This is a genomic window from Rhabdaerophilum sp., from assembly GCF_046092605.1.
Taxonomy (GTDB): domain Bacteria; phylum Pseudomonadota; class Alphaproteobacteria; order Rhizobiales; family Beijerinckiaceae; genus Rhabdaerophilum.
The window spans coordinates 1-55,631 of record NZ_JBJTDY010000109.1 but is presented as its reverse complement, the minus strand read 5'-3'; the positions used below and the strand labels follow the sequence as shown (position 1 = coordinate 55,631).

Below are 55,631 nucleotides of genomic sequence, written 5' to 3'. Positions count from 1 at the left end.
GATGGCGGCGAAGCAATCCCCGCCATGCTCGCGCACGCGCTCGGGAAAGCGCGGCGTATGCGGCTCGAATTTCAGGTCGGGCCGCTCGACCGAGACGAGCTGCGAGAGATCATTCAATGCGAGCATGCCGTCGATGATGAAGACCTCGCGCGCCTTCACGCGCAATTCCCGTGCGACGAAGGCGCGAAGCTCCTCCGGCATCGCCGCTTCGATCTCAAGGCGGATCACCACACCGCGCTTGCGCCGCTTCAGCATGGTCTCGAAGGTGCGGACGAGATCCTCCGCCTCTTCCTCGATCTCGATGTCGCTGTCGCGGATGACGCGAAAGGCCCCGATGCCCTTGAGCGCATAGCCAGGGAAAAGCTTCGGCGCGAAGAGCGTGATCGCGTGTTCGAGCAGGATGAAGCGCGACTTCCCCAGGCGATCCGGCAGGCGGATGAAGCGTTCGAGCTTCTGCGGCAGGCGGATCAGCGCCTTCAGCATCTTGCCGTCGCTCTGCTTGTGCAGCGACAGCGCGAGGGAAAAGCCGAGATTGGGAATGAACGGAAAGGGATGCGCAGGGTCGATCGCGAGCGGTGTCAGGGTCGGGAAGATCGCCGAGAGAAAGGTGTCGCGCAGGGCGTCGCGATCCTCGTCCATGAGGTCGAGCGGGGCCACGACCGTGATACCCGCAGCCTCGATCGCCTGCCGCAGCTTGCGCCAGCGATCCTGCTGGTCGGCGGTCAGCGCCTCCACCTCGCCATTGATCGCCAGCAGCGCCTGCTCGGGAGTGAGGCCATCATCCGAGGTGGTCTGCACCCCGGCGATCATCTGTTCGATGAGGCCGGAAACGCGGACCATGAAGAATTCGTCGAGATTGTTCGCGGAGATCGAGAGGAAGCGCAACTGCTCCAGCAGCGGGTGGCGCGTATTGCCCGCCTCTTCCAGCACGCGCCGGTTGAACTGCAGCCAGGACAGCTCGCGATTGATGAAGCGGCTCGGATGCTGCGCAACGTCGTCGGGGCTGAGCGGGCAGGTATCGTTGGAAATCATGGAGCCGGTGGGGGGAAAGGAGACAGGAAGCAAATCCGTCGACCAGAAAATTATGTCACCCGCACGACGGCGAAAGCAAGAACATCAGGATCCCTCGGGGTCATCGTCCTCTTCGCCCGGCGCATCGCCGAGGCATTCGGCCACCAGCGCACGGGTGATCGGCCGTTTGCGCACCAGGGAAAGCTGATCGAGCGCCGCCACGAGGCCGAGAACAGCGCGGTAGCTTCGCTCGATGCGGGTCATCGCATAGGCGATGACCGGCGCTTCGACGTCGATCTGCCGATCGGCGAAAAGCTTCACGAACAACGCCCCAAGCAGGGCCTCATCCGGTTGTTCCAGCGTGAGGCGCGGCTGGGCCCTGAGGCGCGACAGGAGATCAGGCGTCGCGATTCCCCAGTTCTCGGGCGCGGCCCGCGCGGTGATCACGAGAAAGAGCCCGGTCTCGCGGGCGAGGTTCAGCAGGTGGAACAGGGCGCGCTCATCCGGGGGGAAGCGGTCGGCATCTTCCAGCACGAGGGCCCCGGATTGCGCGAGCCTCGGCACCGCCTCGAAGGCGAGGTGATCCGCCCGCATGGTCGCAGCCCCGGCACCTCGCGCGAAGATCGCCGCGAGATGGCTCTTGCCGCTGCCCTCCGGGCCGGTGAGCACGGCGGCCGGGGCCAGCCAGCGCGGATGGCGCTCGATATAAGCGAAGGCGCCGGCATTGGGCTTGCCCACGAGGAAATCCTCGCGGCCATAGGAAGGCGCGCTCTCGAAGGGCAGCGGCAGCTGGCTTTCGGCGTTCACGAATCGAGATCGCGCGGTTTGCTGCCGGTGTAGAGCCGGCTCGTCATGTACTGGGAAAGCGCGAAGCGGACCAGCACACCGATGGCGGCGGCCACCGGCACCGCCAGAAGCACGCCGACAAAGCCGAAAAGCGAGCCGAAGGCCAGCAGCGAGAACATCAGCCAGACCGGATGCAAACCCACCGCATCGCCCAGCAATTTCGGCTGGAGAATGTTGCCCTCGATGAACTGGCCAAGGCCGAACACGCCGATGACCGCGAGAATCCACCAGTATTCCGGCCAGAATTGCGCGATGGCCACCCCTCCCCCGATCAGCAGACCCGTGATGGAGCCGACAAACGGCACGAAGGAGATGATGCCGGCGACAATGCCGATGAGGAACCCGAAATGGAGGCCGATCAGGCTGAGGCCCACCGCGTAGAACAAGCCAAGGATCAGGCACAGCAGAGCCTGTCCCCGCAGGAAGCCGGCAACGGTCTGGTCCATCTGCCGGGCGAGATCGCGGATCACCGGAGCCTGCGGCCGCGGCAGCCAGCCATCCACCTTTTTCACCATATGGTCCCAGTCGAGCAGCACGTAGAAGGCGATCACGGGCGTGAGCACCAGCAGGGAAAGCAAGCCCACCACCGTGGAGCCACCCGAGATGATGGAGGTGAGAACCCCACCCGCCCATTTCGCGGCATCACCCATGCCGCCCTGCAGCGCGGCCTGTACTTCCTTCAGCCGCTCGGGGCCGCCGAAGCGCTCGATCAGCGGGCCGCCCTGCTCCGCGATCAGCACCTGCAGCCGCGAGACGTAACCTGGCACCTTGTCGATGAAGGAGGAGAGCTGGTTGACGAGCACAGGCACGGCCGCCAGCAGCACAAGCACGAAGGCCAGCGTCACCAGAAGCATGATCAGCAAGGTGGCGACGAGCCGCGACAGACCCAGCTTCACGAGACGATCCACGATCGGGTCGAGCAGATAGGCGAGGATGATCGCCGCCACGAAAGGCATCAGCACGCCCGAAAACAGATAAAGGAAGACAATGAAGCCCGCGAGGCACGCGAGCCAGAACCCGATCTGGCGCTGAAGCGTCATGGTAGCCTCATCGGGCGTGCCCGCCTTCTCTTCCTCACCCGGCCATATGCCGGAACCATTTCACGAAGTAGGCGCCCACGGAGACGACGGTCAAGAGCGCAACGACGAGATGGACGATCTGGTGAGTGCCGGGCGTGGGGACGAGGAAACTTCCCGCCGCCAGCGTGAAGGCCACGGCGCCGATCTGCGCGGCCGTGTTGCATTTCGAGATCAGCAGCGGCTCGATGGGAATGGGATTCTCGAGCAGCCAGGCGATGGCCACCGCGCCGACGATCATCAGGTCGCGGAAAATCACCAGCACCACGAGCCAGTAAGGCAGGGCCCCGGTCGCGAAAAGTGCGATGAAGCTCGCGGCAATGAGGGATTTGTCGGCCAGCGCATCGAGATAGGCCCCGACCTCGCTCTGCATCTTGAAGCGGCGGGCGATGAAGCCGTCCACGGCATCGGTCAGCCCGGCGACCAGGAACACCGCAAAGGCAAGATGAAACGACCGATCCTGGATCAACACCACGATCAGCGGAATGAGGCACAGCCGAAACAGCGTCAGCGCGTTGGGGATCGTCATGGCGAGAAGCTACCCTCCGACCATGGCGTGATCAAGCAAGCCCTTGTTCCTTGAGGCGCAGGGTTCCTTAAGGCGCAGGGTTCCTTGAGGCGCAGGAGCCCGGAGGTTCGGGCGGATGGCCGGCTGCGGGTTCCGAAGGCCCCGGCTTGCCGTGCGAAAACAAACGCGATCATGCCGTTATTTGGTCGGACGAATCAACGAAAGCCTCGACAGAACAGTGGTTTGTTTCGGCACCTCGCGAGGTTTGCAAGAGGGGCGAATTTCTTTTTCGGCCTGTTTGCATCCCCAGCCGTCACGATCAGTGGCGGCTCGAAAAGGTTGCATTTTGCCCAAACTGGTGTTTTCGAGGGTTCGCCACCCCCGCGCGCCCCATTTCAGCGGAGCAACGAGACCTGTGACTGCCAGAAATCCCGGTTCGAACGGCCTCACCTATGCCCAGGCCGGCGTCGATATCGACGCGGGCAACGCCATGGTGGATGAAATCAGGCCGCTGGTGCGCGCCACGCGCCGGCCGGGGGCGGATGCCGAGATCGGTGGCTTCGGCGGCCTCTTCGATCTCAAGGCGGCGGGATTCACCGATCCCATTCTCGTTGCCGCGAATGATGGCGTGGGCACGAAGGTCAAGATCGCGATCGAGACCGGCATCCATCACACGATCGGCATCGACCTCGTGGCGATGTGCGTGAACGATCTCGTCGTGCAGGGCGCGGAACCGCTGCTGTTCCTGGATTACTACGCGACAGGCAAGCTCGAGCCGCGCGTCGGCATCGAGATTGTTCGCGGCATTGCCGAGGGCTGCCGTCTTGCCGGCGCGGCGCTGATCGGCGGCGAAACCGCCGAGATGCCCGGGCTTTACGCCAGGGGCGATTACGATCTCGCGGGCTTTGCCGTCGGCGCGGCCGAGCGCGGCACCCTGCTGCCGCGCCTTGATGGCGTGGAGTCGGGCGATGTCATTCTCGGGCTTGCCTCCTCCGGCGTGCATTCCAACGGCTTCAGCCTCGTGCGCCGTATCGTCGAACATGCCGGTCTCCGGTGGCAGGATGAGGCGCCCTTCGCGCCGGGCACGAAACTGGGCGAAGCTTTGCTCGAACCCACGCGCATCTATGTGAAATCGCTGCTGGCCGCGCTGAAGAGCCAAGCAGGCGCCGGAATCAAGGCTCTGGCGCATATCACCGGCGGAGGCTTCATCGACAACATTCCGCGCGTGCTGCCCGATGGCCTCGGCGCCTTGATCAATCTCTCGGCGATTGATGTTCCGCCGGTTTTCGGCTGGCTCGCCCAGGCGGGAGGCGTGGCGGAAAGCGAGATGATCCGCACCTTCAATTGCGGAATCGGCATGGTCGTGGTGGTCGCGCCCGCGATGGCCGATTCCGTTGCCGCGGCGCTCGTGGCCGAAGGCGAGAACGTGATCCGCTTCGGCGAGATCGTCAGGGCCACGGACGAGCCGCGCGTGCGCCCGGTTGGCCACCTCAAGGTGTGATGTGGTGAAGAAACGTGTCGCGATCCTGATTTCCGGGCGCGGTTCCAACATGGCCGCGCTGGTGAAGGCGGCGCAGGCCGACCCCGACTTTCCGGCCAGGATCGTGCTCGTGCTGTCGAACAGGCCCGAGGCTGCGGGCCTCGCTTTTGCGGCCGCCGAGGGCATTCCCGCTGCTGTCGTTCCGAGCAAGCTTTACGGCAAGGATCGCGCGGCTTTCGATGCCGCGATGCAGGCAGAACTCGTGAAGGCCAGAGCGGAAATCATCTGCCTTGCGGGCTTCATGCGGTTGCTCACGCCGGAATTCTGCGAGAGCTGGTCGGGCCGGATGATCAACATCCACCCCGCCCTGCTGCCGGGCTTCAAGGGCCTCGATACCCATGCCCGCGCGCTGGAAGAAGGTGTGAAATTCCACGGCTGCACCACGCATTTCGTGACACCGGGCATGGATGAGGGGCCGATCATCCTGCAGGCCGCCGTGCCGGTGCTCGATGACGACACCGAGGAGACGCTCGCCGCGCGCGTGCTGGCCGAGGAGCACCGGATCTATCCCGAAACCCTGCGGCTTCTCGCTGCGGATCGTCTGGTGGTCGAGGGGCGTCGCGTTCGGATCACACCAGCCGGCTGATCGGCCGGTCGCGGTCGCCCGTGGCGGCATGCTCCGCGTCGCGTGCATCCTCCCAATCGCGCATGAGCAGCGCCCGCCGGCGCGGGATTTTCTCGTCGAGCAGGCTGAGTTCCTCGATGCGATCCGTGCGGAAATGCCGGAAGCCCTGCCGCATCTCGCACCAGCCCGAGAGGCCGCGCGTGGTCTCGAAATAGCCGAGTGCCACGGGCCAGATCACGCGGATCGTCACCTCCTCCTTCACGTCGCGGTAGCGGATGCGGATTTTCCGCCATTCCCGCAGCGCGCGCCGCAGCGCCCCCTCGTCAATGCGTGCAACCTCACGCGGGCGATAGACCGGCGCGAAGAGCGGCGCGGCGTTGAAGCTCTCCTTCAGCGCAGGCGGGAGGATGGCCTCGATCTTCGCGCGGGTATCGTCGATCACCCGCTGCAGGCCGGAATCCGAGCGCTCGCGCACGAAACGCAGGCCCAGCATCAGCGCCTCGCATTCCTCCGGCGTGAACATCAACGGCGGCAGATCGAACCCGCTCTCGAGCACATAGCCGATGCCCGCTTCCCCGCGCACCGGCACGCCCGAGACCTGCAGGCTGATGATGTCGCGGTAGATCGTGCGTTCGGAGACGCCGGTCTCCTCGGCGAGCATCGTCGCGGTGACCGGTCGGCGATAGCGCCTGAGAACCTGCGTCAACTGCATCAGCCGGTCGGCGCGCGCCATGCTCCCTTCCTCCCGAACAAGCCCTGAGCATGGATCATCGCATGCTCCTGACAGAGGATGTCAGGAGATAGGCAGTAGCACAAGGCATCTCGTTTTGTCAGGAGGCTGTCATGATCAAGCTGCACGTGTTCGGACCCCATTTCGGCCTTTTGGACCCCAGCCCCTTCGTCGTGAAGGCGCATCTGCTGCTGCGCATGGCGAAGCTGCCTTACGAGACCTGCAAGGCGGATTTCAGGAAGGCGCCCAAGGGCAAATTCCCGATCATCGAGGATGACGGGCGGATCATCCCGGATTCGACGCTCATCCGCTTCCATCTCGAAACGAAGCATGGCGCGCGCTTCGATGCAGAGATCTCGCCTGAGGGGGCTGCCATCGGCTGGGCCTTCGAGAAGATGTGCGAGGATCACCTTTACTGGGCGCTGGTCTATGATCGCTGGATGCTCGACGTCAATTTCGACAAGGGCCCGCGCCATTTCTTCGATGATGCGCCCGCCGTGATCCGCCCGATCATCGTGGCGATGGTGCGCCGGCCGGTGCGTCGCAACCTCTGGGGCCAGGGCTTCGGGCGCTATGATGCCGCGGAGCGTCTGGCCATCGGCGCGCGGGGCGTGCAGGCCCTCGCGAAACGGCTGGAGGACAAGCCCTTCATCGGCGGGGATGCGCCCTCCGGCGCGGATGGCAGCGTGTTCGGCACCATCGCCGCGCTGTTGACGGATTTCTTCGCGTCCCCCCTGCATGACGAGGCGAGGCGTCACCCGGCCCTCCGGGCCTATCGCGACCGGATGATCGCGCTCTATTTCAGCGACGAAGAGACGGCGCGGCTCGCCGCCTGATCAGGCATTTTCCTTCGAATCAGACGCATTTTCTTCACGCGAACCGGTGGTCATCCCCGGATCAAGTCCGAGGACATGCTTCGCTTGAAAATGCTTTTGCGATCGCCACGCGATTGTCGTGGAAGGCTGCGCCACCATGCGGCGCGACGGGATCGGACCCCGTGAGCGTGTTGATGCCCTTGCCACCGCGATGCGCAGCATTGGGGAAGATCGATTCCGCGATCACCACGCCACGCCGCAGGCCATCGAAGAGCATCGTCTTCAGGATCACCTCACCGCGCGGATTATGGACCCGCAGGAGGTCGCCCTCGACCACGCCGAGGCTCTGGGCATCCTCCGGGTGGAGCAGCAGATGCGGCTCGCCCTCTTTCTTCAGGCTGCCCGGCGTCTCGTTGAAGGTCGAGTTCAGGAAGGAGCGCGCCGGCGCCGTGACAAGCCGGAACGGATGCGCCGCATCCGCCGCCTCGATCACCGCCCAATGGTCGGGGAAACGCGGCATCGTCTCCCACGGACCCATCAGGCCGTCATTGGCGAGCGGCACTTTCCGCCAGTTCGGCGAGAAATGGAACCTCCCGTCGCGATGGCCGAAGCCGGCGAGATAATGCGCCCGCTCGAAAGGCGGATCGGTATCGATGAAGCCCTCTTTTTCAATCTCTTCGAGCGAGCCCTGGCCAGCCTGAACCAACGCGAAGTCGATATGCTCGCGCGGGCTCATGTCGAAGCCGGGATGCTCCGCGCCAAGGCGCCTGGCGAGCCCCACGATCACCTCGTGGTTCGAGCGGCATAGGCCCGGCGGCTCGATCAGCTTCGGGCCGAGCATGAGATGCGTGTGCCCGCCGCCCTGATAGAGATCGTCATGCTCCATGAACATCGTCGCGGGCAAAACGAGATCGGCCATGGCGGCCGTTTCGGTCATGAATTGCTCGTGGACGACCGTGAAGAGATCCTCGCGGGCAAAACCCTTCTTCACCTTCTCCTGCTCCGGCGCGACCGAGACCGGATTGGTGTTCTGGATGAACAACGCCGTCACCGGCCCCTTGTGGCGCAAGGCGTGGGGTTCACCGAGCAGAATGTCGCCGATCCGCGATTGATCGAGCTTGCGGATCGAGCGGTCGATCACATCGAGGCCCTCGATCATCGTTTTCCGCAGGCCGAAGGTGCCGGAATTCGAGTGGAAAGCGCCGCCGCCCCGGTGCTGCCACGCGCCAAGCATCGTGGGGATGCACAGGGCCGCATGCATGTTCACCGCGCCGTTGCGCTGGCGGGCGAAGCCATAGCCCAACCGGAAGAAGGCGCGGCGCTTCTGGCCCAGAAGGCGTGCGATAGCCTCGATCTCCGCGGCCGGCACCCCGCAGATCGCCTCCGCCCATTCCGGCGTGCGGAGCGCGAGATGCGCCTCGAATTCGGGCGAGAAATCCGTGAACCGCGCCATGTAATCGCGATCCGCGAGGTTCTCGCGCAGCAGCACATGGAGAATGCCGGTCGCCAGCGCGCCATCCGTGCCGGGTCGCACGAGAAGCGCGTGGTCGGCCTGCCGCATCGTCTCGTTCATGTAGACATCGACCGCGACGATCGGCGTGCCATTCGTCTTCCGCGCCTTGATGGCGTGATGCATCACGTTCACCTGGGTGTGCACGGCATTCGTGCCCCAGATCACGATGATCTCGCTTTCGGCCATCTCGCGCGGATCGACGCCCGCCAGGCGTCCCGTGCCGGCGACGAAGCCGGTCCAGGCCATGTTGGTGCAGATCGTGTCGTGGAAACCGGAATATTTCTTCGCGTGGCGCAGGCGATTGATGCCGTCGCGCATCACGAGGCCCATCGTTCCGGCGTAGTAATAGGGCCAGATGGCCTCGCTTCCCTGCTGCCGCTCGGCGGCGAGGAAGGCCTCCGCCGCGCGATCCAAGGCCTCATCCCAGCCGATGGGCCGGAACTGGCCCGAACCCTTGGGGCCGGTGCGCAGCAGCGGTTCGGTCAGCCGATCCGGGTGGTGGATGCGCTCGGCATAGCGCGCGACCTTCGCGCAGATCACGCCATCAGTATAGGTCTGTGCCTTCAGCCCGCGCACGCGGCCGATGCGCGCTTCGGAGAGCACCTCGACCTCGAGCGAGCAGGCGCTCGGGCAATCATGCGGGCAGACGGACGTGCGGAAGGCAGGCTTGGGCGAAAACGGGGCGTTCATCCGCGCATCCTCATGACGATCCGGCCCCGAAGACATTGATCATCAGGCCGAGAAAGACAATCGCCGAGGCGATCATCGCCTGCACCGAGAAGGTCTCGCCAAGGAAGATCGCCCCGCAGGCGAGGCCCGAAACCGGGATCAGCAGAGCGAAAGGCCCGACGGTCGCGACCGGATAGCGCGAAATCAGCCCGTTCCAGACCGAATAGCCGAAAAGCGTCGCCCCGAAGGAGAGGTAAAGCGTGACGAGAATGGTCGTCCAGCCGGGTGCAGCGAGGATCGTAAACACGCGCGTTGGGCCATCGACGATCAGCGAGGCCGCGAACAGCACGGGCGTCGCGATCGCACTTGCCCAGACGACGAAGGATAAAATATCCGGCGCCTTCGCCTTCTTCACGATGATGTTCGCAAAGCCCCAGAACAGGGCCGCGAGCAGCCCGAGCAGGAAGGGCAGCAGCGCGGCGTTCTCGATCTTCTCCTCGGCAAAGACGAGCATCCCGATCAGGGCCACGCCGGCGCCGATCATCGACATGCGGCTCGGCCGCTCACCGAGGAGGAGGAACGCGAAGAAGATCGTGAAGAAGACCTGCACCTGCAGCACGATCGAGGCGAGACCGGCCGGAAGCCCCAGCTTCAGCGCCGCGAAGAGCACCGTGAATTTCACGCCGAACAGGATCAGTGCGAAGCTCACAAGCGTCCAGAGCGGCACGTTCGGGCGCGGAATGAAGAGGATCGCCGGGAACGCGCTGAGCGCGAAGCGCAGGGTGTTGATCAGCAGCGGCGGCACATCCACCACGCCAATCTTCATCGCGGTGAAGGTGGACCCCCAGAGGGTGACCAGCATCAGCACCAGAACGAGATCGCGCGCAGCCATGTCTTTGCCCTTCCGAAGTCCTGTTGTGACCGAATCCCTGCGCGGCGACCAATCAAAGTTTTGCGGACCATCCATCAACGGATGGGGTCAGCGGGCTGGTCGCCGGAAAAGCTGCTCGCGCACGGTGGTGCCCCAGCTCGCGGCCTCCTCCTCGCGGTGAAGCGCGAAGCCATGCCGCTCGTAGAGCGCGCGGGCGGCATCGAGCCCCGCGAAGGTGGTGAGCCAGCGGGCGCGGGCATGCGTATCGCAATGCGCCATGGCGGCGGCCATCAGCTTTTCGCCCAGGCCCTGCCCGCGCGCTCCATCCTGAAGGATGAACCATCGCAGATGCGCCTCCCCCTCGGGCTGGCCGGGATCGGTGAGATCCAGCACCAGCGAGCCGAGGATGCGTTCCGCATCATCAACCGCGAGGAAAAACCGGTCGGTGGAAGGCACCATCCGACCGGCGAACTCTGCCAGTCCCGCCGCGACCCTCGCTTCGAAGAAAGCTCCGAAGCCCCAGTGGCGGGCATAACATTGCCCGTGCTCGCCGATGATGAAGCCGAGCGCGCCCGGCCTCCACCCCTCGACGATGCGCGGCATCGTCAGCCGACGATCTCGTTGCCCGAGAAGAACTGCGCGATCTCGATCGCGGCATTCTCCGGGCTATCCGAGCCATGAACCGAGTTTTCGCCGACCGAGCGGGCGAACTTCTTGCGGATGGTGCCCTCGGCGGCATTCGCCGGGTTGGTGGCACCCATGATCTCGCGATAGCGCATCACGGCGTTCTCGCCTTCGAGAACCTGGACGACGACAGGGCCGGAGATCATGAAATCCACGAGTTCGCCGAAGAACGGACGCTCCCTGTGCACGGCATAGAAGGTCTCGGCGTCCCGCTTCGACATCAGGATGCGCTTCTGCGCGATGATCCGCAGGCCGGCGCCCTCGATCACGGCGTTGATGGCGCCCGTGAGGTTGCGCTCGGTCGCGTCCGGCTTGAGGATGGAAAAGGTGCGCTGCGTGACCATGATGCTCTCACTGTTGGATGAAGAATGCCTCGCCGCCGCATAGCCCGCGAGGCTCCCAAACTCAAGTGCGAAGGGCCTGGCCGACATAGCGCAGCAATCCGCGCGTGACAGGCGGCACGGGCTCTGGCTATAGCGCGGCCATGCTTTCGCTCACCGGCCTCACCTATCGCCTCGGCAACCGTCTCCTGCTGGACAACGCCACCGCGCAGCTCCCCACGGCGGCGCGTACCGGGCTGATCGGCCGCAATGGCTGCGGGAAATCCACCCTCTTCAAGCTGATCCTCGGCGAGATCGCGCTGGAAAGCGGCACGATCGCCATGCCGCGCCAGGCGATCCTGAGCCATGTCGCGCAAGAAGCACCGGGCGGGCCGGAAACATTGCTCGACACGGTTCTCGCGGCGGATACCGAGCGCGTCATGCTGCTGAAGGAAGCGCAAACCGCCACCGATCCCGCGCGCATCGCGGATATCCAGCTGCGCCTCGCCGATATAGGCGCGGAAGCGGCCCCGGCACGCGCTGCGTCCATTCTCTACGGCCTCGGCTTTTCGGCCGGGGATATCCGCCGCCCCTGCTCGGAATTCTCCGGCGGCTGGCGCATGCGCGTGGCGCTGGCGGCCGTGCTGTTCCGCGAGCCGGACCTGCTGCTGCTCGACGAGCCCACGAACTATCTCGATATCGAGGGCGCATTCTGGCTGACCGAGCACCTGAAGCGCTACCCGCATACCCTGGTGGTGATCTCCCATGATCGCGATTTCCTCGATGAGGTGACGGATCACACCCTGCACATGGATCGCGGCAGGCTCACGCTTTATCGCGGCGGCTATTCGAGCTTTGCCCGCCAGCGCGCCGAGAAGGCCGCGCTCGCCGAAAAGGCCGCTGAAAAACAGGCGGCCGAACGTGCGCATCTCCAGGCCTTCATCGATCGCTTCAAGGCGAAGGCCTCGAAGGCGAAACAGGCGCAATCCCGCGTGAAGCGGCTCGAAAAGCTGGGGCCCGTGGCCACCTTCGCCCGCGAGGAAGCGGCGGAAATCCACCTGCGTGATCCCGAAAAGCCGTTGCAGCCGCCCATCCTCTCGATGGAGGCTGCTTCCGTCGGCTATGGCGAGCGCATCGTGCTCGCGGGCATCACGCTGCGCATCGCGGAGGATGATCGCATCGGCCTGCTCGGCCAGAACGGCAACGGCAAATCGACCCTCGTGAAGCTGATTGCCGGGCGGCTCGAGGCGAAATCCGGCGAGGTCACCCGCGCGCGGGGCATGAACATCGCCTATTTCGCCCAGCACCAGCTCGATGAGCTCGATTCCGGTGCAACCCCCGCCTTGCTGGTGCGCCGGAAGCTGCCGCAGGCCGGTGAAGCGGTGGTCCGTTCTGCCGCCGCGCGGCTCGGTTTTGGCGCCGAGAAATCTGATACGCCCATTCGCCAGCTCTCGGGCGGCGAGAAAGCGCGGTTGCTGCTCGGCCTCGCGGCCTTCGAGGGGCCGCATCTGCTGATCCTCGACGAGCCAACGAACCATCTCGACATCCCGATGCGCGACGCGCTGGTCGAGGCGCTCGCAGGCTACAAGGGCGCGGTGATCATCGTGAGTCACGATCGCTCGCTGCTTGATGCCGCCTGCGACCGGCTCTGGGTGGTGGCCGAGGGGCGCGTGAAGCCTTTCGAGGACGATCTCGACGCCTATGCGAAACTCGTGCTCGAAGCCCGGCGCGATTCCGGCAAGCGCGAGGCCGATGCTTCCGCCTCGCAGAAAGACGGACGGCGCACGGCGGCCGAAAAGCGCCAGAACCAGAAGCCTTTGCGCGAAAAAACGAAGGTTCTGGAACAGCAGGTCGAAAAGCTCACGACCCTCCTAGCCCGTGCCGACGAGGCGCTCGCCAATCCCGCGATCTTCCGTGACCAACCCGCCAAGGCGACCCAACTCGCCAAGGACCGCGCGACACTCGCGGAGAAGCTCGCGGCGGCGGAGGAAGAATGGCTGATGGTGATGGCCGAACTGGAAAGCATCAGCTAGGCTCGATCGACTCTGCCGCGGGGCACAAGCCCATGAGCACAGAAAAAAATGAGCCTTGAAATCTGGTTGATCTATCTCGTCGCGGCCATCGGTCTCTCGCTCACGCCGGGGCCGAACGGGCTTCTTTCGCTCACCCATGGCGTGCAGCACGGCTTCAGGAAGACGATCGCCACGGTGATCGGCGGTGGCCTGGGTTTTCTGGTGCTGATCGCGGCCTCGCTCGCGGGGCTCGGCGCGCTGCTGGCGGCCAGCGAAAAGGCCTTTACCATCGCGAAATGGCTTGGCGCTGCCTATCTCGTCTATCTCGGCATCCGCCTCTGGCGCGCGCCACCCATGCTGGTGCGTGCCGGTGATGGTGCCGGCGTTTCCACAGAGAGTTCGTGGGCGCTCTTCCGCGAGGGGTTTCTCGTGGCAACCTCCAACCCCAAGGCGCTGATTTTCTTCGCGGCGTTCCTGCCGCAATTCATGGTGCCCGGCGTGGGTTTCCTTACGCATCTCGCGATTTTCGGCGGCACCTTCGTGATCGTGGAGATCGCCTACGAGCTGCTGCTCGCCTTCGCCGCGCAGAAGATTGCGCCCTGGCTCAGCCGCCACGCCCGGACCTTCAATCGCATCACAGGCGGGATGTTCGTGGGCATCGGCGCGGCGCTTGCGACCGCGCAGAGGTAAGGATCAGGCAATAACCCGGATCATCAAGAGGCACGGGACATGCCCGCCCCACAGATCCGGGAAGACTTCAAGGGGTTCAAAACCCATTGTCCGATAAAACTCTCGCGTGGCGTCGTATTCTGCGTTCGGAAACGAAGCATCGACCGACTTGACGGTCAGAAACCGCGCGCCGCGCTTTCGTGCGAGTTGATCCATCGTGGTAACAAGCCGGCGACCGATCCCGCGCCGATGAAATGCGCGATCAATTGCAATCAGGGCGAGTTCGCAAGCCGCCTGCGTCTGCGGCTTCAGCAGGGCAAAGCCCAAAGGATGGTCGCCGGAGAAGGCTGCGACCATCGGCAATTCGCCGGCTTCGGAAATGTAGATTTCCACGGCCTCGGGCCTGTCGAACCATTCCGGCAGACCATCCAGCAGCCGGCGGCAAATGGCACGTTTCTCGTTAGCATCTTCAACGCCGCGGATATCAAGATCGATCACCCCGCCTTTTTCACCCATCTCCCGCCCTCCTGCTGCCAGTAGGTCGCGGGGTGACCGAGGCCCTTCACGGTTTTCCAGGCGACGCGCGCCTCGTCCAGAGCTTCGGGATCGTCGCCGTCGAACATCAGCACCACACGCTCGACATCGTATTCGGCCGGGAGCTTCGCGCGATCGACAAGAAAGATCACGCCCGGCTCGTTCACGCGCGTATCCTTCGTGGTGAGCAATATCGGCTGATGCTCCGGCTCGCCCTCCTCCTCGCGGCCATGGGGCAGGAAGCTCGCTTCCGAATAGGTCCAGAGCGCCTCGTCAAGCGCGGCGAGCCGCTCCTCGGAGCCTGCGCGCACAACTGCGTTCCAGCCGCGTTCAAGCGACTTTTCCAGCAGTTGCGGCAGCGCCTGTTCAAGGCGCTGGCCGGTGAGGTGGTAGAAGAGAACTTCGGTCATTTTGCCTTCCGTCATGGCCGGGCCTGGCCCGGCCATCCGCGACTTCAGGGGGAGCACAAGGCAAGGCGTGGATGGCCGGAATGAATCCGGCCATGACGCGCCTCGCTGTCACCCCTCGTAGAAATCCGCCACGAGGCGATCGAGCAGGCGCACGCCGAAGCCGGACGACCATCCCTTGTTGATATCCGTCTGCGGCGAGCCCATCGCCGTGCCGGCAATGTCGAGATGCGCCCAGGGGCAGCCATCCACGAAACGCTGGAGAAACTGCGCCGCCGTGATGGAGCCACCATAGCGCCCACCGGTATTCTTCATGTCCGCGACCTTGCTGTCGATCTGCTTGTCATATTCCTGGCCGAGCGGCATGCGCCAGAGCTTTTCGCCCGTGGCCTTGCCGGATTTCGCGAGGCGCTCGGCGAGTTCATCGTTATTGGAGAACAGACCCGCATGCTCTTGCCCGAGCGCGACCATGATGGCGCCGGTGAGGGTCGCGAGATTCACCATGAAGGCGGGGTTGTATTTCTGCTTCACGTGCCAGAGCACATCGGCCAGCACGAGGCGCCCCTCGGCATCGGTGTTGATGATCTCGATCGTCTGGCCCGACATGGATTTCACGATATCGCCCGGGCGCTGGGCCTTGCCGTCGGGCATGTTCTCAACGAGGCCGATCGCGCCGATCACGTTGGCCTTCGCCTTGCGCGCCGCGAGCGTGTGCATGAGGCCGACAACGGTGGCGGCACCCGCCATGTCGCCCTTCATGTCTTCCATGCCCGCCGCCGGCTTGATGGAGATGCCGCCGGTATCGAACACCACGCCCTTGCCGACAAACGCGATGGGCGGGGTCTTTTCGCTCTTCGCGCCCATCCATTTCATGATGACGAGGCGGCTCTCCTGTTCGGAGCCCTGCCCCACGCCCAGAAGCGCGCGCATGCCGAGCTTCTTCATGGCCTTCTCGTCGAGGATCTCGATCTCGACGCCGAGCTTTTCGAGCTTTTCGGCGCGGGAGGCGAATTCCACCGGGGTCAGCACGTTCGGCGGCTCGTTCACGAGGTCGCGGGCGAGCGCCACGCCACCATAGGCTGCTTCGCGGGCCTTCATGGCGCGGCGGGCGGCGACAGGATCTTCCACATGCAGCAGGATGGATGTGGGCGTGCCATTATCCTCTTTCTTTTTCGTCAGATAATGGTCGAACTTGTAGGCGGCGAGCATCATTCCGAGGGCGAAATCGGCGGCCTCCTGCGGCGTGAACGGAGCCTTTGGTCCAAGCAGAACGAGGCTCGCCGGGCGATTCTTCGGAAGCTTCGACAGCGCCTGCCCGCCCAGACGCACGGCATTCGGCGCGGGGTTCTCCTCGTCGCCAGCAAGGCCGATCAGCAGCACATGCGTCGCCTCCTGCCCGAAGCCGGGCTCGGCCGGCAGCGACAGCGAAGAACCGCCCTTGCCCTTGAATTCCTCGGCCTTGATCGCCTGGGCCAGCCGCTGGGCCGGCTTCTCGCCGATCAACGCGGCGGTTTGCGCCGAAATGCCCGCCTCGTTCGCGAAGAGGCCGAGCACGGGACTGGCCGGCTCCTGCGAGAGGGGAACGAAGGTGATGGTCGGGCTCTGGGCCATGAAATCCTCGTCAGATCGTCCGGTCTGGGAGAGCGAAAGCGCAAATTCCCATGATTCCCGGCGGATGGTCACATTGGGCAACGTGGAGCGGATCGCCCTTTCCCGCAAGGGCCAGAAGGGTTTGGGCGAGGTTTTCCGTTAATCCGGCACGCAGAATTCGACCCCGCTTCGCGCCCTGCGTCACCTGCCTTGCGAGCGCCGCGATTTCGCGGCAGGAAAGAATGCGAAATGAGCATGATCGAGCGATACATCCTGCGGATTGCGGCGGTGGCGTTATTCGCCTGTCTCTTCGCGCTGACCGGGATCATCTGGGTCACGCAGGCCCTGCGCGAGCTCAACCTCGTCACCGGCAAGGGCCAGACGATTCTGCTTTTCCTTGAAGTGACCATGCTGAGCGTGCCGGCCCTCGTGATGATCATCGCGCCGCTCGCGCTGTTCATCGCGATTCTTTACACGCTGAACCGGCTCAATTCCGACAGCGAACTCATCGTGATGAACGCGGCCGGCCTCTCGCCGATGATCATCCTGCGCCCCTTCGCGATGCTCACGGTGGTGGTAACCCTGATCGTCGGCTCCATCACGCTGTTCGCAATGCCCGAGAGCTTCCGGGCGCTCCGCACCATCATCACGAAGGTGCGGGCGGATGTGGTGACGCGAATCCTGCAGGAGGGGAAGTTCATCGAGATCGAACGCGGCATCACTTTCCATTACCGCGAGCGGCTTCCCGGCGGGGCGATGGGCGGGGTGATGATCCACGATTCGCGTGACCCCAATCTCGCGGCGGCCTATCTCGCGGAGCGCGGTCAGGTCGTGGAGGTGGATGGCGCGACCTACCTGGTTCTCGAGAAAGGCTCCATGCAGCGGCAGGAGAGCGGCGCGCGCGGCTCCACACTCATCGGCTTCGAGCGCTATGTGTTCGATCTCAACCAGTTCGAGCAGGGGCGCGGGCCCATTCAGTACAAGCCGCGCGAGCGCCGCACGAGCGAGCTTCTCACACTCGACCGGGACGATCCTTACGTGCAGTCGATCTATGGGCGTTTCCGTTCCGAACTGCATGACCGGCTGACAAACCCGCTCTACCCCTTTGCGACGCTTGCGATTGCATTTGCCGCCCTCGGCAGTGCGCGCACGACGCGGCAGGGGCGCGGCCAGGCGATTTTCGGCGCCGTGGTCGCGCTGGTGGTGATGCGCATCGCCGGTTTCGCGGCCGCGAGCTTTGCGGTGCGCAGCGCGGCGGGCGTGCCGCTGATGTATGCCGTGCCGTTGCTCTCGACCGCGATTGCCGGCTTCATGGCCTGGCGATCCTTCTGGCCGCAGCGCCGGAAGCTGCTGCCCGAATTCGACTGGGCGCGGATCCCGGGGGCGATCCTCCTGCGCCTGCCCTTCCGCCGGAGGGTCGCGGGATGATGATCGGCCGCACGCTGGGGCTCTATTTCGCCCGGCGGTTTCTCTCCGCCATGATGATCGTGTTCCTCACGATCTTCGCGTTGATCTACACGCTCGATCTCGTCGAGCTGATGCGCCGCGCGGGCGATTCCGTGGGGGCCGGCGCCGGCACCATGGCGAAGCTCGCCCTGTTCCGCACGCCGGCGACCGCCGAGCAGGTCATTCCCTTCGGCATGCTTTTCGGCGCGATGGCGAGCTTCATCGCCCTTTCCCGCAGGCTGGAACTCGTGGTGGCGCGCGCGGCGGGCTATTCGGCCTGGCAGTTCCTGACGCCGGCGATCATCCTGGCGCTGGTCATTGGCGGCCTTGTGGTGACGGTCTACAATCCCGTCGCGACGAAGTTCAAGGATCGGGCCAACACGCTGGAGGCCCATCTCTTCCGGCGCGGCGGCGCGACCCTCGGCAGCGTCATCTGGCTGCGTCAGCGCTCGATCGATGGCGAGGCGATCATCCGCGCGACGGCGCTCGATTCCGCCAACGATACGCTGCGCGGCGTGCAATTCTTCGTGATGGACGAGCGCGGCCAGTTTGTGGAGCGCGTCGAGGCGCCGGTGGCCCGTCTGCGAGCGGGCTATTGGCGGCTGGAGCAGGCCCGTGTGGTCTCGGAGGATCATGAGCCCGAGAGTTACTCTGTCTATCTCGTGGCGACCAACCTCACGCCGGAGGAGATGCGCTCGGCCCTCGGACCGGGGCAGGCTGTTTCCTTCTGGTCCCTCCCCGGCATCATCGAGCGGCTGGAGCTTGCAGGTCTCGACACGACGCGGTATCGCCTCATCTATCAGTCGTTATGGGCGCGGCCGGCCTTGCTGGTCGCGATGGTTCTCGTTGCCGCTTGTTTTTCTTTAAAATTTCTGCGTTCTGGTGGCCTGGCGACAATGGTGCTTGGTGGAGTGGTGGCTGGTTTTGGCCTCTATATCGCGACGGAAGTCGCCGAAGACCTGGGAAATGCCGGCGTTGTCAGCACAACGCTCGCCGCCTGGGCCGCCCCTCTGTTTGCCTCCGCCATGAGCGTGCTCGTGCTTCTGAACAAGGAAGACGGGTGATGAGGGACGATTCGCCGGAGAATCGCGAGAGTTGGTTAACGTTCCGCAAGCTCGGTCTGGCGGCTTTCTCGGGGCTGTTCCTGCTCGCGCTGGATGCCGCTTCGACCGGGCTTTCCGCTCAGACCCTGAACGATCGGCTCACGCGCGCCAGCGCGACGGGCGAACGCTCGCGCATGCTCGTGGACGCGAAGGAGATCATCTACGACCGCGACCGCGACCGCGTGACCGCCAGTGGCGACGTGCAGATCTACTACCAGGGCAAGGTGCTGGAGGCGGATCGCGTCATCTATGATCGCAAGACCAAGCGCGTCTATGCCGAGGGCAATGCGCGCATGACCGACTCGGACGGCACGAAGTCCTTTGGCACCCGCTTCGACCTGACCGACGATTTCCGCGACGGCTTCATCGACAGCCTGCGCGTGGAGACCGTCGAGCGCAACCGGTTCTCCGCCGCCCGCGCCGAGCGCACGGATGGCGAGACGACCGTTTTTCAGAACGGCACCTTCACCTCCTGCGAACCCTGCAAGGACAACCCGGAGCGTCCGCCGCTCTGGCAGGTGAAGGCCGCGCGCATCATTCACAAGAATTCCGAGCGCCGCATCTATTACGAGAACGCCACCATCGAATTCTGGGGCGTGCCGGTGGCGTGGATCCCGTTCTTCAACGCCCCTGATCCCTCGGTCCGTAATCTCTCCGGCGTTCTGCCGCCACGCTTCATGAACAAATCACGCCTTGGCCGCGGCGTGAGCCTGCCGATCTTCTGGTCGATTGCGCCGAACTATGACCTGACCTTCACGCCCACGGCCTTCAGCCGGCAGGGCGCGCATCTTGATCTTTTCTGGCGTCACCGGCTGGAGCATGGCAGCTACAATCTCCGCGTGAACGGCATCTGGCAGGAACGTCCGGAGCTCTTCCCCACCCAGCCATTTCTCGGCGCGGGCGCGAAGGATTTTCGCGGCTCCGTCGAAAGCAGGGGCAAGTTCTACCTCAACGAGAAGTGGGCCTTCGGCTGGAATGCAGCCTGGGCGACCGACAAGCACTATTTCACGGATTACAAGATCAAGCCGCAGACGCTCTCGAACATGTTCCTGAGCGAATCGATCTCCGAGATATACCTGCGCGGCCAGGGCGCGCGCAGCCGGATGGACATCTCGGCCTTTGCCTTCCTCGGCCTGACCGCGGGCGACTGGCAGAAACAGATCGAACGCGTGGCGCCCTCCTATGATTTCGACCGTCGCTTCACGCTCGATAATCTCGGTGGCGAATTGCGGCTGAGCGCCAATGGCGCGGCCATCCAGCGCGAGGCGGCCCTGTTCCAGGCCCTGGCGCAGCCGAGCAACCCGACCTTCACCCCGGGTGGCCTGCTTTACGCCGCGAACTCGACCGGTCTTTACATGCCCTGCATCTATTCGACCGATGGCGGCGCGACCACGAAGGGCGCCTATCGCCCTGGCCAATGCCTGCTGCGCGGCTTCGCGGGTGAATATGTCCGCAACACGGCCGAGATGAACTGGCGCCGCCGCTTCATCGATCCGCTGGGGCAGGAATGGACTCCGTTTTTCGGCATGCGTGCGGATTTCGCCTATCTCCGGCAGAATCTCAGCGGCTTCAACTCGCCGGACCAGACTTTGCAGGGCTTTATCGGCCAGGGCTTCTCGAATGCGCAGCAATCGAACTTCCTCGGCAACAACCGCGACAATTTCCTGTTCCGGGCCATGCCGAGCCTGGGCCTCGAATACCGCTATCCGTTCTTCGCGCAGACGGCGCTCGGCACGCACCATGTCGAGCCCATCGCGCAGGTGATCCTCAGGCCGAATGAGGCCCAGATCGGCAACCTGCCGAACGAGGATGCGCAGAGCCTCGTCTTTGACGAGAACTCGATCTTCTCGATCAACAAGTTCTCCGGTTATGACCGCGTGGAAGGCGGCTCGCGCCTGAATTATGGCGGCCGTTACTCCTTCCGCTCGAACGGCGAGTTCTTCACCTCTGTTCTGTTCGGCCAGTCGGTGCATCTGGCCGGCCGCAATTCCTTTGCGGCTTTTGATCTTGCGAATACTGGCCGCAATTCGGGCCTCGAAAGCTCCCGCTCGGATTACGTGACGGCGGTCACGGTGCAGCCCTTCTCCAACATGAACTTCACGGCGCGCGGTCGCTATGACGAGAAGAACCTGAGCCTGCGTCGTTTCGATCTCTCTGCGACAAGCACCCTGGGCAAGGTGAATTTCAGCGCGGTCTATACCCGGATCTCGCCGCAGCCCGAGCTGGGCTACCCGCTGCGCCGCGAGGGCCTGTTCCTGCAGTCGAAGGTGGATCTGCCGCAGAATTTCTACGTGGCAGGTTCCGTTCTCTTCGATATGGATCGTTATCTCAGCCAGCGCTCTGTCGCGAATACGCTGGGCCAGACCTATAGCGGCACGCAATGGCGCGTGGCGGCCACCACGTTGGGCATGGGTTACCGGGATGAGTGCACCGATTTCTCGGTGACCTATACGCGCGCCAATTCCGACTATCTCTCGCTGACCGCCGCCGGCGGCCAGCCGACCAATCGCACCACCAGCACGATCCTGATGCGCCTGACGCTGCGGGATCTGATCGAGAGCCAGTTCTCGAACCGCACGAGGTAAGGTGCATCGGGCATGGGTTTTGGCATGATGACAAGGGTTCGACAGCTGCTGCTCGCGGTTTTGGCGCTCGCTTTTGCCGGGTTGACCGCCGTTCCGGCGCATTCCCAGAACGTCATCGCGACCGTGAACGGCCTGCCGATCACGGATTTTGACGTCGCGCAGCGCATGCGGATCGTGCAGCTCGTCGAAGGGCGCCGCATCGATCGCCGCGCCGCAATCGAGGAACTGGTCGACGACAAGGTGAAGCTCATCCAGGCCCGTCGCGCCGGTTATCGCGTGACAGAGGAAGGCGTGGAGGTGGAATATGCCCGCATCGCCAAGAGCGGCGGGCGTGATATCGCGGCCTTTGATGCGGCGCTGCGGCAATCGGGTATCGAGCCCTCCAACCTGCGCGACAGGATCCGCGCCGATCTCGCCTGGCAGGTCCTGCTGCGTGATCAGGCCCGGAAGGGGTCGCAGGTTTCCGCCGGCGATCTCGAGAAGGCCATCGACGAGGAGATGCGAAAGCAGAAGCCGATCGTGGATTACTTCATCCGCAATGTCGTCTTCGTCGTGCCCCGCGGTGTCTCGCCTGGCGCGCGGGAGGCTGCGGCCAATGCCGCGCGTGCCCGCTTCTCCGGCTGCGAGACGGGGTTCGACGAATTGCGGACTCTCCCCGATGTGGCGATCCGGCCGGCACAGCTGCGCTCTTCGGACCAGCTTGGCGAGGCGCTACTGAAGGTCCTCGAGCGCACGCCGGTCGGCAAGCTTACGGCGCCATTCCGCACGGACCAGGGCATCGAGATGGTCGCGGTGTGCGAGCGCAATCCCCGCCCGGTATCGCAGGCCCTGCGCGCGGAAGTGGCCGAGCGCCTCGGCCAGCAGCGCATCACGGAGCGCGCGCGCAGCTATATCGCCGAACTGCGCAAGACCATGGAAATCCGGATGAACCGCTGATGGCGGCCTTCCAGGATGGCCTTCCGCCCCTTCGCGAGGTCATCCGCGCCCATGGCCTCGCGGCCTTGAAGAGCCTTGGGCAGAATTTCCTGCTGGATTTCAACATCACGGCGAAGATTGCCCGCGAGGCTGGCCCGCTCGAGGGGCGACGCGTCATTGAGGTCGGCCCCGGTCCGGGTGGCCTCACCCGTGCGCTGCTTGCGGCCGGAGCGGCGGAAGTGGTGGCCATCGAGCGGGACCGGCGCTGCATCGCCGCGCTGGAGGAAATTGCCGCCCGCTATCCCGGCCGCCTCCGCATCGTCGAGGGCGATGCGCTCAAGGCGGATTACGAAGCGCTCGCGCGGGGAGCCCCCACGCGCATCGTTTCGAACCTGCCCTACAACATCGGCACCGAACTTCTGATCGGCTGGTTGCGCCTGCCCTGGCCTCCTGCATGGGAAAGCCTCACGCTGATGTTCCAGCGGGAGGTGGCGAGGCGGATCGTCGCCACGCCGGCTGAGGTTTCGGATTATGGGCGCCTCGGCATCCTCGCAGGCTGGCGGACGGAGGCGCATATCGCCTTCGATCTCCCGCCTGCGGCGTTCACGCCGCCGCCGAAGGTGACTTCCAGCGTCGTAACCCTCCGTCCCCGCGCCAAGCCCCTTGCCTGCCGCCTCGAAAGGCTGGAACAGGTGACGGCGGCGGCCTTCAACCAGCGCCGGAAGATGCTGCGGCAGAGCCTGAAATCGCTCGACGGCTTTGAGGCCGCGCTGGCGATTGCGGGCATCGACCCGACGGCGCGCCCCGAGACCGTGCCTGTGGCGGGGTTCGTGGCGCTCGCCAACGCGCTCGACGCTCAGCGCGGCTGAGCGAGTACATCCTTCAGATCTTGCTGCAGGATTGCCAGGCGCCCGGCCAGACCCGGATTGCGCACGCGCTTCAACCGCTCGGATTCGAGTATCGATTCAAGCTGCTGGAAGCAGGTGTCGAGATCCTCGTTCACCAGCACATAGTCGTAATCCTGCCAGGCCTCGAGCTCACGCTCGGCCGTGTGCAGGCGGCGCTGGATCACCGCTTCGGCATCCTCCGCGCGGCGGCGTAGCCGGTTCTGCAACTCGGCGATGGAGGGCGGCAGGATGAAGACGCTCACCACATCATCCCGCATGGTGCGGTAGAGCTGCAGCGTCCCCTGCACGTCGATGTCGAAGAGCACGTCCCTGCCATCGGTCAGCGCGGCTTCCACCGGCTTGCGGGGGGTCGCGTAGAAATTGCCATGGACTTCGGCCCATTCCAGCAATTCGCCGCGATCGCGCATGCGCTCGAACGTCTCGATATCCACGAAATGATAATGCACGCCGTCGATCTCGCTCGCCCGCTTCGGGCGGGTGGTCACCGAGACCGAGAGGACGATCTGCTGGCGTCCTTCGCGATCCTTGTCGAGCAGCGCGCGCGACAGGGCGGATTTGCCGGCCCCCGAGGGCGAGGAGATGACGAGCATCACGCCCCTGCGGCCGGGTGAACGAGAAGGAACGTCATGGACCATGGATCGCACCGGGAATGGGACGAGGCCGAAGGGGATTGTCAGTTGGGCTGGGGGGCCGCCCGGGCCGCAGGAGGATCAGGCGTGCCGGCGGGCCGTCCCGCCGGAGCCGGTGTGGTGACCTGGCCCGGCCGACGATCCGGCTGGGAGAAGCCCTGCACCTGCGGCGCGGTGGCGCCATCGGCGGAGGCAGCCGCCGGCGCACCTGGCACAGGCTGGAGCCCCGGAGCGGCCGGTATCGCCGCCCGCATCGACTCGATCTGGCGCCAGCGGGCAACATTGCGGTTATGCTGTTCCAGCGTCTCGGCAAAGGCATGGCCCCCGGTGCCATCGGCCACGAAATAGAAGTCGCGCGTGCGCGAAGGATTGGCGGTCGCTTCCATGGCCGCGCGCCCGGGATTGGCGATGGGCCCCGGCGGCAGGGCCGGGATTGTGTAGGTATTGTAGGCCGTGGGGCGATCGATATCGGCGCGGCTGATGGGCCGGCCAAGGCTGCCCTTGCCGCCGACAAGGCCATAGATGATCGTCGGATCGGATTGCAGCCGCATCTTCTTCTCAAGCCGATTGTAGAACACGCTGGCGACCCGCGGTCGCTCATCCGCGCGGCCCGTTTCCTTCTCGACGATCGAGGCGAGCGTCACCAGTTCCCGCGGATTGCGCAGGGGAATATCCTTCGCGCGGCGGCTCCAGATCTCGTTCAGGACCCGGCGCTGCTCGCTGGCCATGCGGGCGATGAGCGCCTCGCGGCTGGTGCCGCGACTGATGCGATAGGTATCGGGAAGGAGCGCCCCTTCGGCGGGGATGCTCTCGATCTCCCCCGTGAGCAGCTCATTCTGCATCAGGCGCTCGACGATCTGCTCGCTGGTCAGGCCCTCGGGAATGGTGATCGCATGCTGGATCGAGCGTCCCGAGGTGATGACATCCACCACTTCGCTCATCGAGGCGGATTGCCGGAAGAGATATTCACCGCTCTTGGCCCGGCGGTTCGCGCCTTCCGAACTGAATTTCGAGCTGATATCGCGCCAGAGCAGCACGGCCCAGAGCAGGCTGGGGCGGGTGACCACGCCTTCGCGCGTCAGTGTCTCGACGATGTCCTCGGTGGTCGAGCCGCGCTCGATGATCACGACCTTGTCGGTCTGCAGCGGGCCGGGCTCGGAGAATTCACGATGGGCGAGGGTCACGCCCGCGAAAACTGCCACGAGCAGGAACACGGCCGCAGTCATCAGCCCCGAGAACAGGGCGGTGATGCCGGTCTTGCGCTTCTTGCGCGGCGGCGGCGGTGCAGGCTCTGCCTTCACAGCCTCGCCCGCTCCGGGGCGCGCGCGCTTGCGGGCCAGCCAGCCTGCCTTTTCCGGCTCGCCCTTGCCGGCTTCCGGCCGGGACGGGTCGGGTTTGGAATTCGGGTCGGGCGTCGAGGTCATGCCGGGCTCGCAGGGTCCGCGCCGAAGCGGACATTTCGAAGCGGCCCAAGGAACACGGCGCGCTTTCCCTCTCCTCTTCCCGCAGGATTATGGCGAAAGCCGGGCTGAGGCTCACGACGCATAGCGACGCAGGACCAGCGAGGCATTGGTGCCGCCGAAACCGAACGAGTTCGACAGCGCCATGTTGATCTCGCGCTTGCGGGCCCGGTGCGGCACGAGATCAATCGGTGTTTCCACCGACGGATTGTCGAGATTGATGGTAGGCGGCGCGACCTGATCCCGGATCGCCAGTGTCGTGAAGATCGCCTCCACCGCGCCCGCGGCACCCAACAGGTGGCCGATGGCGGATTTCGTGGAAGACATCGAGACGCGCCCCGCCTGGTTGCCGAGCAGCCTTTCGGCCGCGCGCAATTCGATTTCGTCGCCCACCGGCGTCGAAGTGCCGTGCGCGTTGATGTAATCGATTTCGCCAGCCGAAACGCCCGCGCGCTTCAGCGCCGCCTGCATGCAGCGGAATGCGCCATCGCCATCCTCGCTGGGCGAGGTGATGTGATAGGCATCGCCAGACATCCCGTAGCCAATCACCTCGGCATAGATGGTGGCGCCACGGGCCCTGGCATGATCGAGTTCCTCGAGCACCACCACGCCGGCGCCCTCGCCCATCACGAAGCCGTCGCGATCCTTGTCATAGGGGCGCGAGGCCTTCTCCGGGGTATCGTTGAAGCTGGTGGACAGGGCGCGGCAGGCCGCGAAGCCCGCAAGCGAAATGCGCGAGACTGGCGATTCCGCACCTCCCGCGACCATCACATCGGCATCGCCGAGCGCGATCATCCGCGCACCGTCGCCAATGGCATGCGCGCCGGTGGAACAGGCGGTGACGACCGAATGGTTCGGACCCTTGAGCCCATGGGCAATGGAGACATAGCCCGAGGCAAGATTGATCAGCCGGCCTGGAATAAAGAAGGGGGAGACGCGGCGCGGGCCCTTTTCGGCCAGAAGCAGGGCCGTTTCGCTGATGCCCTCGATGCCGCCGATGCCGGAGCCGATGATGACGCCGGTGGAGTTCTGCTCGTCGGGCGTGGATGGGTGCCAGCGGGCATCGTCCAGCGCCTGTTTCGCCGCAGCCATCGCATAGACGATGAAAGGATCGACGCGGCGCTGGTCCTTCGGGTCCATCCAGTCGTCGGGATTGAATTCGCCGGGGGCGTTTCCGCGCGGAATCTGGCAGGCAATGCGCGCCGGCAGATCCGCCACGTTGAAATGCTCCACCGGCCGGGCCGCCGAGCGACCATCCAGCACGTTCCTCCAGGTCGGTTCCACGCCGCAGCCATGCGGCGTGACCATTCCCAGACCCGTGATGACCACCCGGCGCAGCATGGGGCCGGCGCCGTCAGGCCGCGTTCTTCTCGAGGAATTTCACCGCGTCGCCGACCGTCTGGATCGTCTCGGCGGCGTCATCCGGGATCTCGACGCCGAATTCTTCCTCGAACGCCATCACCAGCTCGACGGTGTCGAGGCTGTCCGCGCCCAGATCGTCGATGAAGTTCGCGCCTTCGACAACCTTGTCCGCATCGACGCTGAGATGCTCGATCACGATCTTCTTCACGCGCTCGGCGACATCGCTCATGGCTAAACCTTCTCTGTTCTGACTTAAGAATACCCCCGTGCGCACATCCCCGCTCTTTGGCGAAGCGCGTCGCAACCGGGACTTCCCTTTCAGGATTGGGAAAGGAATGTCAACGTTGCGGTGCAACCAAACTCGGGGATTTCCCGGAAAGGATGGCTCAGATGCGCGCCATGCCGCCATTCACATGCAGGGTCTGCCCGTTGACGTAAGCGGCCTCCACGGAGGCGAGATAGGCCACCGCGCTCGCGATTTCCGCGCCCTTGCCCATGCGGCCCGCCGGAATCGAGGCCATGATCGCCTCGCGCTGCTTTTCGTTCAGCGCATCCGTCATCGCGCTTTCGATGAAGCCCGGTGCCACGCAATTCACGGTGATTCCCCGGCTCGCGACCTCCGCCGCGAGGCTCTTCGTCATGCCGATCATGCCGGCCTTGGCCGCGCAGTAATTCGCCTGGCCCGGATTGCCGGTGACGCCGACGACGCTCGTGATGCCGATGATGCGGCCGAAACGGCGCTTCATCATGCCCTTCACGGCCGCGCGCGCGAGGATGAAGGACGAGGTGAGGTTCACCGCGAGAACCTGATCCCACTCCTCATCCTTCATGCGCATGAAGAGGTTGTCGCGCGTGATGCCCGCGTTGTTGACAAGGATGTCGAGCCCGCCAAGCGCCTTCTCGGCCTCGGGCACGAGGGCCTCGACGGATGCACGATCCGAGAGGTTTGCCGTCACGATATGCGTGCGGCTGCCGAGCTTTCCGGCCACGGCCTCCAGCGCCTCGCGGCGCGTGCCCGAGAGGCAGACGGTCGCGCCCTGCGCGTGCAAAGCCTCGGCAATGGAAGACCCGATGCCGCCGGACGCGCCGGTGACGAGAGCGAATTTGCCGGAAAGATCAAACATGGGAGTCTCCATCATTCAAAAGCCATGACACGCGGCGGAAGGATTGTGACATCCGGGAAACCGGCGTCCAGCGCATCCCAGAATTCGCCCCCTAAGAGGGACGGAAAGACAAGCTTGCCCGAAAGATTGTCACGAGACAGCCACTGCGCCTCGACGATGCCCTCACGCGCGGTCGAAGCGTCATCGGTGACGAGGGGAACCGAACCCTCGACCCTTGCAAAAAACCAGTGCTTCACCTGATGCGAATAGCTCAGGGAGCCGATGAGCTGCTCGATCGCAATCAGGCGCAGATCCTGCACCGAAAGTCCGGACTCTTCCGAAGCCTCGCGCCGGGCGGCGGCGCGCAAGTCTTCTCCCGGTTCCACGCCGCCTCCGGGAGCAACCCAGAAGTCATAATGCCCCGCCTTGACATGCCGGACCAAGGCCACGCGGCGCTGTGCGTCGATTGCGATGACACCGGCCGAAACGCGGAATCTCATTGGAAGCCCAATACATCATCCGCCGAACCGAGGCTCGTGGCCTCAGAACCGGCCACCGCACGCTTGGCGAGGCCCGCGAGCACCTTGCCCGAACCGCATTCGATGAAGCGCGTGACGCCGTTCGCGCCCAGCCAGATCATGCTCTCGCGCCAGCGCACCGAGCCGGTGACCTGCTCGACGAGATGACGGCGGATCGCCTCCGGGTCGGTCACCGGCGCGGCGAGCACATTCGCGACCACCGGCACCTTCGGCGCCCGAATGGCGGCACCCGCGAGCGCCTCGCGCATGCGGTCGGCCGCCGGCTGCATCAGCGAGGAATGGAACGGCGCCGAGACCGGCAGCGGCAGCGCGCGCTTCACGCCCTTCGCCTTGGCGATCTCGATGGCGCGATCGATCGCGCCCTTGTGGCCGGAGAGCACCACCTGCCCGCCGCCATTGTCGTTCGCGACATCGCAGACTTCATTCTGGGCGGCCTCGCGGGCGATTTCGGCGGCAAGCTCCCATTCGGCGCCGATTAGCGCACACATCGCACCCTGCCCCACCGGCACGGCCGCCTGCATCGCATCGCCGCGGATGCGCAGAAGCTTGGCCGTCTCCCAGATCGTGAGCGCGCCTGCGGCGGCCAAAGCGGAGTATTCGCCGAGGCTGTGACCCGCCACGAAATTCGCCGCTTTCGCGAGATCGAGGCCCTTTTCCGCTTCCAGCACGCGGATCACCGCGAGCGAAACGGCCATCAGCGCGGGCTGGGCATTGGCGGTGAGCGTGAGCTGGTCTTCCGGGCCCTCGAACATCAGGGCCGAGAGCTTCTGCCCCAAAGCCGCATCCACCTCGTCGAACACGGCGCGGGCCGCGGCGAAATTTGCGGCGAGCGACTGGCCCATGCCCACGGCCTGGCTGCCCTGGCCGGGAAAGAGGAACGCGGTTTTCGACATGAGACCCTCGCAATCTGGCCTGAACTGACCCGTTCAGCACGGCAAACGGCTCGCCTGATGCGATCGGGGCGGGGTAAAGTCAAGGCGAAGCCCGGTTTTCCCCCGAAAGCACCGATGGCGGCAGACCTCGCAACATTGCAAGCGGACCTTGCATTTGCTATCGGCACAACGGCTTGGGTGCGTTGGGGGAAGAGATGTCGCGTCTCAGATTGTTCGGCCGGGCGGGCCTCGCCGGGCTCGTGGCCCTGTCCGTCGCGGCGTGCCAGACCACCCGCGCCAATCTCGCCGCTGGCCCGAATGGCGCGCCGACGCCCATTCTCGTGGCGGAGCACAGCCCCGCGCTGAACGAACCGGGCCTGCTCGCGCGGCTCGGCTCCTCGCGTTATCTCTATGCCTACAGCGCGGAGGGCGGTGATGTCGCTCTCGGGCTTGGCCTCGGCGTGGCCTTCGGGCTCGTCGGCGTGGTCGCGGCGACCGCGATCACCAAGACACGCAATAACCAGCTCTCGCAGGCGCTTGTTCCGGCGTTTTCGCGCGGGGATATCGCCTATTCGAATGTGGAGATCGCGAAGGCGCTGGCGCCCTACCCGGCGCGCGCAGCCTCGATTGGTACGCCGCTGCCGCCCTCCTCGCTCATTCTCTATCCCACCGCCGTGGTGCTCGAGAAGGCGAGCGACGTTGTGGAGATCCATGTCGGCGTCGATGCGATCCAGACCGATGCCAGCGGCGCGCAGACGCGGATCGCCGGCCCGCTGCGGCGCGTGCCGGTGACGCTCTCGCGCAATGCGTTGGTGGAGAATGGCGTGCCGGAACCGGCCCGCGTGCTCCGGGCCGTGCATGAGGAGATGGCGGTCTCCGCCCGCGCGCTGCTCTCGGGCCAGCCGGCGGCCCCGGTGGCCGCGCCGAGCCAGATCGGGCCCGCCCCCTCGCCCGTGACGCCGGGCGGCTCGAACCTGCCGTCGCGGGTCAGCCTGCCGCAGGCGCCGGGCGCGCCGGAAACGGCGAGTGCCGCCGGTGCGCCGCCCGCGCAGGTTCCCCGCTCGGCCGGTCGGGTGATCACGGCGCCGATGGCCGTGATCGAGGCGCCGGCGCCGAGCGCGCCACCCACGACGCGCTGCTCGGGCACCCGCGTCTGCACCAGCGTGGATTGAATCGACGCTTTCTCGCGGTTTCGCTTTCTTGCGGTTTCGCTTGCGTTTTTCCGGTGATTGGCTTATCCGCCGCACTTCCCCGATGGCCGGTGGCTGAACGGAGAGCCGGATTTCCGGCAGAGGTTTCGAACCTCGGTCTCCCGTGTCAACGCCTTCGTGAACGGATCGAGCCTTCCATCGGCTCGAAGGGCTTCGCGCCAAAGGGGAGAGACGCCCATTCCGGGCATGACAGAAGGCAAAGAGCTATGGCTTTGTATGAGCACGTGTTCCTGGCGCGCCAGGACGTCACGGCGCAGCAGGTTGAAGCGATGACCGAGACCTACAAGTCCGTCATCGAGCAGAAGGGCGGCGCGGTGACGAAGGTGGAATACTGGGGGCTGAAATCCCTCGCGTTCCGCATCAAGAAGAACCGCAAGGCGCATTATGCGCTGTTCAACATCGACGCTCCGGCCGCCGCCGTGGCCGAGATGGAGCGCCAGATGCGCATCTCCGAAGACATTCTCCGCTTCATGACCGTGAAGGTCGAGGCGCTCGAGGATGGCCCCTCCGTGATGCTCCAGCGCCGCGACCGGGATCGCGACGACGACCGTGGCGGCCGTGACGACCGCCCCCGCCGCCGTGACCGCGAAGATGCGGTTGTGGATGATGTCGCCGAGGAGGAAGTCTGATGAGCCAGCCCGCACGCCGCCCGTTCTTCCGCCGCCGCAAGTCCTGCCCGTTCACTGGCAATGGCGCCCCGAAGATCGACTACAAGGACGTGAAGCTCCTCTCTCGCTACATCTCGGAGCGCGGCAAGATCGTTCCTTCCCGCATCACGGCTGTCTCGGCCAAGAAGCAGCGCGACCTCGCCCAGGCGATCAAGCGCGCCCGCTTCCTCGGCCTGCTGCCCTTCGTGATCAAGTGATGGCAGCGGCTTCGGCCGCCTGCTGAAAAACAGAACCGGCGGGCTTGCTCGCCGGTTTCGAGGCCAGGGGCTTCCGCCCCTGGTTTGACCCTGCGCATTTTCTTCACGCGGACCGGGCTCGGCTTCGCTGGAAAATGCTCCTGGAAAGTCGTCCGGGCGGTTGAAATCCGCTCGGATCCGCTGAACCGAAAAGACGCCGCCTCACGCGCTTTTCGCTTCGAACCGCCGGAAAATCCGGTTTCGGGACAACGAGACGATGGTGCAGATCGTCCTTCTGGCGGGCCTTGCGGGCTTTGCCTCGGCGCTCCTTTCGGGGATGCTGACGCCGGGGGTGGTGTCGCTCGCCTTCCTGTTTCTCGTGGCACCGCTGCCGCTCTTCATCACGAGCTTCGGCTGGCACGCGCTGGCAGGTGCCCTTGCCGGATTGTTCGGCGCGATCCTGATCGACCTTGCCACCGGCAATCGCGCCGCGATGGCCTTCGCCACCCTTTTCGCCTTGCCGGCCTTTGTCATCCCCGCGGCGGCCGAGCGTGCCTTTGCCGCGCCGGATCGGGATATCCGCCGCGACGGCATCCTCACGGGCCAGCTCGCGCTGGCCATGGCCGGCTATCTCGCGATGGTGATCGTGGTCACGTCGCTATGGATCGAGCCGGATTATGCGCGCTTCATGTCGCATTTGCGTGAATTCGTGGCCGATGGCCTGCGGGTCATGTCCGTCCCCGGCAACCCGGCGCTGGCGGACCCCGCAACTTTCAACCGGGTCGTCGAACTGATGGCGTCGATCATGCTGCCGTTTTCCGGTCTCATCATCATCGTGACGCTGGTGATGAGCGCGGCCTTCGGTGCGATGGTGGCGGAGCGTTCGGGCCGTTTGATCTATGGGAAGCCGGCGTTCAACGGGTTCCGCCTGCCCGGCGGCAGCCTCATCCTGCTCGGTGCCACGCTGCTGGTCGGCATGTGGGATGGCTATACCGGTGTCTTCGCGGCGATCCTCGCCTTGGGACTTGGTTTCCTGCTGATGCTTCAGGGCCTTGCGGTGCTGCATATGCGCCTCGCCGGCCAGAATGGCCGCGGGCTGCTGCTGGCGGCAGCCTGGGGCTCGATCTTCATTTTCGGTCTGCCGGCCCTGCTCCTCGTGGGCGTCGGCATAGCCGATCACCTTCTCGACCTGCGCAACCGCAAGCGCTGAGACCGCTGAACCTCAACCCCGGACAAGACGACCTCAAACGGAGCAAAGACCATGGAAGTGATTCTCCTCGAACGCGTGGCCAAGCTGGGCCAGATGGGCGATGTGGTGAAGGTGAAGGACGGCTATGCCCGCAACTTCCTTCTCCCGCGCAACAAGGCGCTCCGCGCGACCGAAGCGAACAAGTCGAAATTTGCGGCCGAGCGCGCCCAGCTCGAAGCCAACAACCTCGCCCGCAGGAAGGACGCCGAGGCCGTGGGCGGCAAGCTCGATGGCCAGAGCTTCACCCTCATCCGCCAGGCCGGCGAATCGGGCGTGCTCTATGGTTCGGTCTCCGCGCGCGACATCACCGATGTGGTCACCGCCGGCGGCTTCACGCTGAACCGCGGCCAGGTGGCGCTCGATACCCCGATCAAGACGCTCGGCCTGCATCAGGTCTCGATCGTCCTGCACCCGGAAGTCTCGGTTGGCGTGACGATCAATGTCGCCCGTTCGCCCGAAGAGGCCGAGCGCCAGTCACGCGGCGAGAATGTGCTGGTGCGCGAGGAGGACAACCTCGACGATCTCGGCCTCGAAATCGGCGCGGCCCTCGCCGATGCCGGCCCGGGCGCGGAGCTCTGAGGCTTTTCTGCCGCACTCAAGCGGCAGGATGCACAGCGCCCGGCCAATATTTTTTGCCTGTGAATCACTGTGTGAATCGCTCATCATGCGGCCTCCCGGAAACGGGGGGCCTTTTTTGTTCGCGGCCTTTGCGCTTCTGCTGAAGGCGACTTGGGAATCGCGAAACGGGCAATCGGCAGGCCGCCGTGGCGCGTGGCGCGATCAATCCCCGGAAGAGCCGCAGAACCGAAGCAAGAGACCGGACATCCGGACGGAAACGATCACGACCATGGTTGCCCTCGCCCGCCTTGCCCCGGACAGCTCACCGGAACAGCCTTTGCGGCTCGCTCCGCATAATCTGGAGGCGGAGCAGGCCCTGCTGGGCGCGATCCTCGTGAACAACGAGGCCTTCGACCGCGTGTCGGATTTTCTCCAGCCCGAGCATTTCTACGAGAAGATCCACGGCGCGATCTTCGACGTGATGGGCAAGCTGCTGAAGGCCGGCAAGGTCGCGGTACCCATCACCATCAAGACCTATCTGCCGGATGTCGATCTCGGCGGCATCACGGTTTCCACCTATCTCGGCCGTCTCGCAGCCGCGGCGACAACCATCTCGAATGCCGGCGAATATGGCCGCACGGTGCATGATCTGGCGCTCCGGCGCACGCTCATCACGATCGGCGAGGACATGGCGGGCCGCGCCTATGATGCGCCGGTGGAGGACATACCCCGCCAGCAGATTGAGGAAGCCGAGCGCAAGCTCTATGCGCTCGCGGAAAGCGGCCGTTTCGAAGGCGGCTTCCAGAGCTTCTCCTCGGCGCTGACCCTCGCGATCCAGATGGCGAGCGAGGCCTACAAGCGCGATGGCGGCCTTTCGGGCACCGCGACGGGGCTCTCGGATCTCGACCAGCGCATGGGCGGCCTGCAGCGAAGCGACCTCATCATCCTCGCGGGCCGCCCCGGCATGGGCAAGACCTCGCTGGCCACGAACATCGCCTACAATATCGCGCGGGCCTGGCGCGGCGAACGCCAGCCCGATGGCATGTTGAAGACGGTCTCGGGCGGCATTGTCGGCTTTTTCAGCCTCGAAATGAGCGCCGAACAGCTCGCAACCCGTATCATCGCCGAACAATCCGGCGTGCCCTCCTTCAAGATCCGGCGCGGTGACGTTTCGAGCGAGGAATTCGGCCGCCTGCATCAGGCTGTCGCCGAAATGCAGAGCATTCCGCTTCACATCGACCAGTCCGGCGGCATTTCCATCGCACAATTGGCGGCGCGCGCGCGGCGCCTGAAGCGCCAGCACGGGCTGGATCTCCTCGTGGTCGACTACCTCCAGCTTCTTTCCGGTGCCTCGAAGAAGGGCGAGAACCGCGTGCAGGAGCTGACCGAGATCACCACGGGCATGAAGGCGCTGGCGAAGGAACTGAATGTGCCGATCATCGCGCTCTCGCAGCTCTCGCGCCAGGTCGAAAACCGCGACGACAAGCGCCCGCAGCTCTCGGACCTGCGCGAATCCGGCTCGATCGAGCAGGACGCGGACGTGGTGATGTTCGTCTACCGCGAGGAATATTACCTCAACAACCGCGAGCCCAAGCCCGGCAGCGAAGAGCACCTGAAGTGGCAGCAGGAGATGGAGCGCGTGCATGGCAAGGCCGAGGTGATCATCGGCAAGCAGCGTCACGGCCCCACCGGCACGGTGCAGCTGCAATTCGAGGCGAACATCACGAAGTTCTCCGACCTCGCGAAGGAAGATTACCTGCCGGAGCGGCTGGAATGAGCCGCCTCGCCTCGCAGGCCGCGCGGCTCACGATCGATCTCGGGGCCCTGGCCGACAATTGGCGAAAACTCAATGCGCTCAACGCGCCGGGCTTGGCGGGGGCGGTCATCAAGGCGGATGCCTATGGACTGGGGATCGAGAAGGCCGCCCCGGCCCTGCACAAGGCCGGTTGCCGCAGCTTCTTCGTCGCCCATCTCTCCGAGGGCATTCGTGCCCGCGCGGTGCTGCCCGAGGGCGAAATCTTCGTGCTGAACGGCCTCGCGGCGGGTGATCTCGGGGCCTATCGCGCCCATCGGCTCGCGCCCGTGCTCGGAACAGTGTCGGAAATCACGGCCTGGCAGGCCTATCGCGATGAGGAGCCCGAGGCGGAGCGCGCGGCCCTGCATGTCGATACCGGCATGAACCGGCTCGGGCTGCGCCCGGAAATCTTCCGCGATTTGCTCGGCGCGGGCGAAATCCCGTGGGACGACCTCTCACTTGTCATGAGCCACTTCGTCTCGTCGGAAGTGCCGGATGACATGATGACGGCACGGCAGATCGGGGTGTTCGGCGAGCTTGAGACGCTGATTCAGGAGGCTCGCGCATCGATTCCGGAACTTTCGACATCGAATCAGCCTCTTCGCCTTAGCCTCTGCAATTCCTCGGGACATTTCACGGCCGCGGCCGGCCGCTATCCGCTCTCGCGGCCCGGCTATGCGCTCTATGGTGGCAACCCCACGCCGGGACGGAAGAACCCGATGCGCGCCGTGGTGCGGCTTGAGGCACCGGTGATCCAGATCACGCCCGTCCCGGCCGGCGAGACCGTGGGCTACAATTCGAATTTCCGCGCGACGCGCGACAGCCTGATCGCAACTCTCTCCTGCGGCTATGCCGATGGCTATCCGCGCAATGCCGGCGCGAAACCTGATCGCGCCGGCGGTTATGCGATCATCGCGGGCCGGGAATGCCCCTTCGCGGGCAATGTCTCGATGGATCTCATCACGGTGGATATCACCCGCCTGCCCCGGGGCAGCGTGAAGATCGGCGATTTCGCGACGCTGATCGGCGATGGCCTCGACATCGACCGCGTGGGCGAGGCCGCGAGGACCATCGGCTACGAAATCCTCACCAATCTCGGGAGGCGATACGAGCGGCTTTACGTGGATCAGGCCTGAATATTGAGGATCTGCATCAGCGATCGCGCGTCGGGCTTGCGGATACGCTGGGCTTCAAGGCTCTGGTTCAGCACATTCACGGTCGCGTTCGCCGCGTCCTTCTCAGTGCGGATCTGGAATTGGGTCAGCACGCGTTTGCGAAGGGCCAGGGCATTGGCCGACGAGGATGAGTTGGCACGGGCGAACGTCGAGGCGCTGACCCCGGAAGACATGAAGCGGCTCCAGATCCGTCAATTGCAACCCGCAGTTTAGAACGCGACTCTTAAAGGATCCCTGCCTCCAGACTTCCGATCCGGGTCCGCGCCCCCATTTCAATGCCCCACGAAACCAGCCTAACATGCAACGGATTCGTCTCAGCCCTCGCGCCCGAACGGAAAGATCTTGGCCAAGCGCACATCCACCTTCGCCTGCCAGGCCTGCGGCGCGGTCCACCAGCGCTGGCAGGGCAAATGCGATGCCTGCGGCGAATGGAATTCCATCGCCGAGGAAGCCGCAACGGCTGCCACAGCCGCGCCAGTTGCCAGTGGTGGCGCGCGGCTGAGGAAGGGACGCGTCTTCGCGCTCGAAAACCTGACGGGCGAAGCGATGGATGCCCCGCGCATCGCGAGCGGCATCGCGGAACTGGACCGCGTGACCGGCGGCGGCTTCGTGAAAGGCTCGGTGATCCTGCTCGGTGGCGAACCGGGCATCGGAAAATCCACGCTGCTCATCCAGGCGGCGGCCGCGGTCGCGCGCAGGAATTTCCGCGCAATCTACATCTCGGGCGAGGAAAGCGCCGGTCAGGTGCGTCTGCGCGCCCAGCGTCTCGGGCTGGAATCCGCCCCGGTGGAACTCGCGGCGGAGACGAGCGTCGAGGATATCCTCACCACCCTCGGCCAGGGTGCCCCGCCACGCCTCGTCATCATTGATTCGATCCAGACCATGTGGACCGAGGCGGCAGAAGCCGCGCCCGGCACGGTGACCCAGGTGCGCGCGGCAGCGCAAGGGTTGATCCGCTTCGCCAAGAGTTCCGGCGCGGCGATCATCCTCGTGGGCCACGTGACCAAGGACGGCCAGATCGCCGGCCCGCGCGTGGTCGAGCACATGGTCGATGCCGTGATGAGCTTCGAGGGCGATGCGGGCCATCATTTCCGAATCCTGCGCGCGGTGAAGAACCGCTTCGGCGCAACCGATGAGATCGGCGTCTTCGAGATGAGCGCCGAGGGTCTCGTCGAGGTGCCGAACCCCTCTGCCCTCTTTCTCGGCGCGCGCGATGCCACGGTCTCCGGCACGGCGGTCTTTGCCGGCATGGAGGGCACGCGGCCGCTGCTGATCGAGATTCAGGCGCTGGTGACTCCCTCCGCGCTCGGCACGCCACGCCGCGCGGTTGTGGGCTGGGATTCGAGCCGCCTCGCCATGGTGCTGGCCGTGCTGGAAGCGCGCGCGGGCGTTCGCCTGGGCCAGCATGATGTCTACATGAATGTCGCGGGCGGATTCCGCATCATGGAACCCGCGGCGGATCTCGCGGTGGCGGCCGCGCTCGTCTCCTCGCTCGCGGATGTGCCGATCCCCGCGCAGATGGCGCTGTTCGGCGAGGTGAGCCTCTCCGGCCTGGTGCGGCCCGTTCCGCAAGCGGCTGCAAGGCTGAAGGAGGCCGTGAAGCTCGGCTTCACGCAAGCCCTGCTGCCGGAAGGGGTCCAGGATGCCGGGGCGAAGCTGGGCCTTGCCCTGCATCCCCTGCGCCAGATCGCCGATGTCGTGGCCAAGATTGCCGGCGGCAAGGCCAAACCCCGAAGTTCCGCGTCAATTTCCGGCTGAGCACCGCCGAGACGGGGTGACGAAGCCGAAGCGAGCCGTTATATGCGGCGCATTGGCGTTCGCCCCAAGGAGTCCCAATGCCGGTTACCATTCTCGATCTTCTCGTTATTGGAATCGTGCTTGTTTCGGGCCTTCTTGCGATGGTGCGCGGTTTCACGCGTGAGGTGCTGGCGATTGCCTCCTGGGCGATGGCGGCCGTGGTCGCCTATTTCTTTTATCCACAGGCCGCGCCCTATGTGGTGCAGTATGTGGCGAAGCAGCCGCCGCTGCTGGTGAATGGCCTTGCATTCGGTAGCGTGTTCCTTGTCACCCTGATGGTGAGCTATATCGTCACCTCGAAGCTCTCGGATTTCATCCTGGACAGCCGCATTGGCGCGCTGGATCGAACCCTCGGCTTCCTGTTCGGCGCGGCGCGTGGTTTCCTGCTCGCCATTATCGGCTTCGGCTTCTTTTCTTGGCTCGTGGCCGAGAAGCAGCAGCCGCAATGGGTTTCGGAAGCGAAGTTCCGGCCCGTTCTCACCACGAGCTGGGAACGCCTGAAGGCGATACTTCCGGAAAATCTCGACGAATCGATCGCAACGCCCATCAAGAAGGCGACGGAGGAATTCAAGCAATCCGGTCCCGGTGCCCCTGTGCCTCCGGCCCCGATAACGCCGCCGGCCGCCCCCCAGCCCAAGCCTTAAGGACGACCCGGCGCATTCGTCTCCCCTGCTAGGATTGTCGGTCATGAACAAAGCCGAACCGATGGATGAACGCGATTTCGGGGACGACCATCCCTTTCGTGATGCGGACCACCTGCGCGAGGAATGCGGGGTGTTCGGTATTCATGGCCACCCCGATGCGGCCGCGATCACGGCTCTCGGCCTGCATGCCCTCCAGCATCGCGGGCAGGAGGCGGCCGGCATCGTCTCGTTCGATGGCACGCGCTTCCATTCCGAGCGCCGCCTCGGACTTGTGGGCGACAACTTCTCGAAGAAGAGCGTGATCGACCAGCTGCCGGGCAACACCGCGATCGGGCACACACGCTATTCGACGACCGGCGAGACCATCCTTCGCAATGTGCAGCCGCTTTTCGCGGAACTTTCCGTGGGCGGCTTCGCGGTGGCGCATAACGGCAATCTCACGAATGGGTTGACCCTTCGCCGCCAGCTCATCGCCGAGGGCGCGATCTACCAGGCAACCTCGGATACCGAGGTGATCCTGCATCTCGTGGCGCGCTCGAAGCGCAATCGCTTTGTGGATCGCTTCATCGAGACGCTTTCGCAGGTCCAGGGGGCCTATGCGCTGGTGGGCATGACCAACAAGAAGCTGATCGGCGCGCGTGACCCTTTGGGCATCCGCCCGCTGGTGCTCGGCCGCCTCGATGGTTGCCCGATCCTTGCCTCGGAGACCTGCGCGCTCGACATCATCGGCGCGAAATTCGAGCGCGAGGTGGAGCCGGGCGAGATTCTGGTGATCGAGGAAGGCCAGATCGAGAGCCTCAGGCCCTTCCCGCCCCGGAAGCCCCGGCCCTGCATCTTCGAATATGTCTATTTTTCCCGGCCGGATTCGGTGGCTGGCGGAATGAACGTTTACGAGGTCCGCAAGAATATCGGTTCGGAACTCGCGATGGAGACGCCGATCTCCGCCGATGTGGTGGTGCCTGTGCCGGATTCCGGCGTGCCCGCGGCGATCGGCTTTGCACAGAAATCGGGCATTCCCTACGAACTCGGCATCATCCGCAACCATTATGTGGGCCGCACCTTCATCCAGCCCACGCAAAGCGTGCGTGAACTCGGCGTGCGCATGAAGCACTCGGCCAATCGCGCGGTGATCGCGGGCAAGCGTGTGGTGCTGGTCGATGATTCCATCGTGCGCGGGACAACCTCCCGCAAGATTGTGACCATGATGCGCGAGGCGGGTGCCACGGAAGTGCATTTCCGAATTGCTTCCCCACCCATCCGGTATCCGGATTTCTACGGTATCGACATGCCCGAGCAGGACAAGCTGCTGGCCGCACGCATGACGATCGAGGAAATGCGCACCTATCTCGGCGTCGAGAGTCTCTCCTTCATCTCGATCGATGGGCTCTATCGCGCGCTGGGCGAACCCGGTCGCAACAATGCCGAGCCGCAATATACCGACCATTACTTCACCGGCGATTACCCCACGCCCATCGCGGATGTGGTGGGCGAGAGCGTGAAGCAACTCTCCCTCCTCGCCGAGGCCAGCTGACACCATGACCGAGAAAGTGCTTTCCGGCCGCATCGCGCTCGTCACGGGCGCCTCGCGCGGCATCGGACGGGAAACCGCCCTCGCCTTCGCCAAAGCCGGTGCCCATGTCATCGCGCTGGCGCGCACGGTGGGCGGGCTTGAATCGCTGGATGACGAGATCAAGGCCATCGGCGGTTCAGCGACATTGGTGCCGCTCGACCTCACGGATTTCGATGCGCTGGATCGCCTCGGGCTTTCCATCCACGAGCGTTGGGGCAAGCTGGATGTGCTGGTTGGCAATGGCGCGACCCTCGGGCCGATCTCGCCGCTGAACCATATCGAACCGAAGCACTGGGAGCGCGTTTTCGCGATCAACGTGACGGCGAATTTCCGTCTCATCCGTTCGATGGACCCGCTGCTTCGGGCTTCGAAAGCCGGTCGCGCGATCTTCATCTCCTCAGCCGCGGGCTCGAATGCGAACGCCTATTGGGGCTGCTACGGCGCCTCGAAGGCGGCACTCGACCTGATGTGCCGGGATTGGGCGGAAGAAGTGCGGAACATCACGAACATCAAGGTGATGCTGGTCAATCCGGGCCGCACGCGCACCCGCATGCGCGCCGAGGCCGCGCCGGGCGAGGACCCGATGTCGCTTCCCGCCCCGCACGAGATCACCCCGCATCTCGTGGCGATGGCCGCACCCGATTGGCAGGAGACGGGCAAGATCTTCGATTTCCCCCGCCGGGCGGTGCTGAGCTTCCGCGCGCCGGCGTAACCCGGATCATTTCCCTGGCTTGCTGTTGGTGCGCCGCGAGACGTGGCCTTCTCCACCTCGACCAAAGCGGTGGTGGCGCGTGGGGAAACATCCCGCACCGCAAGAGCAGCCGAAAGGCCTGCCTCGATACCTGCGTCAACACCGAGATTGGCGGGATCGTCAGACTGAACACGCCCTCGCGCAAGGCGCAGATCAGCCCCGCTTGCGGCGGTTCTCGTAAGGGTTCTCGCTCGTCCGCAAGGAAAGCCGGATCGGCGTGCCCGGCAGGTTGAAGTTCTCGCGCAGGGAATTCACGAGATAGCGGCGATAGGCCTCGGGCAAGGCATCGAGCTGGTTGCCGAAGATCGCGAAATGTGGCGGGCGCGTCTTCACCTGCGTGGCATAGCGCAGCTTGATGCGACGCCCCGACACGGCCGGCGGCGGGTGGTTCTGGGTGACACCTTCGAGCCAGCGATTGAGCTTCGCCGTGGAAACGCGCGCGTTCCACACCTTCCAGGCGGAAACAACGCCTTCCATGAGCTTGTCGATGCCCTGCCCCGCAAGGCCCGAAAGCGGCACGATGGGGCAGCCCTTCACCTGCGGCAGCAGGCGCTGCGTCTCTTCCCTGAGCGTCGAGAGTGTGGCGCCGCGCGTCTCGATCAGGTCCCATTTGTTGAGCCCGATCACCACGGCGCGGCCCTCGCGCTCGATGAGATCGATGATGGTGAGATCCTGCTTCTCGAGCGCGATCGTCGCGTCGAGCAGCACCACCACGACCTCCGCGAATTTCGCGGCACGGATGGCATCGCCCGCGGCGAGCTTCTCCACCTTGTCCTCGATGCGTGCGCGCTTGCGCAGGCCTGCGGTGTCGAACACCTTCACCTTGCGCCCGCGCCATTCCCAATCTAGCCCGATGGAATCACGCGTGATCCCCGCCTCCGGCCCGACAAGCAGGCGTTCCTCGCCCAGCATCGTGTTGATCAGCGTGGATTTGCCCGCATTCGGGCGCCCCAGAATCGCGATGCGCAGGGGCTTGCTGGAATTCTCGAGATCCTCGCCTTCCTCGCCTTCCTCGTCATCCGCGTCGAAGACGTCGAGATCGGTCTCGGCCTCATCGCTCTCCGGCTCGTGCACCAGGTCCGCCTCGCGCTCGGCCTTGGCATCGAGCTGCGCGAGAATGGCCTCATAAAGTTCGCCCATGCCCTCGCCATGCTCGGCCGAAATCGCGAGCGGATCCCCGAGGCCGAGGCTGAACGCCTCATAGGCACCGGCCATGCCCTGCTTTCCCTCGACCTTGTTGGCGGCAAGAATGACGGGCTTGCCCGAACGGCGCACGAGTTCGGCGAAATGCCGGTCATCGGGCATCAATCCGGCGCGGCCATCGATGAGGAAAATCACGCCATCGCTTTCAGCGATGGCCGCTTCCGTCTGCTGGCGCATGCGCGCGGAGAGGATGTCGGCGGCGGCATCCTCGAGGCCCGCCGTATCAATCACGGTGAAACGTTCCGGCCCGATGCGGGCTTCGCCGAGACGGCGATCGCGCGTCACGCCCGGCCGATCATCCACCAGCGCGAGCTTCTTGCCCACGAGGCGGTTGAACAGGGTCGATTTGCCGACGTTCGGTCTCCCCACCAGCGCGAGTTTCAGCACGACGGCCTCATCTGATCGGGCCGGCGCGCACCACCGCAAGCAGCAATTCGGCGCGCTGGCGCAAGCCCTGCGGCGTTTTCGCATCCAGGATGATCGCCTGCAGCGCATCGAGCGCTTTCGCGTTCTCCTTGTGCTTCCAGGCCGAGAGCGCCACGCCCTCCCGCGCGGAATGGCGGAGGATTCCATTGGCCGAAATCAGCGGCGAGAGCCGCTTCTCGATCTCCGCGAGCGGTGCGGTATCGACGAGCAAGAGGCCCGCGCGCAGTTTCGCAAGCTCGCGCCATTCATTCGGCAGCGCCGAATCGGCGGCAATCGCGTCGAAGGCGGAGATCGCATTGGCGCGCGCCGAGTCGTCCTTAGCGGCACGGGCCATTTCCGAAGCGAGCCGGATGCGCGCCAGGGCGGGATAGGAGCCGCTCCTGCCGGCCGAAAGAGCGGTCAGGCTGGCCTGCGCCTCGGGCTTGTCGCCATTGGCTTCGGCAATGGCCGCCTCGAAGGCCGCGCCGGCGGCGGCGCGCTGCTTGAGTTGCTGGGATTGCCAGAATTGCCAACCGGCGACACTGGCGATGAACAGCAGCGCAGCCGCGATGAATTTCGGCCCGTGCTTCTTCCACAGTTCATTCGCCTTGTCGCGGCGGACTTCCTCATCCACCTCGCGAAAGATATCGGACATCGGGCTTCCCAATTCTCAAGCGGATCGCACGGCGCGACCTGTTTTCGTCTCGTGGGAACGCCTTATCGTCAAACGCCGAAGATTCCTACCCCGATCAGCGTGCGATGCAGGCCGAACATGAAGGCGAGCGCGACAAGCGTGCCGACAACCACGGCGATCACGTCATTCCGGGTAAAGCCGGATGGCGCGGGCATGGTCAGCGCACCGGAGCGCTTCACCGCGATCCGGGCATAGACCGCCCAGCCCAGGAACGAGCCGAAGAGCAGGATGGAACCAAGATCGCCATTCGCCAGCAGATGCGCCGTGGCCCAGAGCTTCACGGCCGCGAGCATCGGGTGCTTCGCCTTCGCCTTGATCAATCCCGGCAGATAGGTCGCGGCCAGCAGGATGAAGGCCGGCCAGACCAGCAAGATCGAGAGATGCGCGAGGAACCGTGGCGGCTCCCAGACCGGAATATAGCCTGCGGCGCGATAGACGCCGAAGCCATGGATGATGAGCGCGAAACCCATCAGTGCCACCAGCGAATAAAGCGAGCGATAGAGGTTCGGTCCGAAACGGTTCACCAGGGCCTGGCGGAGCCCGGTGAAGCGGGAGACGAGATGCCCTCCGAGAAAGATCACCAGCCCGGCGACAAGCCCGTTCAGCGCAGCCATTCCTCTCTCCCTGTTCCTGATTGCCCTGATGCGTCTTGCTCGCTGCATGTTATGGGTCGCGCCTTGTCCGGACGCAACCCCGTCTGGCCTGTTTCCTGATGCTTGCGGCGATGCGTCAATCCTAACCGATGCGGGAACGCCGATGCAGGGTTGCAATCTGCGCCGTGAGCGGCGGCGGCGATGCGGGGTGCGAATTTCGAGCTTTTTTCACAAGAGGCGCTTCCCCTTTCGCCCGGCTTGGGTGTAGGGATGCGCGCCAACATTGGTCGGGCCGGCTCCGCGCTTGTCGTCATGCGGCTGCCACATCGCATCGCCAGATGCTGCTTGCGCCCGTCAAGAACAGGAGTGTTGGCATGCCGAAATCTTTTTCCGCCGGAATTCCCGAAGCGCTCACCTTTGACGACGTGCTCATGCGCCCCGGCCATTCCGAGGTGCTCCCGGCGGAAACCGATCTGCGCACGCGGCTCACGCGCTCCATCAGCCTCAATCTGCCGATCGTCTCTTCGGCGATGGACACGGTGACGGAAGCCCGCCTCGCCATCGCCATGGCGCAGGCCGGCGGCCTGGGCGTCGTCCATCGCAACCTTGCGCCAGAGGAACAGGCCGACAATGTGCGGCAGGTGAAGCGTTTCGAGAGCGGCATCGTGATGAACCCGGTGACGATTACCCCGGATTCGACCCTCGGCGAGGCGCTGGCCATCATGAAGGCCAAGGGCATCAACGGCCTGCCGGTGGTGGCCGATAGCGGCCCGAACGGCAGTTCCAAATCCGGCAAGCTCGTGGGCATCATCACCCATCGCGACGTGCGCTTCGCCGAGCACATGGACCAGCCCGTCCGCGAATTGATGACCAGCCACGAGAATCTCGTGACCGTGCGCGAGAATGTGACGCAGGCCGAGGCGCGCCAGCTCTTCCACCGCCATCGCATCGAGAAGCTGCTCGTTGTCGATGGCGATTATCGCTGCGTGGGCCTGCTCACCGTGAAGGATATCGAAAAGGCGCGCCTCAACCCCAACGCCAACAAGGACAGCGAGGGTCGCCTGCGTGTCGCCGCGGCCACGACCACCGGCGAGGAAGGCTATCGTCGCACGGAACTCCTGATCGACGCGGGTGTCGATTGCGTGGTGGTTGATACCGCCCACGGCCATTCCCAGCAGGTTCTCGATGCGGTCGCGCGCATCAAGAAACTCTCGAATGCCGTTGAGGTCATCGCCGGCAACGTGGCGACGGCCGCCGGCACCAGGGCGCTGATCGATGCCGGTGCGGATGCCGTGAAGATCGGCATCGGCCCGGGTTCGATCTGCACGACGCGCATCGTCGCGGGCGTGGGCGTCCCGCAGCTCACGGCGATCCTGGAATCGGCCGAGGCGGCTGCGAGGGAAGATGTGCCGGTGATCGCCGATGGCGGCATCAAGTATTCCGGCGATCTCGCCAAGGCGCTCGCGGCGGGCGCCTCCTGCGCCATGATCGGCTCGCTGCTGGCGGGCACGGATGAAAGCCCCGGCGAGGTGTTTCTCTATCAGGGCCGCTCCTACAAGGCCTATCGCGGCATGGGCTCGCTGGGTGCGATGGCACGCGGCTCGGCGGATCGTTATTTCCAGGCGGAAATCAGGGATTCGATGAAGCTCGTGCCCGAGGGCATCGAAGGCCAGGTGCCCTACAAGGGGCCCGTTGCGAATGTCGTCCACCAACTCGCGGGCGGCCTGAAAGCCGCCATGGGTTATGTCGGCGCGAAAACCATCAAGGACATGCAGGAGAAGGTCGAGTTCATCCGCATCACCAATGCGGGCCTGCGCGAGAGCCACGCGCATGATGTGACCATCACCCGCGAAAGCCCGAATTATCCGACGCGTGTCTGAGGTGCGGGCGGTTCATCGTCCTTGCGATCCTGCCCGCCATGAAAAAGCCCGCCATGAGAAAAGCGCGTCATGAAAAAAGGCCTCCATGAAAAAAGGGCCCAATAAAAAAGCCCGCCGTGAGGCGGGCTTTCGATTTCGGAAAAGGCGTGAACCGCTCAGCGGCAGGCGCGCTTCGTGCCGCATTCCAGCTGCGTCTTGGCATCAATGCCACGCGCCGGCGGGGTCAGATCGGTCTGCTGGGCCTGCGAGGAGGCGCAAGCCGCGACCGAGATGAGCATGGCGGCCGCGAACACGCCGTTGATGATCTTCTTCATGAGTCTACTCCTGATAAACGAACTGAATCTGCGGGCGGCCAGGCTCCGCCGTGGAGCCGGTTCGACCGCAGAACCAGCGGCTTGAGGCCTTCGGCCCGAATCGTGGCAGAAACGCGGCGCATGGATTGGTTTTGAAGGGAAATGGTGAGGAAAGGGTAACGATCCGTTTCCGGCGGCCGATTGGCTTGACTTGTCCGGGCCTTCACGCCAAGCGATCCGCCAATGACCCCCTCTGCCCGCCTCTCCGCCGCCATTGCGCTTCTCGACGAGATTCTCGACCGCAAGCGGCCGCTCGGGCCCGCTCTGGCGGATTGGGGCAAGGCCAACCGCTATGCCGGTTCGGGCGATCGCAATGCCATCGGCAACCTCGTGCACGACACCCTGCGCGTGAAAGCCTCGGCCCAATGGATCATGGGGTGGCGGGCCGAAGCAGAAGCATCGCCAAGCGAAGTGGATACCGGTTCGCGTGAAGACGATGCGTTGAGAACACAATCCGGCCGCGCCGCCCTGCTCGGCATGCTGCGCCTGCTGCGCGGCATGGAGGCGGAGGCGATCGCTGCGCTTTTCACAGGCGAACGCTTCGCACCCGCCCCGCTCTCCGAGGCCGAGCGCGCGGCGCTTTCCGCGGCCGATCTCTCCGATGCGCCGGCGCATGTGCGTGGCAACTACCCGGAATGGCTCGATGCGGAACTCGCCAGGAGCTTCGGCGAGGCCCGTGTGGAAGAGGCGGCTGCGCTCGCCTCCCGCGCGCCGGTCGATGCGCGCGTCAACGCGCTGAAGCTGATCCGCCTCAAGGCGATGGAGGCGCTTGGCCATCTCGAACCTGAGGCTACACCGTTCTCGCCCTATGGCCTGCGGTTCAAGCCCAATGCCGAGGGACGCGCGCCCTATATCCAGGCCGAGCCGGCCTTCATCAAGGGGGCGGTGGAAATCCAGGATGAGGGCTCGCAACTCGCTGCCCTTCTCGCAGGCGCGAAGCCGGGCATGCAGGTGCTGGATCTCTGCGCAGGCGGGGGCGGCAAGACCCTCGCCATGGCCGCGGAGATGAACAACAAGGGCCAGATCTTCGCGACCGACAACGATGCGCGTCGCCTCGCCCCCATCCATGAGCGCCTCACGCGCGCCGGTGTGCGGAACGTGCAGGTGCGCACGCCCAAGGGGAAGGAACCGGCGAAGCTCGACGATCTTGCCGGCAAATGCGATCTTGTGCTGGTCGATGCGCCCTGCACTGGCACCGGCACATGGCGCCGGCACCCCGATGCGAAATGGCGCCTCAGGCCCAACGCGCTGGAGATGCGCCGCGAAGAGCAGCGCGGCTTGCTCGCGCAGGCCAGGCGTTACGTGAAGCCTGGTGGCCGGCTCGTCTACATCACCTGCTCGCTGCTTGATGCCGAGAATGGCGCGCAGATCAGGGACTTTCTGGCCGCAAACCCGGATTTCAGGGTTCTCGACCCCGCCGCGAATGCCAGGGCCACCGGGCTGGATTCCATCGGCCGGCATCGGGACGTTTCCGGGCTTGGCCTGCTGCTCTCGCCGCATCGCACGGATACCGACGGCTTTTTCATGTCCGTTTCCACACGTTCCACCTGATTGCCGAAAGGCTGGCCATGACGCTTCCCAACCACGACACCGTTCTCATCATCGATTTCGGCTCGCAGGTGACACAGCTCATCGCCCGGCGCGTGCGCGAGACCGGTGTCTACTGCGAAATCCACCCCTACCAGAAGGCGGATGAGGCCTTCCTGAAGCTGCGCCCCAAGGCGATCATCCTGTCGGGCGGGCCGGATAGCGTGACGCGCGCGGGCAGCCCCCGTGCGCCGGAGGCGGTGTTCGCAAGTGGCCTGCCGATCATGGCGATCTGCTACGGCCAGCAGACCACCGCCGTTCAGCTCGGCGGCGTGGTGGAGGGCGGACATGCCGCCGAATTCGGCCGTGCGGATATCGAGATCAAGGAGGCTTCAGCGCTCTTCGACAGGCTCTGGGAAGTGGGCCAGCGCTATCCGGTCTGGATGAGCCATGGCGACCGCGTGACGAAGCTCCCAGAGGGCTTCAGCGTGAAGGCTGTGAGCGAGAACGCGCCCTTCGCCATCGCCACGGATGAAAAGCGCCGCATCTACACCACGATGTTTCACCCCGAAGTCGTGCATACGCCCGATGGCGGCAGGCTGATCGCGAATTTCGTGCATCAAATCGCGGGGCTCAAATCCGATTGGACCATGGGCGCCTATCGCGCAGAGATGATTGCGAAAATCCGCGAGCAGGTGGGCAAGGGCAAGGTGATCTGCGGCCTCTCCGGCGGGGTGGATTCGAGCGTCGCCGCCGTGCTGATCCACGAGGCAATCGGCGACCAGCTGACATGCGTCTATGTCGATCACGGGCTGATGCGGAAGGGCGAGAGCGAGGAGGTGGTGAACCTGTTCCGCGGGCACTATCACATTCCGCTCGTGCATGTGGATGCGAGCGAGACCTTCCTTGGCGCGCTGGCCGGCATCTCTGACCCGGAGGTGAAGCGCAAGACCATCGGCAAGCTCTTCATCGATGTGTTCGAGGCGCAGGCGAAGAAGATCGCAAAAGACGGGCAACAACCGGCGGAATTCCTCGCGCAGGGCACCCTCTACCCGGATGTGATTGAAAGCGTGAGCTTTTCGGGCGGACCCAGCGTCACCATCAAGAGCCATCACAATGTGGGCGGCCTGCCTGAGCGCATGAAGCTGAAGCTCGTGGAACCCCTGCGCGAGCTCTTCAAGGACGAGGTGCGGGCGCTTGGCCGCGAACTCGGCCTGCCCGAGACCTTCGTGGGACGTCATCCCTTCCCCGGCCCGGGCCTCGCGATCCGCATTCCCGGCGAGATCACCCGCGAGAAGGCCGATATGCTGCGCGAGGCGGACGCGATCTATCTCGAGGAAATCCGCAAGGCCGGGCTCTACGACACGATCTGGCAGGCTTTCGCCGTGCTGCTGCCGGTGCGCAGTGTCGGCGTGATGGGCGATGGCCGCACCTATGATCACGTCTGCGCCTTGCGCGCCGTGACCTCGGTGGATGGCATGACGGCCGATTTCTACCCCTTCGACATGGCCTTCCTTGGCCGCGTGGCGACGCGCATCATCAATGAGGTGAAGGGCATCAACCGCGTCACCTACGACATCACCTCGAAACCGCCCGGCACGATCGAGTGGGAATGATTTCTGCCCATCCGAGGGCATGAAGATGCGTCGGGAACATCGCTTGCCGCTGCCGAAGCAGGCTTTGGCCATGCTCCACGAGCAGAAGCGGGCGGCGTGACTCAGATGAAGCAGGCTCCGGCAAAACCGGGGCGGTTCAGACAGGCTGCGGCGTGGAGCCAATTGAAACAGCCGTCAGGCAAGCTCGGCGAGGTTCATCACCCGGCCCGGGCAGCGGCCAAGCCGCCTCTCGGGCTGGTCTGGCATCTTTGCCTTGCGGAATCTCAGGGACAGAGAATCGTGCGCCCGATGACGCGGCCGGCATCGAGTTCGGCGAGGGCGGCATTCGCCTCGGCCAGCGCCCGCCGGCGGGCAGGCAGCGGCTCGGGCGGCCTTCTGCGAACCAGCTGCATCAGTTCATCGAGTTCGGCGAGGCTGCCGACATAACTGCCCTGGATGGCGATGGCCCGGGAGGCGATGAGCGGGATCGACAGGCTGATCGCGCCGCCGATCAACCCGACGATCACCTGGGTTCCGCCTTTCATGAGGGAATCGAACCCGGTCTGCACCGTTGATGGCACGCCGACGAAATCGATGGCGGCACGAACACCTTTCCCGGTCGCGCTTGCCGCCTTGATCGAATCCACGAGGTTGGGGTCCTGCCCGTCGAAAGCCGCGAGGGCCCCGAGTTCCAGCGCCGTCGCGCGTTTCGTCGCGTCGATATCGACCACGATTGCACCCCGCGCGCCGAGCATGCGGAGCAGCGTGAGGCACATGAGACCCACCCCGCCGGCACCAAACAGCACGATAGGCTCGCTCTTCAGCACGGATTCGGGGATCTTCCGCAGGGCGCTGTAGGCCGTCAGCCCGGAACAGGCGAAGGGTGCCGCAATGGCCGGCTCCATCGCGCCGATGTCGAGCAGATAGCGCGGATGCGGCACCAGCACATGGCTGGCATAGCCGCCCGGCCGGAAGATGCCGAGAAAGCGCGGCGAGAGGCAGTAATGCTCCTCCCCGCGCGCGCAGGTCTCGCAGGAGCCGCAGCCGATCCACGGAAAGGCGAGCTTGCGCACGCCGGTCGTGACGCCCTCTGCCTCCGGCCCCGCGCTGACCACGGTGCCGCAGATCTCGTGCCCCATGATGACCGGCAGCCTGATGCCCCGATCCCCCATCAGGAGACGCTTGCCGCCACCAAGATCATAAAAGCCATGGCAGATATGGAGATCGCTGTGGCACACGCCCGCCGCATCGACCTTCAGCAGAACCTCGGTCCCCTTCGGCTCCGGCATCGGCATGCGAAGCGGAACCAGCGGCTCGCCAAATTCGGAAACCGCATAGCAGAACAGGGATTCGCTTTCCTTGAGCATTGGATCAGCCGTGATGTTGACCAAGATAGAGGTTTGCCGCCCGCTCGTCGGCCAGCAGGCGATCGGCCGGACCTTCCATCGCGACACGTCCGCCATCAAGGATGACACCGCGATGGGAGATCCTCAAGGCCTGCCGCGCGCGCTGCTCGATGAGCAGCACGCTCGCGCCGATGCCGGGAAGCGCCCGGATGCGCTCGAAGGTTTCCGACACGAGCGCGGGCGAAAGAGCTGCCGTGGGTTCGTCCAGCACGATCAGTCGCGGGCGGGTCATCAGCGCGCGGGCATAGGCCAGTTGCTGACGCTCGCCGCCGGACATCGAGCCGGCCCGCGCGCGGCGCCGCGCGGCAAGCGCGGGGAAGACCGCGAAAAGCTCGGCGATGCGCTGCCGCCGGTCGGCGACACCCACCACGACCTCGAGATTTTCCTGCACGGTGAGGGAGGGAAAGATGTTCGCGACCTGCGGCACATAGCCGATGCCGCGATTGGCGCGCATTTCCGTCGGCACGGCGTTGATCACCATCCCTTCGAAGCGGACCTCACCCTCCACGCGGGGCAGCAGGCCCACCACGGCCTTGGCGAGGGTGGATTTGCCCGCGCCGTTGGTGCCGGCCACTGTCACGATCTCGCCGCGGCCGACCGAGACCGTGACGCCGTTCAGGATGTTCACCTCGGAATAGCCGCCGCTGAGATTGACGACCTCGAGCACGCTCATGCCGCGCCTCCCAGATAGGCTTCGCGCACATCCTTGCGCGCAAGAACCTCGGCGGGCGTGCCCGAGGCCAGCAGCCTGCCCTGATCCATCACATGCAGCACGCTGACGAGGCGGGAGAGCGCGGAGAGATCGTGCTCGATGATGACAAATCCGATGCCGCGCCGGTTGAGCGCCCGGATATGGGCCGAGAGTTCCTCTATCAGCACCGGGTTCACACCCGCGAAAGGCTCGTCGAGAAGGATCAGCTTCGGCTTCGTCATCAGCACACGGCCGAGTTCGAGCAGCTTCTTCTGGCCACCCGAGAGCCGCCCGGCGGAGGTATCCGCCACCGCGCGAAGCTTCAGGAAGTCGATGGTTTCCTCCGCCTCGCGGCGGATCGCCTCTTCCTCGGCGCGCACCCTGCCGGGCCGGAAGAAGAGGTCGACGAGGTTTTCGCCGCTCTGGCCGGGGGCCGCCGCCATCAGGTTCTCGCGCACCGTGAGATGGGCGAATTCGCGCGGCACCTGGAAGGTGCGCACCATGCCGTGGCGCGCGCGGTCGAAGGGCGCCTCGCGGGAGATATCGGCATCTCCCAGAAGCACGGTCCCCTCGCCATTCTGCAGGAAGCCGGTGACCATCGAGAACAGGGTCGATTTGCCCGCACCATTCGGGCCGATAATGCCCACGAGCGTGCCCGGCTCGATTGCAAGGATCACGCCATCCACCGCCTTGAAGCCGCCGAAGCGGACGGAAATGTCATGGAGGCTCAGCTTCATTTGCGCCTCGTGTAATCGCCCATCAGGCCCTGCGGCCGGTAGAGCGTGAAGAGGATCAGCGCGAGTCCGACCACGCCGATGCGGATGCTCGCCATCTCCACCGCCGAGATGAAGGGCAGCAGGTCGCGCAGGAAGCGCGAACCCTCGAGGAAGCCCATCAGCAGCAAGGTGCCAAGCAGCGTGCCGGAAATGCGCCCCACGCCGCCCATGATGATCGCCATCCAGACATAGAAGGTGACGATCGGCAGGAATTGATCCGGCGAAACGTAGCCGATGTAATGCGCGTAAAAACCTCCCGCGAGCCCGGCGAGAACCGCCCCCAGCACCAGAACCTGGATCTTGAAGCGCGCGGGGTCCTTGCCCAGGGCCTTCACCGCATCCTCGTTGTCGCGGATCGCCTCGATCATCCGGCCGAAAGGGCTCTTCACGATGCGCAGGAAGGCCATCACCGCGAGAAGGTTCGCGAGGCCAACCAGCGCGAGGATCGTCAGCGCCGGGCCGGTGCCCACCCCGTCGATCAGCTTGGGGATGCCGGGAATGCCCTGCACGCCCTTGGTGAGCCAGCCCTCGGAGGTCACCACAAGGCGCACGGTTTCAGAAAAGCCGAGCGTGACGATGGCGAAGTAATCATCGCGCAATCGAAGCGCGACAAGGCCGATGGGGATGGCCGCAAGACCCGCGAGCACCATGCCGGCGAGAAGCCCCACGCCAATGGGCATGCCGCCAGCGGTCGAGAGGATCGCGGCGGCGTAAGCGCCGATGCAGAAAAAGCCGACATGGCCGAAATTGATGAGGCCCGTCAGCCCGTATTGCAGCGTGAGGCCGAGCGAGAGCAGCACATAGATCGCCGTGACGATCAGGATGGCGATGAGATAGGCTTCCATCAGCGCGCGCCTTCCAGCTTGCCGAAGAGGCCGCGCGGGCGCACCAGCAGCACCACGAGCATCATCAGGAATGACAGGGCGATCTTGTAGGTGAAGCCCACGAAGGGCGTCGCGAGTTCCTGCACCACGCCGATCAGCAATCCCGCCACCACCGCGCCGACCGGGCTGCCGATGCCGCCGACAATCGCCGCCGCGAAGGCCGGCAGCAGCAGGTCCCACCCCATTTCCGGTGAAACCACGGTCTTGATGCCCGCGACGATTCCCGCCGAGGCCGAAACCGCGCCGGCCAACAACCAGAGCACGGTCATCACCCCCGACGGGGAAATCCCCGAGACACGCGCGAGCGCCGGATCATCCGCCACCGCGCGCATGCGCCGGCCGACGGGCGTGAGATGCAGGATCGCGAAGACGATGGCGAGGATCATCGCGCAGGCCGCAGCGAGCACGAGATCATTGGGATGGACCGGCACCCCGCCGATCCGCCAGGGCCGCACCAGCGGCAACTGGAAGACCTGCTGCGAATGCCCGAACGAGACCCCGAGAATGGCGCGAAGCACGAAAGCCAGGCCAATCGAAGCCACGAGAAGCGCCACATTGGAGCGCTGCGCGAGTTTTTTGAAGATGAACCAGTAGCCGAGGAAACCCACAAGCGCCCCGGCCGCTGCCCCCGTGAGGCCGCCGACCAGCAGCGAATTCGTCGCGCGATGCCCCAGGAGCGCGCCATAGGCGCCGACGGTCATGGTGTCGCCCGTCGCCGCGTTGGGAAACCGCGCAATGCCGAAGACGAGCGTGATCGACAGGGCGGAAAGCCCGATGATCAGCCCGGCCACCACGCCGGAAATCAGCAATTCGATCCAGAATGCCATGCGGGAACCATTGCCACGCGGAAGAAGATCAGGGCCCGGCGAGGGCGAGCGCGCCGGGCCCCACGCCGTCAGATCTTGACCACGTAGCGGCGATCGAGCTTGCCCTTGGTGATGAAGAACACGCCGAAATCGGGCGTGACATCACCGAACTCGTCGAAATCCAGTACCGAGGAGGCCCCCTCGTAATTGATCTTCCTGCCGGCCTTCAGCGCGGCCTTGCCATCGGCGAAGGTGAAGACCTTCTCGCCGCCAGGGTTCGACACTTCGCGGATCTTCGCGTTGATCTGGGCCGTGCCGGCACCCGGTCCGGCCGCCTCGATCGCCAAGGCCAGCGCGATCACCATGTCATAGGTCATCGCGGCATAGACATTGGACGCGCCGGGCTGGGACATCTTCCGGCGATAGGCTTCATCATAGCGGGCGAAGGAGGCCGCCTGCTCGTTCGAAACGGAATCAACCGAAATGATCCCCTCGGTCGGCTCGTTGCCGAGCGCGGATACCAGCTGCGGGTTCGCGGCCCAGCCGGGAATGATCCATTTCACGTTCGCGCCGGTCTGGAAGGCCTCGCGCAGGATGATCGTCGTATCCGGCAGGAAGGAGCCCATCACGATGACATCCGGGCGCGCGGCCATCACCCGCTGCAGCTCGGCGCGGTAGCTCGGCTGATTGGGTTCATAGACGACCTCGGCCACCACCTGGTTGCCCTTGGCCTCCCAGGCCTTCTTGAAGCCCTGCGTGTTGCCGATGCCCGAGGCATTGTTGAAGGCCATGGTCGCCGGGCGCTTGTAGCCCTCCTTCACCGCGATCTCCGCGAAGGCGCGGCCGAAGCGGTCATTCGTGGCCTGGAAGCGATAGCCATAGCCCTTGGCATTGGCCGGCTGCACGGAAAGAGCCGGCGCGCCGGAGGTATGCATCAACAGGATGTTCGCATCATTCACGAGCGGAATCACCGCCAGCGACACGCCCGAGGACCAGGTGCCGAGGATCGCGTTGACCTTGTTCACCTCGATCAGCTTTTTCGCGGCGAGCACGGCCGATTGCGGGTTGGTCTGCGTGTCATCCGCGAAGACCTGCAGCTGGCGGCCGCCGGCACCGCCCGCGGCATTCACTTCCTCGACCGCCGCGAGGATCATCGCGGCCATGCCGGAGCCGTAAGGGCTGCCGGCACCCGTCACCGGGTTCAGCGCGCCGATGCGGAAGGCCTCGGCCTGCGCAAGAGCGCCTTGCGGCGCAAGCCCGAGGGCAAGGGCGCTCGCGCCTGCCTGAAGGATGGTTCTGCGATCAATCGTCATGATGGTCTCCCCTGTTGAAGCGCATGCGCGCCTTCTGGTTGTCTGGGTTTCGGATTTGGCTCGTCAGTTGATGGCCTTGCGCTTCACGACCTTGCCGCCGCGCAGGATGATCGGCATGTGGCGACCCTGCCCGGTGAGGAGCGAGAGATCCTTCAGCGGATCGCCATCCACCACGATGAGATCGGCATATGCGCCCGGCGCGACCACGCCGATGCGGCCCTCCATGTGGCAGAGCTTCGCGGCGACATGCGTGGCCGAGGCGATGACTTCCCTCGCCGGCAGAACCCGGCCGCGGATGACGAATTCCTCGGATTGATAGGCATGCATCGCCCCGAGCAGATCACTGCCATAGGCCATGGCGAGGCCCACCTCCCGCATGATCGCGAGGGATTCGAGGCCCTTGAGGCGCACATCGTCGATCTTCGCGACCGATTCCGCCGGAAAGCCGAGCTTCGGGCCGTCGGAAGCGAGTTTGTCGTAAGTGACGAGCGTGGGGACAGCCACCGCACCCGCCTTCGCCGCGAGTTTGGCGACCTCCGGCGTGATGAGGTTGCAATGTTCGAGGGAATGCACCCCGCATTCCACCGCGCGCTGGATGGCCTCGGCCGTGTAGAGATGCGCGGAGACAT

At 65.0% G+C, this 55,631-nt stretch carries 55 protein-coding genes (1 of these 55 running past the window's edge); 24 read left to right on the top strand and 31 right to left on the bottom strand.

The window, feature by feature from the left end:
• The 4 genes from ACKODO_RS08665 to ACKODO_RS08650 all read right to left on the bottom strand — a co-directional run.
• A protein-coding gene (locus tag ACKODO_RS08665) for an RNA degradosome polyphosphate kinase (RefSeq protein WP_408983038.1) crosses the window boundary here: on the bottom strand, nt 1-1,032 show its 5' portion. It extends 1,134 nt beyond the left edge of the window; only the first 1,032 of its 2,166 coding nucleotides appear in the window; it begins with the start codon at nt 1,030-1,032; its stop codon lies beyond the left edge, outside the window.
• Nucleotides 1,033-1,116: 84 nt separating this feature from the next.
• Entirely contained in the window at nt 1,117-1,818 is a 702-nt protein-coding gene (locus ACKODO_RS08660) for a hypothetical protein (protein WP_408983037.1), read from the bottom strand.
• A complete protein-coding gene (locus ACKODO_RS08655) occupies nt 1,815-2,897 on the bottom strand; it encodes an AI-2E family transporter (protein WP_408983036.1) in 1,083 nt (360 codons plus the stop codon). The genes ACKODO_RS08660 and ACKODO_RS08655 overlap by 4 nt, the downstream gene beginning before the upstream one ends.
• Nucleotides 2,898-2,931: 34 nt before the next feature.
• Nucleotides 2,932-3,462 carry a CDP-alcohol phosphatidyltransferase family protein gene (locus ACKODO_RS08650; RefSeq protein WP_408983035.1) on the bottom strand — a complete coding sequence of 177 codons (531 nt, stop codon included), beginning with the start codon at nt 3,460-3,462 and terminating at the stop codon, nt 2,932-2,934.
• Between the two features lie 394 nt (nt 3,463-3,856).
• On the opposite strand from ACKODO_RS08650, the gene purM reads away from it, so the two are divergent.
• Entirely contained in the window at nt 3,857-4,942 is a 1,086-nt protein-coding gene (gene purM / locus ACKODO_RS08645; RefSeq protein ID WP_408983034.1) for a phosphoribosylformylglycinamidine cyclo-ligase, read from the top strand.
• Nucleotide 4,943: 1 nt separating this feature from the next.
• Nucleotides 4,944-5,567: a phosphoribosylglycinamide formyltransferase gene (gene purN / locus ACKODO_RS08640; protein WP_408983033.1), complete on the top strand. Its 624-nt coding sequence runs from the start codon at nt 4,944-4,946 to the stop codon at nt 5,565-5,567.
• On the opposite strand, the gene ACKODO_RS08635 is transcribed toward purN, so the two are convergent.
• Nucleotides 5,551-6,279 carry a helix-turn-helix transcriptional regulator gene (locus ACKODO_RS08635; protein WP_408983032.1) on the bottom strand — a complete coding sequence of 243 codons (729 nt, stop codon included), beginning with the start codon at nt 6,277-6,279 and terminating at the stop codon, nt 5,551-5,553. The two genes, purN and ACKODO_RS08635, sit on opposite strands and share 17 nt — an antisense overlap.
• A 110-nt stretch (nt 6,280-6,389) precedes the next feature.
• On the opposite strand from ACKODO_RS08635, the gene ACKODO_RS08630 reads away from it, so the two are divergent.
• Nucleotides 6,390-7,112, top strand: a complete 723-nt coding sequence (locus ACKODO_RS08630; RefSeq protein ID WP_408983031.1) for a glutathione S-transferase family protein — start codon at nt 6,390-6,392, stop codon at nt 7,110-7,112.
• Nucleotides 7,113-7,173: 61 nt separating this feature from the next.
• Here ACKODO_RS08630 and ACKODO_RS08625 read toward each other — a convergent pair whose 3' ends face one another.
• From ACKODO_RS08625 to ndk, 4 genes are all read right to left on the bottom strand, one after another.
• The gene (locus ACKODO_RS08625) at nt 7,174-9,294 is read right to left on the bottom strand and encodes a molybdopterin-dependent oxidoreductase (RefSeq protein ID WP_408983030.1); all 2,121 of its coding nucleotides are present in this window, start codon (nt 9,292-9,294) and stop codon (nt 7,174-7,176) included.
• 10 nt (nt 9,295-9,304) lie between these two features.
• Nucleotides 9,305-10,165, bottom strand: a complete 861-nt coding sequence (locus tag ACKODO_RS08620; protein ID WP_408983029.1) for an EamA family transporter — start codon at nt 10,163-10,165, stop codon at nt 9,305-9,307.
• Between the two features lie 87 nt (nt 10,166-10,252).
• The gene (locus tag ACKODO_RS08615; RefSeq protein WP_408983028.1) at nt 10,253-10,747 is read right to left on the bottom strand and encodes a GNAT family N-acetyltransferase; all 495 of its coding nucleotides are present in this window, start codon (nt 10,745-10,747) and stop codon (nt 10,253-10,255) included.
• A 2-nt stretch (nt 10,748-10,749) separates the two neighbouring features.
• Complete coding sequence (gene ndk, locus ACKODO_RS08610; protein ID WP_408983027.1) at nt 10,750-11,172, bottom strand: nucleoside-diphosphate kinase; 423 nt, start codon at nt 11,170-11,172, stop codon at nt 10,750-10,752.
• Between the two features lie 140 nt (nt 11,173-11,312).
• On the opposite strand from ndk, the gene ACKODO_RS08605 reads away from it, so the two are divergent.
• Both ACKODO_RS08605 and ACKODO_RS08600 read left to right on the top strand, forming a co-directional pair.
• On the top strand, nt 11,313-13,181 hold the full coding sequence (locus ACKODO_RS08605; protein WP_408983045.1) for an ATP-binding cassette domain-containing protein: 1,869 nt from the start codon (nt 11,313-11,315) through the stop codon (nt 13,179-13,181).
• A gap of 48 nt (nt 13,182-13,229) precedes the next feature.
• Complete coding sequence (locus ACKODO_RS08600; RefSeq protein ID WP_408983026.1) at nt 13,230-13,850, top strand: LysE family translocator; 621 nt, start codon at nt 13,230-13,232, stop codon at nt 13,848-13,850.
• 3 nt (nt 13,851-13,853) lie between these two features.
• Here the strand turns inward: ACKODO_RS08600 and ACKODO_RS08595 are convergent, their stop codons facing one another.
• From ACKODO_RS08595 to ACKODO_RS08585, 3 genes are all read right to left on the bottom strand, one after another.
• Nucleotides 13,854-14,345, bottom strand: coding sequence for a GNAT family N-acetyltransferase (locus ACKODO_RS08595; RefSeq protein WP_408983025.1), 492 nt, complete (start codon nt 14,343-14,345; stop codon nt 13,854-13,856).
• The gene (locus ACKODO_RS08590; protein WP_408983024.1) at nt 14,324-14,773 is read right to left on the bottom strand and encodes a DNA polymerase III subunit chi; all 450 of its coding nucleotides are present in this window, start codon (nt 14,771-14,773) and stop codon (nt 14,324-14,326) included. Before ACKODO_RS08590 ends, ACKODO_RS08595 begins: the two co-directional genes overlap by 22 nt.
• A 108-nt stretch (nt 14,774-14,881) precedes the next feature.
• The gene (locus ACKODO_RS08585) at nt 14,882-16,381 is read right to left on the bottom strand and encodes a leucyl aminopeptidase (protein ID WP_408983023.1); all 1,500 of its coding nucleotides are present in this window, start codon (nt 16,379-16,381) and stop codon (nt 14,882-14,884) included.
• A gap of 228 nt (nt 16,382-16,609) precedes the next feature.
• Here ACKODO_RS08585 and lptF point away from each other — a divergent pair, with 228 nt between their 5' ends.
• From lptF to rsmA, 5 genes are read left to right on the top strand one after another with little or no spacing between them, the layout of a single operon-like run.
• Nucleotides 16,610-17,788, top strand: coding sequence for an LPS export ABC transporter permease LptF (gene lptF / locus ACKODO_RS08580; RefSeq protein WP_408983022.1), 1,179 nt, complete (start codon nt 16,610-16,612; stop codon nt 17,786-17,788).
• Nucleotides 17,785-18,870 carry an LPS export ABC transporter permease LptG gene (lptG, locus tag ACKODO_RS08575; protein WP_408983021.1) on the top strand — a complete coding sequence of 362 codons (1,086 nt, stop codon included), beginning with the start codon at nt 17,785-17,787 and terminating at the stop codon, nt 18,868-18,870. The genes lptF and lptG overlap by 4 nt, the downstream gene beginning before the upstream one ends.
• Nucleotides 18,870-21,494, top strand: coding sequence for an LPS-assembly protein LptD (locus ACKODO_RS08570; RefSeq protein ID WP_408983020.1), 2,625 nt, complete (start codon nt 18,870-18,872; stop codon nt 21,492-21,494). The genes lptG and ACKODO_RS08570 overlap by 1 nt, the downstream gene beginning before the upstream one ends.
• A 24-nt stretch (nt 21,495-21,518) precedes the next feature.
• Complete coding sequence (locus ACKODO_RS08565; protein ID WP_408983019.1) at nt 21,519-22,430, top strand: SurA N-terminal domain-containing protein; 912 nt, start codon at nt 21,519-21,521, stop codon at nt 22,428-22,430.
• Nucleotides 22,430-23,278 (top strand): 16S rRNA (adenine(1518)-N(6)/adenine(1519)-N(6))-dimethyltransferase RsmA, encoded by an 849-nt coding sequence (gene rsmA, locus ACKODO_RS08560; protein WP_408983018.1) that lies wholly within the window; start codon nt 22,430-22,432, stop codon nt 23,276-23,278. The genes ACKODO_RS08565 and rsmA overlap by 1 nt, the downstream gene beginning before the upstream one ends.
• Here rsmA and gmk read toward each other — a convergent pair.
• The 7 genes from gmk to fabD form a co-directional block, all read right to left on the bottom strand.
• On the bottom strand, nt 23,266-23,952 hold the full coding sequence (gene gmk / locus ACKODO_RS08555; protein ID WP_408983017.1) for a guanylate kinase: 687 nt from the start codon (nt 23,950-23,952) through the stop codon (nt 23,266-23,268). The genes rsmA and gmk overlap by 13 nt on opposite strands.
• 38 nt (nt 23,953-23,990) lie before the next feature.
• Nucleotides 23,991-25,370 (bottom strand): endolytic transglycosylase MltG, encoded by a 1,380-nt coding sequence (gene mltG / locus ACKODO_RS08550; RefSeq protein ID WP_408983016.1) that lies wholly within the window; start codon nt 25,368-25,370, stop codon nt 23,991-23,993.
• A 111-nt stretch (nt 25,371-25,481) separates the two neighbouring features.
• A complete protein-coding gene (fabF, locus tag ACKODO_RS08545; protein ID WP_408983044.1) occupies nt 25,482-26,744 on the bottom strand; it encodes a beta-ketoacyl-ACP synthase II in 1,263 nt (420 codons plus the stop codon).
• 16 nt (nt 26,745-26,760) lie between these two features.
• Complete coding sequence (locus ACKODO_RS08540) at nt 26,761-26,997, bottom strand: acyl carrier protein (RefSeq protein WP_408983015.1); 237 nt, start codon at nt 26,995-26,997, stop codon at nt 26,761-26,763.
• A gap of 157 nt (nt 26,998-27,154) precedes the next feature.
• Nucleotides 27,155-27,892, bottom strand: a complete 738-nt coding sequence (fabG, locus tag ACKODO_RS08535) for a 3-oxoacyl-[acyl-carrier-protein] reductase (RefSeq protein WP_408983014.1) — start codon at nt 27,890-27,892, stop codon at nt 27,155-27,157.
• Between the two features lie 11 nt (nt 27,893-27,903).
• Entirely contained in the window at nt 27,904-28,371 is a 468-nt protein-coding gene (locus tag ACKODO_RS08530; protein WP_408983013.1) for an NUDIX domain-containing protein, read from the bottom strand.
• Nucleotides 28,368-29,303 carry an ACP S-malonyltransferase gene (gene fabD / locus ACKODO_RS08525; protein ID WP_408983012.1) on the bottom strand — a complete coding sequence of 312 codons (936 nt, stop codon included), beginning with the start codon at nt 29,301-29,303 and terminating at the stop codon, nt 28,368-28,370. The genes ACKODO_RS08530 and fabD overlap by 4 nt, the downstream gene beginning before the upstream one ends.
• A gap of 194 nt (nt 29,304-29,497) precedes the next feature.
• Here fabD and ACKODO_RS08520 point away from each other — a divergent pair, with 194 nt between their 5' ends.
• The 7 genes from ACKODO_RS08520 (at nt 29,498) to alr (ending at nt 36,075) form a co-directional block, all read left to right on the top strand.
• Complete coding sequence (locus tag ACKODO_RS08520) at nt 29,498-30,454, top strand: hypothetical protein (RefSeq protein ID WP_408983011.1); 957 nt, start codon at nt 29,498-29,500, stop codon at nt 30,452-30,454.
• Between the two features lie 245 nt (nt 30,455-30,699).
• Nucleotides 30,700-31,122 carry a 30S ribosomal protein S6 gene (gene rpsF, locus ACKODO_RS08515; protein ID WP_408983010.1) on the top strand — a complete coding sequence of 141 codons (423 nt, stop codon included), beginning with the start codon at nt 30,700-30,702 and terminating at the stop codon, nt 31,120-31,122.
• Complete coding sequence (gene rpsR / locus ACKODO_RS08510; protein ID WP_408983009.1) at nt 31,122-31,358, top strand: 30S ribosomal protein S18; 237 nt, start codon at nt 31,122-31,124, stop codon at nt 31,356-31,358. Before rpsF ends, rpsR begins: the two co-directional genes overlap by 1 nt.
• A gap of 256 nt (nt 31,359-31,614) precedes the next feature.
• Complete coding sequence (locus ACKODO_RS08505) at nt 31,615-32,547, top strand: DUF2232 domain-containing protein (RefSeq protein WP_408983008.1); 933 nt, start codon at nt 31,615-31,617, stop codon at nt 32,545-32,547.
• Nucleotides 32,548-32,598: 51 nt separating this feature from the next.
• Nucleotides 32,599-33,165, top strand: coding sequence for a 50S ribosomal protein L9 (gene rplI, locus ACKODO_RS08500; RefSeq protein ID WP_408983007.1), 567 nt, complete (start codon nt 32,599-32,601; stop codon nt 33,163-33,165).
• Between the two features lie 268 nt (nt 33,166-33,433).
• Nucleotides 33,434-34,921 carry a replicative DNA helicase gene (locus ACKODO_RS08495; RefSeq protein WP_408983006.1) on the top strand — a complete coding sequence of 496 codons (1,488 nt, stop codon included), beginning with the start codon at nt 33,434-33,436 and terminating at the stop codon, nt 34,919-34,921.
• Nucleotides 34,918-36,075: an alanine racemase gene (alr, locus tag ACKODO_RS08490; protein ID WP_408983005.1), complete on the top strand. Its 1,158-nt coding sequence runs from the start codon at nt 34,918-34,920 to the stop codon at nt 36,073-36,075. The genes ACKODO_RS08495 and alr overlap by 4 nt, the downstream gene beginning before the upstream one ends.
• On the opposite strand, the gene ACKODO_RS08485 is transcribed toward alr, so the two are convergent.
• Nucleotides 36,066-36,287, bottom strand: a complete 222-nt coding sequence (locus ACKODO_RS08485; RefSeq protein ID WP_408983004.1) for a hypothetical protein — start codon at nt 36,285-36,287, stop codon at nt 36,066-36,068. The two genes, alr and ACKODO_RS08485, sit on opposite strands and share 10 nt — an antisense overlap.
• 169 nt (nt 36,288-36,456) lie before the next feature.
• Here ACKODO_RS08485 and radA point away from each other — a divergent pair, with 169 nt between their 5' ends.
• From radA to ACKODO_RS08465, 4 genes are all read left to right on the top strand, one after another.
• Nucleotides 36,457-37,872: a DNA repair protein RadA gene (radA, locus tag ACKODO_RS08480; protein ID WP_408983003.1), complete on the top strand. Its 1,416-nt coding sequence runs from the start codon at nt 36,457-36,459 to the stop codon at nt 37,870-37,872.
• 77 nt (nt 37,873-37,949) lie between these two features.
• Nucleotides 37,950-38,555, top strand: coding sequence for a CvpA family protein (locus tag ACKODO_RS08475; RefSeq protein WP_408983002.1), 606 nt, complete (start codon nt 37,950-37,952; stop codon nt 38,553-38,555).
• A gap of 43 nt (nt 38,556-38,598) precedes the next feature.
• Nucleotides 38,599-40,086 (top strand): amidophosphoribosyltransferase, encoded by a 1,488-nt coding sequence (gene purF, locus ACKODO_RS08470; protein WP_408983001.1) that lies wholly within the window; start codon nt 38,599-38,601, stop codon nt 40,084-40,086.
• Between the two features lie 4 nt (nt 40,087-40,090).
• The gene (locus ACKODO_RS08465) at nt 40,091-40,837 is read left to right on the top strand and encodes an SDR family NAD(P)-dependent oxidoreductase (RefSeq protein ID WP_408983000.1); all 747 of its coding nucleotides are present in this window, start codon (nt 40,091-40,093) and stop codon (nt 40,835-40,837) included.
• A 192-nt stretch (nt 40,838-41,029) separates the two neighbouring features.
• Here ACKODO_RS08465 and der read toward each other — a convergent pair whose 3' ends face one another.
• The 3 genes from der to ACKODO_RS08450 all read right to left on the bottom strand — a co-directional run bounded on the left by der (nt 41,030) and on the right by ACKODO_RS08450 (nt 43,792).
• On the bottom strand, nt 41,030-42,466 hold the full coding sequence (gene der, locus ACKODO_RS08460; RefSeq protein ID WP_408982999.1) for a ribosome biogenesis GTPase Der: 1,437 nt from the start codon (nt 42,464-42,466) through the stop codon (nt 41,030-41,032).
• Nucleotides 42,467-42,473: 7 nt separating this feature from the next.
• A complete protein-coding gene (locus ACKODO_RS08455; protein ID WP_408982998.1) occupies nt 42,474-43,139 on the bottom strand; it encodes a tetratricopeptide repeat protein in 666 nt (221 codons plus the stop codon).
• Nucleotides 43,140-43,207: 68 nt separating this feature from the next.
• On the bottom strand, nt 43,208-43,792 hold the full coding sequence (locus ACKODO_RS08450; protein WP_408982997.1) for an NnrU family protein: 585 nt from the start codon (nt 43,790-43,792) through the stop codon (nt 43,208-43,210).
• 353 nt (nt 43,793-44,145) lie between these two features.
• Here ACKODO_RS08450 and guaB point away from each other — a divergent pair, with 353 nt between their 5' ends.
• Nucleotides 44,146-45,651: an IMP dehydrogenase gene (gene guaB / locus ACKODO_RS08445; protein ID WP_408982996.1), complete on the top strand. Its 1,506-nt coding sequence runs from the start codon at nt 44,146-44,148 to the stop codon at nt 45,649-45,651.
• A 155-nt stretch (nt 45,652-45,806) separates the two neighbouring features.
• Here guaB and ACKODO_RS08440 read toward each other — a convergent pair whose 3' ends face one another.
• The gene (locus tag ACKODO_RS08440; protein WP_408982995.1) at nt 45,807-45,965 is read right to left on the bottom strand and encodes a hypothetical protein; all 159 of its coding nucleotides are present in this window, start codon (nt 45,963-45,965) and stop codon (nt 45,807-45,809) included.
• 222 nt (nt 45,966-46,187) lie between these two features.
• Here ACKODO_RS08440 and ACKODO_RS08435 point away from each other — a divergent pair, with 222 nt between their 5' ends.
• Nucleotides 46,188-47,555, top strand: a complete 1,368-nt coding sequence (locus tag ACKODO_RS08435) for an RsmB/NOP family class I SAM-dependent RNA methyltransferase (protein WP_408982994.1) — start codon at nt 46,188-46,190, stop codon at nt 47,553-47,555.
• 17 nt (nt 47,556-47,572) lie between these two features.
• Entirely contained in the window at nt 47,573-49,147 is a 1,575-nt protein-coding gene (guaA, locus tag ACKODO_RS08430) for a glutamine-hydrolyzing GMP synthase (RefSeq protein ID WP_408982993.1), read from the top strand.
• Nucleotides 49,148-49,410: 263 nt separating this feature from the next.
• Here guaA and ACKODO_RS08425 read toward each other — a convergent pair whose 3' ends face one another.
• From ACKODO_RS08425 to ACKODO_RS08395, 7 genes are all read right to left on the bottom strand, one after another.
• On the bottom strand, nt 49,411-50,472 hold the full coding sequence (locus ACKODO_RS08425) for an alcohol dehydrogenase (protein WP_408983043.1): 1,062 nt from the start codon (nt 50,470-50,472) through the stop codon (nt 49,411-49,413).
• Nucleotides 50,473-50,497: 25 nt separating this feature from the next.
• Nucleotides 50,498-51,205, bottom strand: a complete 708-nt coding sequence (locus ACKODO_RS08420) for an ABC transporter ATP-binding protein (RefSeq protein ID WP_408982992.1) — start codon at nt 51,203-51,205, stop codon at nt 50,498-50,500.
• A complete protein-coding gene (locus tag ACKODO_RS08415; protein WP_408982991.1) occupies nt 51,202-51,960 on the bottom strand; it encodes an ABC transporter ATP-binding protein in 759 nt (252 codons plus the stop codon). Before ACKODO_RS08415 ends, ACKODO_RS08420 begins: the two co-directional genes overlap by 4 nt.
• On the bottom strand, nt 51,957-52,844 hold the full coding sequence (locus ACKODO_RS08410; RefSeq protein ID WP_408982990.1) for a branched-chain amino acid ABC transporter permease: 888 nt from the start codon (nt 52,842-52,844) through the stop codon (nt 51,957-51,959). Before ACKODO_RS08410 ends, ACKODO_RS08415 begins: the two co-directional genes overlap by 4 nt.
• A complete protein-coding gene (locus ACKODO_RS08405) occupies nt 52,844-53,710 on the bottom strand; it encodes a branched-chain amino acid ABC transporter permease (protein ID WP_408982989.1) in 867 nt (288 codons plus the stop codon). The genes ACKODO_RS08410 and ACKODO_RS08405 overlap by 1 nt, the downstream gene beginning before the upstream one ends.
• Before the next feature lie 68 nt (nt 53,711-53,778).
• Complete coding sequence (locus ACKODO_RS08400; RefSeq protein WP_408982988.1) at nt 53,779-55,002, bottom strand: ABC transporter substrate-binding protein; 1,224 nt, start codon at nt 55,000-55,002, stop codon at nt 53,779-53,781.
• 63 nt (nt 55,003-55,065) lie between these two features.
• Nucleotides 55,066-55,631 (bottom strand): amidohydrolase family protein (locus ACKODO_RS08395; protein ID WP_408982987.1); only part of this gene is annotated, 566 nt, incomplete at its 5' end.

What these genes read in the sequence shown, in the direction of transcription:
- ACKODO_RS08655 (WP_408983036.1), bottom strand. Translation starts at nt 2,897, where the DNA reads ATGACGCTTCAGCGCCAGATCGGGTTCTGGCTCGCGTGCCTCGCGGGC.
- ACKODO_RS08650 (WP_408983035.1), bottom strand. Translation starts at nt 3,462, where the DNA reads ATGACGATCCCCAACGCGCTGACGCTGTTTCGGCTGTGCCTCATTCCG.
- ACKODO_RS08635 (WP_408983032.1), bottom strand. Translation starts at nt 6,279, where the DNA reads ATGGCGCGCGCCGACCGGCTGATGCAGTTGACGCAGGTTCTCAGGCGC.
- ACKODO_RS08630 (WP_408983031.1), top strand. Translation starts at nt 6,390, where the DNA reads ATGATCAAGCTGCACGTGTTCGGACCCCATTTCGGCCTTTTGGACCCC.
- ACKODO_RS08625 (WP_408983030.1), bottom strand. Translation starts at nt 9,294, where the DNA reads ATGAACGCCCCGTTTTCGCCCAAGCCTGCCTTCCGCACGTCCGTCTGC.
- ACKODO_RS08620 (WP_408983029.1), bottom strand. Translation starts at nt 10,165, where the DNA reads ATGGCTGCGCGCGATCTCGTTCTGGTGCTGATGCTGGTCACCCTCTGG.
- ACKODO_RS08615 (WP_408983028.1), bottom strand. Translation starts at nt 10,747, where the DNA reads ATGCCGCGCATCGTCGAGGGGTGGAGGCCGGGCGCGCTCGGCTTCATC.
- ndk (WP_408983027.1), bottom strand. Translation starts at nt 11,172, where the DNA reads ATGGTCACGCAGCGCACCTTTTCCATCCTCAAGCCGGACGCGACCGAG.
- ACKODO_RS08605 (WP_408983045.1), top strand. Translation starts at nt 11,313, where the DNA reads ATGCTTTCGCTCACCGGCCTCACCTATCGCCTCGGCAACCGTCTCCTG.
- ACKODO_RS08600 (WP_408983026.1), top strand. Translation starts at nt 13,230, where the DNA reads ATGAGCCTTGAAATCTGGTTGATCTATCTCGTCGCGGCCATCGGTCTC.
- ACKODO_RS08595 (WP_408983025.1), bottom strand. Translation starts at nt 14,345, where the DNA reads ATGGGTGAAAAAGGCGGGGTGATCGATCTTGATATCCGCGGCGTTGAA.
- ACKODO_RS08590 (WP_408983024.1), bottom strand. Translation starts at nt 14,773, where the DNA reads ATGACCGAAGTTCTCTTCTACCACCTCACCGGCCAGCGCCTTGAACAG.
- ACKODO_RS08585 (WP_408983023.1), bottom strand. Translation starts at nt 16,381, where the DNA reads ATGGCCCAGAGCCCGACCATCACCTTCGTTCCCCTCTCGCAGGAGCCG.
- lptF (WP_408983022.1), top strand. Translation starts at nt 16,610, where the DNA reads ATGAGCATGATCGAGCGATACATCCTGCGGATTGCGGCGGTGGCGTTA.
- lptG (WP_408983021.1), top strand. Translation starts at nt 17,785, where the DNA reads ATGATGATCGGCCGCACGCTGGGGCTCTATTTCGCCCGGCGGTTTCTC.
- ACKODO_RS08570 (WP_408983020.1), top strand. Translation starts at nt 18,870, where the DNA reads ATGAGGGACGATTCGCCGGAGAATCGCGAGAGTTGGTTAACGTTCCGC.
- ACKODO_RS08565 (WP_408983019.1), top strand. Translation starts at nt 21,519, where the DNA reads ATGATGACAAGGGTTCGACAGCTGCTGCTCGCGGTTTTGGCGCTCGCT.
- rsmA (WP_408983018.1), top strand. Translation starts at nt 22,430, where the DNA reads ATGGCGGCCTTCCAGGATGGCCTTCCGCCCCTTCGCGAGGTCATCCGC.
- gmk (WP_408983017.1), bottom strand. Translation starts at nt 23,952, where the DNA reads ATGGTCCATGACGTTCCTTCTCGTTCACCCGGCCGCAGGGGCGTGATG.
- mltG (WP_408983016.1), bottom strand. Translation starts at nt 25,370, where the DNA reads ATGACCTCGACGCCCGACCCGAATTCCAAACCCGACCCGTCCCGGCCG.
- ACKODO_RS08540 (WP_408983015.1), bottom strand. Translation starts at nt 26,997, where the DNA reads ATGAGCGATGTCGCCGAGCGCGTGAAGAAGATCGTGATCGAGCATCTC.
- fabG (WP_408983014.1), bottom strand. Translation starts at nt 27,892, where the DNA reads ATGTTTGATCTTTCCGGCAAATTCGCTCTCGTCACCGGCGCGTCCGGC.
- ACKODO_RS08530 (WP_408983013.1), bottom strand. Translation starts at nt 28,371, where the DNA reads ATGAGATTCCGCGTTTCGGCCGGTGTCATCGCAATCGACGCACAGCGC.
- fabD (WP_408983012.1), bottom strand. Translation starts at nt 29,303, where the DNA reads ATGTCGAAAACCGCGTTCCTCTTTCCCGGCCAGGGCAGCCAGGCCGTG.
- ACKODO_RS08520 (WP_408983011.1), top strand. Translation starts at nt 29,498, where the DNA reads ATGTCGCGTCTCAGATTGTTCGGCCGGGCGGGCCTCGCCGGGCTCGTG.
- rpsF (WP_408983010.1), top strand. Translation starts at nt 30,700, where the DNA reads ATGGCTTTGTATGAGCACGTGTTCCTGGCGCGCCAGGACGTCACGGCG.
- rpsR (WP_408983009.1), top strand. Translation starts at nt 31,122, where the DNA reads ATGAGCCAGCCCGCACGCCGCCCGTTCTTCCGCCGCCGCAAGTCCTGC.
- ACKODO_RS08505 (WP_408983008.1), top strand. Translation starts at nt 31,615, where the DNA reads ATGGTGCAGATCGTCCTTCTGGCGGGCCTTGCGGGCTTTGCCTCGGCG.
- rplI (WP_408983007.1), top strand. Translation starts at nt 32,599, where the DNA reads ATGGAAGTGATTCTCCTCGAACGCGTGGCCAAGCTGGGCCAGATGGGC.
- ACKODO_RS08495 (WP_408983006.1), top strand. Translation starts at nt 33,434, where the DNA reads ATGGTTGCCCTCGCCCGCCTTGCCCCGGACAGCTCACCGGAACAGCCT.
- alr (WP_408983005.1), top strand. Translation starts at nt 34,918, where the DNA reads ATGAGCCGCCTCGCCTCGCAGGCCGCGCGGCTCACGATCGATCTCGGG.
- ACKODO_RS08485 (WP_408983004.1), bottom strand. Translation starts at nt 36,287, where the DNA reads ATGTCTTCCGGGGTCAGCGCCTCGACGTTCGCCCGTGCCAACTCATCC.
- ACKODO_RS08475 (WP_408983002.1), top strand. Translation starts at nt 37,950, where the DNA reads ATGCCGGTTACCATTCTCGATCTTCTCGTTATTGGAATCGTGCTTGTT.
- purF (WP_408983001.1), top strand. Translation starts at nt 38,599, where the DNA reads ATGAACAAAGCCGAACCGATGGATGAACGCGATTTCGGGGACGACCAT.
- ACKODO_RS08465 (WP_408983000.1), top strand. Translation starts at nt 40,091, where the DNA reads ATGACCGAGAAAGTGCTTTCCGGCCGCATCGCGCTCGTCACGGGCGCC.
- ACKODO_RS08455 (WP_408982998.1), bottom strand. Translation starts at nt 43,139, where the DNA reads ATGTCCGATATCTTTCGCGAGGTGGATGAGGAAGTCCGCCGCGACAAG.
- ACKODO_RS08450 (WP_408982997.1), bottom strand. Translation starts at nt 43,792, where the DNA reads ATGGCTGCGCTGAACGGGCTTGTCGCCGGGCTGGTGATCTTTCTCGGA.
- guaB (WP_408982996.1), top strand. Translation starts at nt 44,146, where the DNA reads ATGCCGAAATCTTTTTCCGCCGGAATTCCCGAAGCGCTCACCTTTGAC.
- ACKODO_RS08440 (WP_408982995.1), bottom strand. Translation starts at nt 45,965, where the DNA reads ATGAAGAAGATCATCAACGGCGTGTTCGCGGCCGCCATGCTCATCTCG.
- ACKODO_RS08435 (WP_408982994.1), top strand. Translation starts at nt 46,188, where the DNA reads ATGACCCCCTCTGCCCGCCTCTCCGCCGCCATTGCGCTTCTCGACGAG.
- guaA (WP_408982993.1), top strand. Translation starts at nt 47,573, where the DNA reads ATGACGCTTCCCAACCACGACACCGTTCTCATCATCGATTTCGGCTCG.
- ACKODO_RS08420 (WP_408982992.1), bottom strand. Translation starts at nt 51,205, where the DNA reads ATGAGCGTGCTCGAGGTCGTCAATCTCAGCGGCGGCTATTCCGAGGTG.
- ACKODO_RS08415 (WP_408982991.1), bottom strand. Translation starts at nt 51,960, where the DNA reads ATGAAGCTGAGCCTCCATGACATTTCCGTCCGCTTCGGCGGCTTCAAG.
- ACKODO_RS08410 (WP_408982990.1), bottom strand. Translation starts at nt 52,844, where the DNA reads ATGGAAGCCTATCTCATCGCCATCCTGATCGTCACGGCGATCTATGTG.
- ACKODO_RS08405 (WP_408982989.1), bottom strand. Translation starts at nt 53,710, where the DNA reads ATGGCATTCTGGATCGAATTGCTGATTTCCGGCGTGGTGGCCGGGCTG.
- ACKODO_RS08400 (WP_408982988.1), bottom strand. Translation starts at nt 55,002, where the DNA reads ATGACGATTGATCGCAGAACCATCCTTCAGGCAGGCGCGAGCGCCCTT.